Raw genomic sequence first — 57,671 nt, forward strand, 5'->3', positions numbered from 1 at the left:
CCCTTCTCGTTATCGGTAAGATAATTTAGTACGATATCTCTTAGATTCATGCCCTGTTCCTCTTTGTTTGCAATTCACTGTTGGATACAGGGCATCTTCACTTTTACAGCACTTCGTGTACACTACCAAAAATCGGATATTAAGAATAAGTACAGGGAATGAATATCAGTCTCCCCGTACATCCGATTATTGTCTTGTGAGAGCAACGGCCTGTAAAAAAAAGGGCCGTCATGGGGGTTCTGCTTCAGGCCCCCGGATACATGAGATGATTGTGAGATTTATTCTTACGAAAATGGATGTAATCGAATTACCTCATATCAGTAGAATCATACCCATAGTTTGTTTCCTGCAAATTGTACTACCACCAATATGCAAAGAATGGAGACAAAACCTTCGCAAACCCGGTAAATGGGTATTAGCATATTGGGGTTTCTCGGGAAAATCATTGCAATGAGATAAGTAACGGCTCCAGCACCAGATATTCGGGTTTTTTTTTAATTATCCATTGTTGACAGGAATAAAATTTACACATAAATTAATCTTCCACAACATCTCGAAATTTTTTCTCACGATCACTCTCGTTTTCATGTAACCGGGAAAGTCTATCGACTGAAATTATTTTTATCTATTATCATTACTTTGGAGGATATGAACGAAGTTATTTAGAAAATTATTCTGTTAATGGTATATCTGGCTATTCTCGGTTGCATTATTGCAGGTGTCCACAACTTTGCCATTGATATCCTGATACAGCAGCAGGCTGCGCTCCACGCGCCCCCAAACATGAGCTGGCCACGCCCGTGATCCTGACAAGGATTACCCTGCGTCCCACGTACCCGCGAACAGCGAAAGCAACGAAGACAGCAAAATCTTCGGCAGATATGCCAACAGTTCGCGTAAGTTCAGAACCATTGCTATCATTGAGCCGAAGCGGGAAAATTTTTGGCTTCAGGGTTGACCGGTCGATATTGTAATCGTGCTGCGGCAGTTTACAGCCAGATTTTTTCAATTAATCCACGGTCAACAGTATTATTAAAAAAATTCGTAACCGATATTCTTCCGGAATTATGCAACAGGTCCACGTTTTTTGTTAATTTATCCGGAATGATTCGGAAAACATATGAAATGTCAGAAATTCATGCGGGAAGAGTAGAATATGGGAAAAAAAGGTTGGGGATCGTTATTTCCCGCTCGTTACGGTTTTTGACCCGCGAAGGATCCCGATTGTACCGGTCCGGACAAATTCCTTGATCCCGTACTGGCGCAGGAGTTTTTCAAGGGCATCGATCTTATCGGTATCGCCAATCACCTGCAGGACCAGGGTCTTTGCCCCGACATCGACAATCTGTGCCCGGAAGATAGATGCAATCTGCATGATCTCGGCCCGGGATGTTCCAAGCTCCGCGGTAACCTTGATGAGTGCCAGCTCCCGTTCAACCCGTTCGCTGTCCGTGAGATCAGAGACTTTGATGATATCGATGAGCTTGTTGAGCTGTTTCATCACCTGCTCGATCTTCTCCTGATCGCCAATAACAACAATGGTGATACGGCTCATGTCCGGCTCTTCACAGGGACCAACCGCGAGGCTCTCGATATTGAACCCGCGCCGGGAGAAGAGTCCGGTGACCCGCGAGAGGACACCGGCCTTGTTCTCAACTAATATGGATAGTGTATGCGGTTTCATGATCGGGGATGCCCTCCAATCATGTCATTGATTGCAGCACCGGCCGGGACCATGGGAAAGACGTTCTCCTCACGCTCGATACGGAAGTCCATGACAAACGGCCCGTCGCAATCAATGGAGGCCTGCAATGCCGGAAGCACCTCATCCGGGGATTCGACCTGGATCCCGTCAATGCCATAGGCTTTTGCGATCTTCACAAAGTCAACCGGTGGGAGCTCGGTGTATGAGTACCGGCGGTCAAAGAAGAGCTCCTGCCACTGCCGGACCATGCCGAGATACATGTTGTTCAGGATAACGACTTTTACAGGAATCTTGTCGGATGCAATCGTTCCGAACTCCTGAATGTTCATCTGGATGCTCCCATCCCCGGCAATATCGAAGACAGGCACATCCGGGCGGGCAAAATGTGCTCCCATTGCAGCAGGGAGGCCGTATCCCATCGTGCCAAGACCTCCAGACGTTATCCAGGTTCTGGGATTGTGGAAACAGAAGTGCTGCGCGGTCCACATCTGGTTCTGCCCGACTTCTGATACAATCACGGCCTTGTCCCTGACAAGGTCGCTTAAGGTCCTGATGACAAACTGCGGGTGCAGTCCGCCGGTACTTGGGCATTTGAGCGGATGGTGCTGTTTCCAGTGCCGGATTTTATTTAACCAGGGCTCATGTGCGTTACGTTTCTTCATGAGAAGCAGCAGGTCAGAAAGGACACCTTTCACATCCCCAACAATCGGGACATCGACCCGCTTGTTCTTTCCGATTTCTGCCGGATCGATATCGATGTGAATAACCTTTGCATGGGGTGCAAAAGTATCGATCTTGCCGGTAACACGGTCATCGAAGCGTGCCCCAATGGCGATGATGAGATCGCACTCTGTTACTGCGAAATTGGCATACTCTGTACCATGCATGCCCAGCATCCCGAGGTTAAGCGGGTGGTGGCATGGGATACACCCGATACCCATCAGCGTGGTTGTGACGGGGATGGCTGCAAGGGTTGCGAATTCAACAAGTTCGGGAGAGGCATTTGATGAGATGATACCGCCGCCGGCATAGATGAGCGGGCGCTCTGCCTGCCCGATGAGCTCCAGCGCCTTCTCGATCTGGCGTTTGTGCCCCTTATATGTGGGATTGTAGCCCCGGAGCACGACTTTCTCCGGCAGCTTCACGTCTTCAGACAGACCGGTGCTCACGTCTTTGGGGAGATCGATGAGAACCGGTCCCTGCCGTCCGGTGCCGGCTATATAGAACGCTTCCTGGACAACCCTGCTGACATCACCGGCACTTTTCACAAGGTAGTTGTGCTTGGTTATCGGCATCGTTATGCCCGTGATATCCGATTCCTGGAACGCGTCGTTCCCGAGCAGGTCTGTTGGTACCTGCCCGGTCAGTACTACAAGAGGGACAGAATCCATGTAGGCCGTTGCTATGCCGGTTACAAGGTTACAGGCTCCGGGTCCTGATGTGGCAAGGCATACACCTACACGACCGCTTGCCCGTGCATACCCGTCCGCGGCATGCGCTGCAGCCTGTTCGTGCCGTACAAGGATGTGCTGCAATGGTGAATCATAGAGTTCATCATAGATTGGCAGCACCACTCCGCCAGGATAGCCGAAGATGGTCTCGACTCCCTCGCGCCGGAGTGATTCGACAAGGATTTTTGCCCCGGTTTTCATGTCCTGTCCCTCAGTAATCTGTTCATGCCGGCGATCATCGCCTCGACACTTGCCATAATGATGTCGGTACGGGCGCCGCGTGAAGTAATTATCTTTCCGTCTTTACTTAATCTTACTGTCACTTCGACAAGCGCATCCGTCCCGCCCCGGATTGCATCGACATGGTACTCCTCAAGCCGGATATCTGCAACATCGCTGACGCACTTGCGCAGAACCTGCATGGCAGCATCGACCGGCCCGTTGCCGGTTGCGGCCCCGGTCATCTCCACGCCGTTCACTTCAAGAGTCACCGAAGCCGTTGGGATCATGTGGCTGCCGGAATTGGCTGTGAACTGGCGCATTCTGATGACCGGCTTGCATTCGATTGCAAGTACGGCATCGGCAACGGCCATCAGGTCCGCGTCCGTGACCCGTTTGCCATCATCGCCAAGCTGTTTGATCCGTTTAACGATCTCTTTTACCTGGGGTGGTTCGGCCTTGTACTTCATCTCTTCAAGGGCCGCCTCAACAGATGCCGTCCCGGAATGTTTGCCAAGGACAATACGGCGCTTGCGGCCAACCATCTCCGGTTTCACCGATTCATAGGTTGAGGGTTCGCGGATCACACCATGAGCATGGATGCCGCTCTCGTGCGTGAACGCCATCTCACCCACAATTGCCTTGTTTACCGCAAGCGGTACACCCGTATGCCGGGAGACGAGGCTGGAGAGCGGGTAAATCTTCTCCTTGAGGATGCGGGTCTTATACCCGTACAGCACCTCAAGTGCCATCACGACTTCCTCGAATGGCGTGTTGCCGGCCCGCTCCCCGAGCCCGTTGACCGTCACATGAACACAGGAAGCGCCGGATTTCAGTGCAGCCATGGTGTTTGTCAGGGCAAAGCCGAGATCATCGTGGCAATGGATGGAAAGCGGGGCAAGCTTCGCGAGCGGCGGTATATACTCCGCACATTTTTCCGGCGTAAGCAAACCCACCGTGTCGCAGAAACAGAGCCGGTCAGCACCATGCTCCACACCGGATGCAAAGAGTGCACGGAGAAACTGCTGGTCTGCCCGGGATGAGTCTTCGCCCGATAACTCTACAATAAGGCCACGATCTTTTGCGTACTCGACTGCATCCAGAGCCATAGCCACGACTTCGTCGCGGGTCTTTCGCATCTTCTTTGCGATATGCAGGTCACTGACCGGGATAACGAGATGGATGGCATCCGCATTGCAGTCAGCAGCAAAATCGATATCGAGCCGGAGGGCCCGGACGAACGTACAAATCTCCGGAGCGAGACCGGCATCCGCGATGCGCCGGATAGCTTCACGCTCACCATCAGATGCAGCTGCAGAACCCGCTTCAATGACATCGATACCAATGTCCGAAAGACTTGAAGCAATCTCAAATTTCTGATCAGGATTCAACGAAACACCGGGAGTCTGTTCCCCGTCCCGTAATGTTGTGTCTAAAAAGCGCAGGTTATTGACAAATAAAACATTCACTCATGGCAATCACCATGATTACTGGTGGGAATGGAGAATATAAAAAATATTCCTGCACCAGGTATATCCAATCCGTTTATTGCAAGGCTCTTGGTGTGGAACCTTTATGCGGCATACCGCTGCCAGAGAAACTTTATTTTTGCCGGTTCATACAATCTGTTAACAGTTGCGTGAATGCTATGCGGTTCTTAAAAAAAACTGAGGATACCACTCCTCCGGAATCCTGTGAAGAGATCGCATGCCGGTGCCGGGAACTTATTACTGCAGAGACACGGGGGCATCTTGGGGAACAGATAGCCCAGCTCGTTCTTGCCCATCCCCCGTCCGATATCCAGAGAATGAAACGGAATTTCGAGACCAAAGTTCAGGATATGATGCCGGATTACCGTGACCGGCTGACTCAAAAGATTGCCGGGCACCTGCTTGGTACCTACCAGCGGATTCGCCTTGATGATCAGCAGGGTGTTTTCCGGACCATGCACGAACCCCCCGGAGATGAACAGAAAAAGTACTGGGAGATGGTTGCCGTTCAGTGCAAAAAGGATGAAAGCAGCGATGCACCGGACATACGATTCCTGAAATACCTGCTGGCAGGTTACTGCATGCTGGTGTTACACGAGCCAGGTCACCCGGTCGGTACCCCGTTTCCGGGCGGGGATGAGGTAGAATTCACGGCCGGGATCTATTACTGCCCAGTCCGGGATAAAGCCGGCGATGTTGATGCTGCCCTCTGCCCGTACTGCCCCGCAATGCAGACTCCGGGTATCGGCTACCTGCGCCCGGCAACCCGTCCAACCGAGCGTACAAAACAGGAGTTCATCGATAACTGTCACCGGTTTCACCACTTTAACGGCTGATAGGTAGATCACGTATCCTTACCGGTCATTTCCATGAAATGAATGGGGAGCACAGCATCTTTCCGGGACAAGAATTATATTTATATGGGGCATTTATCTCTACATCTGTATTCACCGGTGTTTTTTCTATGGATTCCTCTACATCACGGGGCACAGTTGTTGAAACGGAACAATCGTTCGCCAATGATACCTCCCTCTTCATTAACCGGGAACTGAGCTGGATCCGGTTCAATCACCATGTTCTTGATGAAGCGTACGATACCAGTCACCCGCTCCTGGAACGGGCAAAATTCCTTGCCATCTTTGCCAACAACCTGGATGAATTTTTCATGGTCCGGGTCTCGGGTCTCCAGCGCCAGCTTGCAAAGGGCGTGCTCAAAGCTCCCCCGGATGGCATGACCCCCACAGAGCAGCTGGATGCAATCCAGCAGGTGCTCCTTCCCGAGCTCCTTGCCCAGTATGACTGCTGGCACAACGAGATTCTTCCAAGACTTGCCGCGTCGGGCATCATTATCCACTCATATGTCACGCTCAACGAGCAGCAGAAAGAACAGATGCACTCGTTCTTTATCAACGAGATCTTTCCGGTCTTAACTCCGCTGGCATTTGACAGCTCCCACCCGTTCCCCTTCATCTCCAACCTCTCGCTCAACCTGGCCATTATCATCCGGGATCCCTCAAAAAAAGATTTTTTTGCCCGGGTCAAAGTCCCAAGCAATCTCTTCTCCCGCCTCATACGGATACCTGAACCGGAAGGGAGAACGCGGGGAAGTAATACACCGGTCCAGTTTATTTACCTCGAAGAGATTATTGCCGCCCATCTTGACCTCCTTTTTCCCGGCCTTGAGGTCATATCTTCGTTCCCGTTCCGGATAACCCGGGACGCTGACCTGGAGATCGAGGTCGATGAAGCGTCCGATCTTCTGACTACGGTTGAAGAGATCATGGAGCAGCGGGCAAGGGGGAATCCCGTAAGGATCGAGGTAGACTCATCCATGCACCCCGGCATCTGCCACATCCTTGAGAAGAAGCTTGGCGTGACATCGGCCATGATCTACCGGGTGGGCCACCCCATTGGTATGGCAGACCTCATGGAACTCATGTCTCTTGACCGTCCCGACCTTAAAGATACCCCGTTCCTCCCAGCAGTACCTGCAGAACTTTCTGAAGAGCAGAATATTTTTACCACCATCCGCAGGCACGATGTTCTCATCTATCAACCCTACGACAGTTTCTCCCCGGTAGTGAATTTCCTCCGGCAGGCTGCCCATGATCCGGACGTCCTTGCTATCAAGATCACCCTGTACCGCGTGGGGTCCAACTCTCCTATCGTCAAAGCGCTTATGGAAGCCCGCGAGAACGGGAAAGCCGTTGCTGCCTTAATCGAGCTCAAGGCACGGTTTGATGAAGAGAACAATATCGGGTGGGCCCGGGCTCTCGAAGCACAGGGGGTTCACGTGGTGTACGGCGTTGTGGGCCTCAAAGTCCACGCCAAGCTCTGCATGGTCGTGCGCCGCGAGAAAGATGGCATCCGCCGGTACATGCACCTTGGCACCGGCAATTATAATGCAACGACCAGCAGGATTTACACGGATTTCGGGATGTTCACCTGCGATAAGGAGATTGGCGAAGACATAGCCCATCTCTTCAATTTCTTAACCGGGTACGCCCGGATCGAACAGTACAATAAATTGCTCGTAGCCCCGGTAACCTTGCGCAGGACCATCCTCGAGAAGATCGAGCGGGAGATACGGCATCACCGGGAACACGGAGGCGGCCATCTTATCTTCAAGATGAATGCCCTTGTTGACCGGGATTGTATCGTGGCCCTGTACCGGGCTTCCCGGGCCGGCGTGAAAGTCGACCTCCAGATCCGGGGCATCTGCTGCCTACGGCCGCAGATACCCGGCATGAGTGAGAATATCACGGTCAGTGCCATTGTAGGCCGGTTCCTTGAACATGCCCGGGTCTATTATTTCCGCAACAACGGAGATGAAGAGGTGTACCTTGGCAGTGCTGACCTGATGCCCCGGAATCTCGATAAACGTGTCGAGATCCTGTTCCCGGTGCTGGATCCGAAGATCCGGTCGGCAATAATTGCCACTATCCTTCCTGTCCAGCTGGGCGACAATGTCAAAAAACGCATTATGCAGGCTGACGGGACCTATATCCGGGTGCACCGCACTCCTGGAGAAGAACCAAAAAATGCCCAGACCTGGCTTATGGAACACCGTGGAACCTGGTATGATCGAACCGTCTGAAGGGATACTGACCCACACCGGTTTGTGCTGGTTTGCTGGCCAGCAGATTCCCCCGCGACTCGAGGCATTCGCAAAAGAGATTGACGGGGTACGGGAAGCAAAGGATATTGAGAATATCCACCGCATGCGGGTGGCGTCGCGCCGTCTCCGGGCTGCACTCCCGCTCTTCCGGCAATGCTTTTCCAAAAAAAAGTATCTCCGCTGGATGCAGGAAATAACAGATATCACCCGTGCACTTGGAGAGGCGCGGGATGCTGATGTGCAGATTGCTTTTTTGCAAAAGCAGATCAAGAAGAGCACCAGTTCCTGGAAAACCCGGAACAAGGATAACCTCAAAGGCGAACCTCCTGAAGGCCCTGCACTCCGCTACCTGCTGGCCGAGCTCCAGAAGAAGCGATCGAATCTCCAGAGCCGGGTAGTCTCGGCCATCAATTCCTTAGAGAAGAGCCGGATTATACCGGAGATCCAGGCGTTCTTCACGAGTTCCGGAAACAGTCACGTCCGTTTGCCAGGAAAGGCCCTGATGTATGGCGTTCCCCCGATAGCCGCCCTCCATATTGAATTCCGGTTAAAAATGCTCCTGTCCTATGATGCCTGGGTAAACCATCCCGAGGCGGTAGCCGAGCACCATGCTACCCGGATTGCTGCAAAGAAGCTCCGGTACACCATGGAGATATTCGGACCGGTATACCGTCTTGGCCATAACAAGCCGCTTTCGCGGGTAAAGATGATCCAGGAAATCCTCGGGGATATCCATGACTGCGATGTCTGGATCGACCACATCACGTTAATCCTCTTAAAGGAACGAACCCGCCTCCGATCAGACAATGAAGAGAAGCGGCCGGATACGACTACCCTTGCAAGCCTGAAGATCCTGTTGCAGGAGCGGGAACGCGACCGGGCCGCCCTCTACCGCCATTTTACCCGTTTCTGGGACGCCCAGAAACGTGCCCGGCTGTGGGACGGACTCCGGAAATCGCTGGTATCGGGAAGAGTACGACGATATCTTCCGAAAGATGCCTTTAAGGAGCCGGAAGCCCGCAGCGCAGTCATGACCCTTGCTTCAGCCTGTCCTGAATGCCTTTCACACAGTACTACTGTGACTAATCTTGCGCTCATGCTCTTTGACAATCTCTCGCCCCTGCACCAGCGGGGAAAAGGGGAAAGGTTCCTCCTTGAATGTGCGGCAATGCTCCACGATATCGGATGGATGAAGGGTGGAAAACAGCATAACCGGTCGGGAGCCGTAATCATCTGCGAGGCCGAGATCCTGCCATTCGATCTTCCTGAACGGACGATCATCTCTCTTGCGGTTTTAGCCCACCGGGGTCGTTCCCCTATCGAGAACGAGGATCTTTTCCGGCTCCTTCTGCCGGAACAACAAAAAACCGTTCGTTATCTCGCGGCCATACTCCGGGTTGCTGACGGCTTTGATTATCTTCGCAAAGGATCCGTCCGGGAACTCCATTGCGTTATTGACAAAGAACAGGTATCCGTTGATGCAATTGCGATTGCTGACATCAGCGCTGAAAAAGATCGCGCCCGGGTAAAATCCGATCTCTTTTCCCGGGTATTTTCGGTCGGGATGGTGATCCATTGAGTTCTCATACAGTCGGACCTGACGGAAGAGTTGTCTCATTCATAGACATGGGGACAAACTCAATCCGGCTGCTTGTCGTGCGCCTCAATCCCAATCATTCCTACACGGTTTTGACACGGCAGAAACAACAGGTCCGTCTCGGGGAGGGCGAATTTGAAGACGATGAGATAACGCCCGACGCTATGGAGCGGGCGGTTGTTGTCTGCAAAAAATTTACCGAACTTGCCCGGACATTCAACTCTGACGAGTTCGTGGCAGTCGCAACGTCCGCTGCACGTGAGGCGTCCAACCAGAACGATCTTCTCCGGATGATCCGGCTGGAAGCTCATCTCGATATACGGGTTATATCCGGAAGGGAAGAAGCCCGGCTCATCTACCTGGGGGTTTCAAGCGGCACCCATCTCGACACCCGGACCGGATTCTTTATCGACATTGGTGGGGGAAGCACTGAGATTGCGGTAGGAAATGCCACGGATTACCAGATTCTCGACAGCTTCCGGCTTGGGGCTATCCGTCTCTCCAACATGTATTTTCCGCCCGGCCAGACCGGCGCGGTGCTACCGGAACAATACCGGAAGGTTCAGCGGCATATCAAAAACATCATTGTCCACTCACTTACTCATATAAAAAAGACACCCCTCGATTGCGCGATCGGCAGTTCCGGGACAATCATCAATCTTGCCGAGATCGCTCATAAAGTCCTGCACCCGGCAGTGCCGGTAACTGACCTGACGATCAGCTTCAAGGATTTGAGAAAAATAATCGATCTGCTCTGCTCCCTTCCTCTCGAACAACGCCGGAAAGTGGCCGGAATAAACCCGGAGCGGGCTGATATCATTATTGCCGGAGCTGCGGTACTCGATGTCTTCATGAAAGAGCTGTCGCTCGACCGGATTACGGTTACCAGTCGCGGGCTCCAGGACGGCCTTCTTGTCGATTACCTCTCCCGCATGGACTCGTTTCCCATGCTCGGGGAGCTCTCATCCCGGCAGCGCAGCGTTCTCCAGCTCGGAAGATCCTGCGGCATCAATGAGGTTCATGCCCGGACCGTTACCAGCCTTGTTCTTGAACTGTTCGATTCATCCAAGAATCTCGGCATCCACAGCTATGGCGATGCGTTCCGGGAACTGCTTGAATATGCAACGTTTCTCCACGACATCGGCTCGTTCATCGCGTATACCAATCACCATGCCCATTCCTATTACATAATCCGGAACTCTGAACTCCTCGGCTTTGACCAGAACGAAGTAATATTCATGGCAAACCTGGCCCGCTTCCACCGGAAGAAAACACCGAAAAAGAAAGATCCGGGGATAATCGAGCTCGACCTGCGGGACCGTGACGTGCTCCGGGTTCTTGCGGCATTCATCCGGCTTGGCGAGAGCCTTGACCGGAGTCATGCAGCCCTGATCCGCCATGTCCGGTTTATACGAGTTGAGAAAGAAACCGTACATCTTGAAATTATTGCCCGTGGGGACTGCCAGCTCGAGATCTGGGGTATTGAAAACGAGCGGAAAGCCTTTGAGAAAGTATTTGGCCGGAAGCTCGCCTTTTCTATAATTGATTCGCAGACCGGGTAAATTTTTTTGGGTAACGTGCCAATCCAGCCCCTAACATCTATCTTTTACAAAAGTCCGCCCCCCTTTGCGCCAACCCTGCCCCCATTGGGGGTGGGGGCGCATGCGATTCCTCGGTATTACCAAAATTCCGATTCAGGTACTACAGCACTATCGCAACGGGGGGCGTCATAGCGGCGGGGCGAAGCCCCTGGAGCGTCTGTATTTCCGCTCCGAAACGAATTTACTTTTTGCATTAATGTTAGGCATGTATTTTTTACCTTTTTATCACTCCGTAAATCCTTCCGGGATTCAGGGGCTGGAATAGTACATTACCCAAATGAGAAAAACTTTCAGTGGGAGCAGAAAGAACTGCAATTGAATTTACTCCGGGTATGAAGAATTATCGTGATAACCTGAAATGCCAGAGGAATTGCAATCAGGACAAAAAGTTAACGATTACAAGGCATTTTTGTCAGGAAAAAAGATTAGTAGAGGATGTTAATCTGCTGAATTGACGCAGGGGCTGTCCGGGTGATACCAAGCGCCGCACCAATGGACGGTTTAACTTCGATAGTGAAATAATCGTTCTTTGTAATTCCATTGGACGGTTTTGCCATGATATCGAACTGCTCGCCACGTTCAAGAACGCTGTCGTTCGTTATCTGGTTCTGGACAGATGCAATGCTCCATCCTCCGGAACCGGGTGCTGTTCCTTTGCCTGCCTGGGTCAGGGTCTGGAGTTGGGTTGCATTACTGTATGTTAAGACAACCTTTTCAAAATCAACCGGTGTTCCACCGGGTGCTAATGCACACGTGAAATTGATAACCTCAATTGGGGTTCCAGCGAGGGCTGTAGTGCCATACACATTACCAACGATTTCAAGGGTTGAGCTCGCCTGCTGTACACCGGTGTGGACGACTTCCTGGCTCTTCTGGGTTGTGAAGAAACCGGCGCCGAGCACCACGTACGAAAACACCGCCGCAACGACAACGAATGCGATGAGCACAATCGCTGCCTCGAGACCGGTGAATGCATTGTCATTTTTGAAAGATCTCATAATTCACCTTTTGGGGTTAAGACGGATTCAAAACCCTGTGTGCTAAAATGCACTAATGTTATATATACATTTGCTAGAGAGGTACGATAAAAACATGCTGTGTTCATATTTTCTCTACTAATTTTTATCCGTGTAAAAAAAATAACCACATATCTACACTATTTTGTGAGTACTCAAAAATATACCCAATATCAAAGAAAAATTCTGGAAACACATTTAAATGAAAGATATTTATTTACAAAAGGAACGCTGTAATGTTCTGTAATGGATAAAAAAGATGTAATGTACGGTGTTCTGGCACTGGTCATTATCCTCATCATTGCACTTGTCATCAAACCCCTGGCTACCGGCCAGCCGGTGAATATTGGTCTGCCTGCGTCTGCAACACCCGCTATTACTCCTGCGCTTCCATTGAACCCATCTGCAAATGCGAACATCAGCGGGGTTAGCGCCCCCACGCAGCCGTCCCGGTTATTGACGCCCACCCCGACACCGGCTCCAACCTGGGACGCAAAGGTTCAGACGGTGGGATTTGTAAATCCGTCCACATATGGCATTTCTACCAACCAGACTTTTGCGAACGGCACGAGAATTGACAGCATACCACAAAATGTCAGTATGACAACATTTGCTTCATTTTCCGGACAAAAGAGCGGAACAACTCAGATTATCAATATCCCGTTTCCCTACTGGGAACTCTGGTATACCGTAGATCCGATTGTCGAAAAAACGATTGCAAAAGTGGTGGTCACTCCTGCCAAGGGTGAATATGGTGCTGGGATATCCTCCAGTGATATTGAAGGATCATATACTTCTGTCAGACCACAGTTTACCCTTCAGGTCATGGATGCAGATGATCCCAATAATATTGTCCGGGTAATCACCCCCCCGGGGGGAATTGACCTGGATCTCTGGCTCGGTACTGAGCCTACTACGGTGAGCAGTCCGTTTCTGAAACCCCAAAAGGCTACTGATTACAAACCTGACCCTCAATATTCGGATCCCCGCCCCTGGAAAGAAAAATTCTATGCCGGACAGAGAAATTATTACTTTGTCATCAATGCACAAGCCCTGAAATCATATAAAATTGACATCCGCATCCCATCCAAATATGTGGGGCAATTCTAATTTTTTGTTTTGCAGGAATGATCCTCCAGTACAATGCACATAATCCACAATATCCCCAATCAAACAGGTTTTCAGATCCGGGGATAATTGATATGGGTGAAACCGGAATTACGGGATAGCGCTCTTTACCGGAAACCCATCTCAACATTGTTGTTCGATATGGACAACACGCTCTTCGATCTGGTAGGTGCGCAAATAGCTTCCTGCGTGGAAGTTGCCCGATCGCTGGGAATGGATGATGGCGAGGATTTGTTCACGTACTTTCTCCGGCCACTCTGGGGTTTTGAGGCCCATGAAAATATTTCCGATTACATGCAGGATCATGAGATTTCCGGCAATGATCGGTTTCACGCGGCCTGTCAGATTTATGAGGCCGCCAAGCTTCGGTACATTACACCCTATGATGGCGTTATTAGCACCCTCCGGATACTGCAGGATAAAGGGTATCGTATGGGTATTGTCACCGATGCACATTCCCGGGATGCAACGCGGCGCCTTGAGAAAACCGGGCTTCTGCAGTTCTTCGATACCCTGGTGGCGTATGATATGGTTCTTGTAAAAAAGCCTGCCCATGAGCCATTTCTCTTAGCACTTGAGATGCTCAGGTCCGGTTTTTCCGAAACACTCGTTGTGGGGGACAGCCCACGCCGTGATATAGAACCCTGCAAACAGCTGGGAATAAAAACCGTTTACGCAAGGTATGGCGACCGGTTTTCCCAGACCCGGAATTTTGAGGGGGCTGATTTTATCATTGATTCCATGGACCAGTTGCCCGGAATCCTCAATCACGTATCTTCCCATAGTTTCTGAGAGAGAATTTCCAGTTTTCGTCCGGCGCGGGGATAGTTGGTAAAAAGGTTTTTTGGTCCAATCAACGTTTTTCTGCATTTTTTTACCCAAACCTTAAAAAAAACTGACAGATAATCTAGCAATATGTTTGTCCCGACCAAGATCTTTTTCACAAAAGGGGTTGGTGTCCATAAAGACCGGCTTGCATCGTTCGAGCTGGCCTTGCGCAAGGCCGGTATCGAAAAGTGCAACCTTGTCTATGTCTCGAGTATCTTTCCGCCCAACTGCAAACAGATCTCCCGGTCGGAAGGTCTCAAAAGTTTAAAAGCCGGGGGCATAACATTCTGCGTGATGGCCCGGAACGAGACCAATGAGCCAAACCGTCTTGTCTCTTCCGCCATTGGCCTCGCATTGCCGGCCGATGAGAACGAATACGGGTATCTCTCCGAGCACCACGGGTTTGGAGAGACCCAGCAGAAAACCGGGGAATACGCAGAAGATCTGGCGGCAACAATGCTTGCTACAACGCTTGGTATTGAGTTTGATGTCAATGCCGCATGGTCTGAACGGGAGCAGACCTACAAGGCCAGCGGGAAGATCATCAAAACCAAGCACACCTGCCAGTCGGCGGAAGGGGATAAGAACGGTCTCTGGACAACGACAATTGCCGTTGCTGTATTTTTGTAATACAGAGAATCATCTTCTCTCGCTTTCCAGAATTTTTTTTCTGACCGGTCTGCCTGCCATTAGGGGGTATAGGTGAATTGCCTTCATTCTTCGGGATAAGAAAGCCGGTCGTAACCATTCAGCCATCACCAGACAATCAAACCGCCAGATACAATGCAAAGGGTGAGCGTTGGGTCCAATCGCATATGGATACGCCTCACTGGAAAACGGTAACAGGCATCTGGTACCGTGAGAGGAGTTTTCACCCCTACGGAAATTTTTTCCTGGCGGGATCTGATTTCAGCAGATGAATTCCCATCAACAAGTACAACGCGATCTCTTGCCGGTTCTCATCATCCAATGACAAGCGATCCAAATATTTGCCCTGTTGACGATTGGACGAATTCCTTTGCAAACGATCCCTGGTTTTTACCCGGACCCTGCATCCGGTAATACACCATTATTCGATAGAATCCAGCCGTTTAAGCGGTCGTTGTCAGGTACTATTAAGCAACCAGTCCAAACGGGAATAGACCCTGGAAAAAATGGGTAAAGTGCCAATCCAGCCCCTGACATCTATCTTTTACAATAGTCCGCCCCCCCCCCTTTGCGCCAACCCTGCCCCCATTGGGGGCGGGGGCGCATGCGATTTCTTGTATTACCAAAAATCCCGATTCAGGTAATACCGCACTATCGCAACCGGGGTGCCATAGCGGCGGGGCGAAGCGCCTGGAGCGTCAGTATTTCCGCTCCAAAACGAATTTTTTTTTGCATTAAATTTCAGGCAGGTATTTTTTTATCTTTTTCACTCCGTAAATCCTTCCTGGATTCAGGGGCTGGAATAGTACATTACCCAAAAAATTTATAAAAATTTTCCAAATCCCTGTTCATGAGAAAAAAATGACTACAGTTATGTTCCGGAGATCTTCCTCAGTGCACCCACCACGGCGAGACTGATATTCTGGTCCGGTGATGCAAGGCATTTCGAGAGGGGAGATGTGGCGCGGGAATCGCCAATCTCCCCCAGCGCGAAGATGATAAGGGGATCAAGGGTGGCGTCATGCCCGAGAAGACCGATGAGCGGTTCGGTAGCATCCCGGTTGCGGGCCGATGCAAGGATCAGGATAACCCGTGAGACAAGAGGTGTATGCGGGTCATCCAGGGCTTCGACAAGCACCGGGACAGATACTCCGGAGATTTGGACCAGGGCATCGAACGCAGTGCTCCTTACACTCCACCGGGAATTTTCGAGCGCAACGATGAGAATGCGGATGCACTCCGTATCCCCTGCCCGTGCCAGGCTGTCAACAGCCCTGAGCCGGGTTTCCAGGTTATCGGACTCAAGGTCCAATGCCCACTGGCTGCGTGCGGACGTGTCGGACACGGGTTTTTTCTCATCGATCCGCTGGGGGGAAAATGGATCCGATCCCGCGTTTGTGTACTCATACTGTTCTTTTGGATCGGAAAGGCCGAGCGCTTCAGCCCAGGTATCGACAGCCCACCGGGCAGCCTCATCGGAAAGTCCCAGCTCATCCTGGAGACGTTTCATCATGAACCCTTTCATCAGAGAATGAGGAAGGTTACGGTGCGGTGTGAGGAGATCGAGGGGTACATGCTGGCGTACGGCATTGACAAGAACGAATATCTCGCGGCCGCATGAGCCGCAGGTGTCCCGAAGCAGGGCCTCGCACCGGGAGGGTTCATGGGCAAGAGACTCGCCATAACGCCCGACAAGGTCTTTGAGAATTATTCGCGGCTGGTCTTTCATACAATCCCATTGTTCTTAGGTGCGGTCACAGTCATAAGAATTCCTTCTACCGTGATGACAACCCCCGGGTTCAGGGGGACTGCACGCCCCGGGGGTACTTCGGTGATGCTGCCATCGGGAAAGGCGGCCTGCCATGCATTTTTTGTCAGGTTGCGGATCCCGGCTGCTCCCCGGACGGAAGGATGCGAAACAATGATGCCCACTTTTACTGACCCGTCATCCTGGGGCTGGAGCTGGGCAAGATGTCTTCGGAGAATTGCGCTCCCGATGCCAAGAGCTATCTGTATCTCTCCGGAGGGACGCCGGATCGTGAGGGCGGGCGGGGACGGGATTCTTGTATGGCAGTGCCAGCAGGTACTCTCCTCGTCGGGGCAGGAGAAATTTTCCGCATTGCACCGTGGGCAGAGAATAATCCGGTCCTTGATACTCGAGAAGAGATTCTGCCACTCCCCCTCAGTTACCCGCCGGTCCGGGTAGGCAAGTCCCTCGGTAAATGCCCGGATAAAGGTGTTTTTTAAAGGGACCGGGCAGTACTGCCAGCGTTCCCGTGCAATGGCATAGTCCGGATCGGGGGGAAGGGCATTGGACGGGTTCTCCGGATCAAAAACAAAGACCGGTGTCTCGCCGTATACTTTCTTTTTTGCCGGGATATCCCAGCAATGAAAGCGGTACTCCATCTCGCCATGGAACGGGTGATGCCAGACCCAGAGATAGAAGAGGAGGACTGCAAGCGAATGGAGATCGGTCTGGGTTGAGGGATCCGCCTGGCCCCGGATGATCTCCGGGGCCATGTACTCCATCGTGCCCCAGACCTGGCAGCGGGACTGGCGGTTTACACCCACATTGTCATTGTCGCAGATCAGGATATCCCCGCTCTTTGGGTCGAACATCAGGTTACCGGCCGAGATGTCCCGGTAACAATGCCCGGAGAGGTGCAGGGAGCGGTAGCTGTTTGCCAGCTGGTACGAGATCTCGCAGAGCGCTGAAAAGTTGGGCACGGGTTTGAGATGAGCCCAGATCTCGCCAAGCTCGGCAAACCGCTGTGTATCGATCCGGGACATCAGGTAGCCGAACTGGCGCGAGGAGGCAGACGTGACGAGATCAAGCGGCCAGATAAACCGTTTCCCGCCGGCCCCGAACGGGGGACCCGTCCGGACCAGGTAGAGGACAGCAGCCCGCTGTTCAGCCGTTGCCTGTTCAGCTTTGTACCATTTCACGGCCTGGTATCCCTGGGGGCCATCCACCAGGTACACCTCACCCTGCGCGCCCTCGCCGAGTTTTTTTATGACATGAAGCTCCGCACCGGAGAGCTCTGCGGTTATCCGCTGGCCCATAAGAAGCGGCACGGTCAGTTCACCTTCCCGGGGGAGGACCCTGTACCGTCCGGCAACCCGGCATCCCGTTGATTGTCCTCAGCCGGGTTGATACAGACAAAGACAAGCGTCATATCGTCACCGCTCGCGAGTGCGGAATACCGGTCAAGCCAGCCCTTTATGGAACCGGCAACACTCTCCATACCAAATTCCCGTATCCGTGCAACAAGGCTGCGTAAAAACCGGACAAACTCTTCACCTTCTGAACCATCAAAGGAATCCGAGACCCCGTCCGTTGCGGCAATAAGGACACCGCCATTGCCCCGATCGAGCGTTGCAGTCCGCCAGAGCAGGTGGGCATCACGGGAGGATATGGAATGGGTCTCTTTGCCGACAAGGGACGAATCAGTGGGTATCGGGCATTCGACCGATCCATCCGGCCTGACCAGAACGATATCCCCATCGCCGATCTGGCTGATGAGGATCATGTCGGCAACAACAAGCGCCGCAATGAGCGTTGAACCGTAGCGGCTGTACTCTACAGTGCCGGAAGAGGAATCCGGGCTTGTGGTGATTCCACGGCGCGCTGCATCTTCGCTTACAGCATCCCGCCATTTCCTGCCGGCCCTCCGGGGAAAATCCGCTTTGAATTCAGCACGGATAGACAGGTTGGGGACATCGTGGAGATGGAGTCGCTGGAAACCAACGAGCTCGTCGATGGCGGTCTGGACCGCAAGAGCGGAACCGGTCCGGCTCTGGTCATGGCGGGGATCACCATGGCCGTCGGCAACCGCGATGGCAATACAGGGTTTTGCTCCGGAGGAACCGGAGAAAAGGGCAAATGCATCCTCACAGGGACGCCCGGAACTGATATGTGATGCGCCGGTCCGGCTGCACCCGAAAGCCCAGCTAAGACTCGTCTCACTGGCGCACTGGAAATCCCTGATTGGCTGCATATCAGGATCTCAGAACAGCTCAGTGTTCGAGGTTATCAGCGGCGGCGGTGAATCAATCGTCACATTGGAGGTCTCATCAACCGCGCCGGTACCGCGACTGCGGCCGCGGGACGATGCAACAGATGCGGAGACCGAAGCCCACTTGATGTAGGAGACCAGTTCCTCGGGAGAATGGGCTTTCAAGAGTCCGATCTGGTCCTGGTTGACGAACTTGAGAAGTTCCGGCTCGTTGTAATCGGATTCATCGCCGATTGCTATCGCGAGCCGGACCGCCTTGACGCCCCAGGGGATCCTTGCAAGATCTGCAATCGCACTATCGTATTCTTCCCGGGGGTCGGTGCAGAAACCATCGGATACGAGGATACAGACTGGGGGAAGTCCGCGTCGGGGCATCCGTTCTATGGAAAGTTCAGTCTCAAGCATCCGGAGAGCTTTTGCAGTGGCCGTAAGTCCGGAGGTTTCGAGTTCCGGCCAGACAAACTGTTCGAGCGGGACCGGGTCAGGACCAACATGCCATGACGCTGCATCAGAGAATTTAATCGCCCGCATTACGATCTCGACCTGCGGGTATGAAGCAACTGCTTTTTGCACCTCAGGAACCGCTTCACGGATAGCCTGGTTTAAGGTTGCAATCTTTTTTCCCCGCATGGAATCGGAACAATCGGCAATCCAGAAAAAATGGAGTTTTTTCCGGACAACCTGTCCGTCAGGAATCGGGATGGAATCGTCTATGATATGACCCCCTGCATTATCATTCATTCTATCCGATAACCATATAAGATCACCGGTTTTTGCAAAAAATCGCGTATATCGTAAAAAAACAGGCAAAAAATTATTTGGGTAATGCCGCGGTGATCATTTCCTTAACACCGGGTGGCAGGTTGATCCCGTTCAACAGGGTTGGAAGTACGCTTAAGAGTACTTTTTGCCCTTCGGGACTCGCCGCAAATGTTTTCAGAAGATTAATTCCATCCGGGGATGCAAGAAACTGTTTTGCAGCTTCCTGACCTTCAGGGGTTGCCAGGTAACTGGAAACCGCCCCGCCCATGCCGCCAAGACTTCCAAAATTCATTGATTTCACTTCCTTTTTATCTCTAGTATTAGGGTTTTTGCACAATTAAAGATAGGGTTGTAAAAAAAACCCGTGAACCAGGAATCGGGCGTGAAGGGGAGATGCACACAAAAAAGTTACTGGGTACCGGTCAGGATGGTTACATCGGCATATACTTCGTGACCAGACATCTCGATGGTATAATTCCCCGACTGCCGGACCATGAACTTGTTCTCGGTCATATCGGGGTAATCTTTCCCGTATCCCTGCAGGTCCACAACTCTTCCATCCGTTGAATCCAGAACTTTTACTTCAAACCATGCATTCGGGCTAGCAACGGTTTTATTGACCATGTGTTCTGCAGAGGAGCCTATGCTCACGAGAATATGGCGCTGCACCATGACAGGTTCAAGGTTAAACCAGATATACAGGGGCGGGTGCTCAAGGTTGTACGTGGTTATCACTTTCTCGCCATAGGAAAAATTCTTCTTCAGCGAATACACCCGCTCATAATCGCTTCCGAACCGGTTGCTGTCCACTATATTCGACGCAGATGTCTGAACAGGAATTATCTGTGTTTCGGATGCCATCGTCTGCACTGCAGCATAGCCGGTCGGGGTTACGGAGACCGGAGTTTTTGATGCCGACGCAGAAGATGCACCGGGTTTTATGAGCGGCAGGGCAAAATAGACTCCCACTGCCAGGATGATACAGACGGCTACAACACCAATCAGTATCAGCGTTTTTTTGTCCGGTCCGGCCTTAACCGAAGGAGAACCCGGAGACGGTACTTGCGGAGGGATTTCCTGAACGGGAGATACCGGCGGTTCAACAGGAGCGCCGCACTGGACACAAAACCGGTTGCCCGGGATAAGCTCTGCACCACAGGATGGACAGAATCGCATGGAAGTGTGGTTGGAAGTGCAAGGTTTTCTTCTTTTTGTTTTCCAGCATTCAGCCATCTGGTATCTGAAAATAAAAAAGGAGATTTTTACCAAGAGTTCCTGGCAGATTTATTGAACGCTGAGCCGGGTGGTGGGTAACAAAATTACATGCCCTGCACCTTGCGAGTGTCAACCCCCCATTCTTGAGGGGAAGGGTAACCTGAGGGGCAAAATCATTTCAACCCCGGTTATTTTTTACACTTTTTTGTGCAGCCTTATGAGTAACTATCATTTCGTGGGAGTCGTGAACATGCGCCAGAAGAGGCACGTTCTCTGCAGCCCTCACGAGCGTATGAACAACAATTCTGGTGTTTTTCATCATTTAAAAAAAAGCGTGACGGTTTTACTCGTCCCGGAGCATCCGGTCCATGGCATGAGCTGCACGTTTTGCGGCTCCCATGGCAAGGATGACGGTTGCCGCACCGGTGGCTACATCTCCTCCGGCATAGACTTTGCGGAGTGAGGTCCGGCAATCCTCATCAACAATAACGTTGCCGCGCTTTCCGCGTTTGAGCTCGGGAAGCTCGCCAATCAGGAGCGGGTTCGGGCCCTGGCCGATGGCGGCAATAAAGACGTCGGCATCAATCGTGAATTCTGATCCCGAGACCGGTGCCGGTTCGGGCCGGCCGGAACTGTCGAGTTCACACATATTCATCCGGACACATTCAACACCAGTCATAACTTGGTCGCCGAGCACCTGTACGGGGTTTGCGCACATGACAAACTCGATACCCTCTTCTTTTGCCCGGGCAACTTCCGCTTCACGGGCCGGCAGATCCTCTTCCCGGCGCCGGTACACGAGCGTGACTTTTCCGCCAAGGCGCCGTGCAACCCGGGCTGCGTCCATGGCAACGTTGCCGCCGCCCGCTACAACCACCCGGCTGCCCTTCTTTACCGGGGTATCGAAGACCGGGAACCGGTCGGCATGCATCAGGTTGACGCGGGTCAAAAACTCGTTGGCCGAATATACCCCGGGCAGGTTTTCACCGGGCAGTCCCATGAAGTACGGGAGACCGGCGCCGGTGCCGAGAAACACGGCATCAAAGTTCAGGAGCTCTTTTGTTGTTATGCTCCTCCCGACCAGGTGATTGAGTTTGAGATCGACTCCAAGGGAGAGGACCGCTTCGATCTCGGCTTTTACAATCTCCTTTGGAAGCCGGAATGCAGGAATACCGTACATCAGGACGCCTCCGGCCGCATGCAGGGATTCAAAAAGGGTCACGTGGTGTCCCAGCCGGGCAAGTTCCGCAGCAGCGGTAAGGCCCGCGGGGCCCGCTCCGACAACCGCAACACGCCTTCCGCTCGGGGTCTTCTTATGAGGAAGGACCATGCCGTGAACCCGTTCCCAGTCAGCAACAAAGCGTTCGAGACTGCCGATCGCAATGGGTCTTTCCTTGTTTTTGAGGATGCATTCCCCTTCACACTGCACTTCCTGCGGGCAGACCCGGCCGCAGATTGCCGGAAGCATGTTCTGCTCCTTGAGAATGGTTGCCGCTTTCTTGAAGTCGCCGGCAGCTATTTCCCGGATAAAGGCCGGGATATCGATATTTACCGGGCAGCCCCTGATGCAGACCGGTTTTTTGCACTGGAGGCAGCGCGCTGATTCAAGCATAGCCTCATCGGGAGAGTATCCCCCGTCAACTTCTGCAAAGTCGTGGATCCTCTGGTCAACCGGGCGGTCATGCATGGTGATCCCCTCCCTTGCAGGCGCAGGTATGCGCATGGTAGCGTTCGAGAGAGTCCTTCTCTTCCGGCTGGTACATGCGGAGACGCTGCATGAGGCCTGCGAAATCCACTTTGTGGGCATCGAACTCGGGGCCGTCAACACAGGCGAATTTTGTCTCGCCGCCAACGGTCACCCGGCAGGATCCGCACATGCCGGTGCCGTCGACCATAACCGGGTTGAGGCTGACATATGTCCGAATCCCGGCTGCCCGCGTAACTTCTGAGGTGACTTTCATCATCATGGCCGGTCCGATGATCCAGACGCAGTCAACAGTTTCGCGTGCCATGACCTGCTTGAGCACGTCGGCCGCAAACCCGTGGAAACCTTTGCTTCCGTCATCCGTGGAGATGAGGAGTTCATCGCAGGCCGCCTTCATCTCGTCTTCGAGAATCAGGAGGCTTGCATTGCGGGCCCCGACAATCCCTATCACCCGGTTGCCGGCAGCTCGTGCTGCGCGGGCAATGATCGGGAGGCTTGCGGTGCCGACTCCCCCGCCAAGAACAACGCAGGTGCCGTACTTTTTGATATCGCTTTGTTTCCCGAGCGGCCCGGCGATATCCCGGATGGAATCTCCCGCGGATAACGCCGCAAGATGAGTTGTGGTCTTTCCAACCGCCATAAAGATAACACGGATGGAGTCGCCATCGACGGCGGATATCGTGAGGGGTATTCGCTCGCCCTTCTCATCAATCCGGAAAATCACAAACTGCCCTGCCGCTGCATGGTGGGCAACATGCGGGGCCTTAACCCACATCTGGTACACTTTATCTGCTAGCTGTTCTGCCTTTTCAATACGAAACAACCGTGTCACTTCCCGGGATTGTTCAGATACAATCGCACGTGTCCTACTATTTTGATTTACAGTCTCTTTATCTTACGCACCCGGACGGCAACCCCGCGTTTCGAGCGGGAAATATCTTCCGAGGGCAAAGCGGCTTTTCCGGCAGCGAGAGCACGCTTCCCGATTACCAGCACTTCGTCCCCGTCCCGGATCCCCGGGTCTGCGGAAGATACACCCGGCATGAGGACATCGCCTTCAGGAATGAAGTCATCAATGTAAACCCGGTACCCGGACTGTATCAGGTTCCACCCGTCAAGGGTGGGGCGGAGCATGCCGCTCACGGTATCGATCGAGAAGACCTGCACATTGTTCCTGCTGTAGAACACCTCAGGGAAATGGCCCCGCAGGGTGGTTCCCTTGGTATCAACATCGCACCCGAACTGGTACGAGATCATGCCGTGAAGCCGGTCGTCCTTGATCCTGCGCTCGCCGGCAAGAGCCGCGTCCAGATGGTTCAGGGCCGCATCGCCGGTCGGGTTTTCCTCGCAGGTGCATTCAAGGGTTATCCCGCAGGCTTCGGCAGCCATCCGCGCCACTTTGAGGGCTCCGCCTTCGAGATGTGCAATAACGCGGCGGTACTGGTTGCGCTGGAAATACCGGATAAGGATGTCCGCTATGACCGCACATTCCTCGGCATCCCAGTAGCCCGTAACCGGGACATCGTAATGGCCGGCCGGGTACACGGTTTCGAGTTCGCGGGGAACGAGCCCGAGCGGGGAAGTAACAATAAGCTCGTGGGCCCTTCCCCCGACTGCCTGCTGGAACCGGCGGTGACTCTGGGAGAGAGAGTAGGGTTTCCTTGCGGAACAGGGGAGCAGGACCGCAACATCGGTCTTGGGCGGGATATACCGCGAGACAACCCGTTCTGCAAATCTCCGTACTTCTGCGCGCTGCATGGATTCTGCGGAGTTTGCCCGCATTACGCCGCCCCGTGCAATGGGCTGCTGCTGTTCCATGAAGGAGTAATTGCGGTCCAGGTGCCGCATGATGGCAACCTGCGCTGCATCCATCCGGCAGCGGGACTCGATAAGGTCGCGAAGCTGGGACTGTGCGATGAATTTTCTCACAAGTGCGAGCTCATGCCGGAGCGCTTCGCGGTTGTGCTCCCTGAGATCCCCGGCTTTGCAGCCCGGGCAGGTACAGATCCCGGAGGAGAGCGCATCGGATGAAAATTCACCATCCGCTGTGCAGAAAATCCCCTGGGCAGATTTTAAATCAACGGCAACATAATCGAAGAGATCGAAACCGGAATAAACGAGAATGGCCGCATTCGAGGGAAGGGCGGCACCGGGTGCAAACCAGGCCGTATCAACAGGAGTCTTTTCCTTGAGTGCGATGAGCCAGTCAGCATAGGACCGGGGGTTGGCAAACGCGGTGTGCCAGCTGGCCACCATCACGCAGTCGCCGCTTACGGCCGGGTTATCGAGCTTTGGATGGATGCTAACCGGCTGATTTCCGTTATTGTGCAGGAATTCCAGTACAAATGATGCCGGTGCACTGATCGGTACATTCGTTTCCTGCCGCCCGGTAAGATCCGGAAATATAGCCACCGCATCCAGTACCGCGGGAAGCGTGTGCGAACCGGCATCCGATTCAAGGATACCGGTCCGTGCGAGCCCGTCGCGTTTCCTTATGTTATACCGGGTCATGCATCACCTCGATATCTCCCAGTACCTGCCGGACCAGCGGTTCCCACCGGGCACTGCACGAAATCGTGAACCTGCTTTCCGGGTGGGTATCCATGAGCCTGCGGACACCGATGAGCCCCTGGCGGACCATGGCATCGTCCCATTCGGGAAGTTCGGAAGGTCCGATGGGGAACGTTTCCTTGAGTTCTTTTGGATACGGGCCGAACGGGGGTTTGAAAAAGAGGGTATCCTCAAATTCATCCCGCACGCCCCCTTCGAAAGCAATGAGAACGGTTTTTCCAACCTGGATGCGTTTAAGCATCTCCTGGTACCGGACAACTTCCGTGCGGAGACAGCTCTCGTCGCCACGGTAGAAGAACCGGCGCTTGGTTGCCCGGTCGTGGCGCTCAAGAGCCGGCGCATGCGCGAGCAGTTCGCGGTAACCGGAGAGGAGCTGCGGGTGGCCCCGGCAGCGCTCGTCCACCAGTTCCCAGAGTGTGCCGTCAACAATGGCCTGGCGTATCCGCGAGATCTCGGCAAGGGTGACGTAGAGGTTATGCAGCGCAAGAAGGCGCTCCCGGTCCGGTGCGGTATTGAGTTCCTCTGCCGTATGGGACCGGCAGACAGAACAGGCACAGGGAAGATCGGTAAGCTCCCCGATCCGGAAACTCCCGTGCACGGTGAGGTAGCGCCCGTCTTTGGCATAGAGAGCGTACGCAGCGGAATCAAAGAGATCGCAGCCCATAGCGGTTGCAAGCGCGAACATGGAGGGGTGGCCGGCGCCAAAGAGGTGGATGCAGGCCGACGGCGAGAGGGTCCGCTTTGCGGCCAGCACAACCTTTACAAGGTCGCGGTACCGGTAGGATTCCATGAGGGGTACGACAGCACCAATGGGGCAGAACGAGAATTTAAGATCGGTTACCTCGCGCCCGGCCCGTTCGCGGAGATCTTCAAAGATCCCGCCCTGGACCGGCCCTGCGATCGGAGCATCGGGACCAAACACCTCCTTTGCTTCGGCAAGACGCTGCATGGTTATGGCGAGTTCCTGTTCGGTTGTGGCGCGGTCCGTTGACGGGTGCGTCGGGATATCGAGCGGGACCCAGATGTCGCTTCCGATATCACGCTGGAATGAGAGTGTCTCGGTATTGGTTATGGAGACCTGGCCGTAGACCGAGAGCTGGAACGAGCCGGAGTCGGTCATGATCACGCCGTCAAAATCCAGTACCTTATGCAGTCCTTCGGACAGGACCCGTTCGCGGTACTGCTTGCTCTGGGAGAAGATGTAGGCGTTGGTAATGATGGCTTCAACGCCCATTGCCCGCATCTCCTTTGGGGTTACCAGCTGGAGATGGGGATTGATGACCGGGAGCAGCGCAGGTGTCCTGACCGTTTTTTTGCCAGCCGTCAGTTTGCCGTTGCGTCCCGCGATATCGCTGTACAGACTCTCAAATGCTATTGCCATGCCTCACCGTTTTGTCCGTTTATATCAGCTGCTGAAAGGTTAAACGGTTCCCCTTGCGGTCTTCTCGGAAAAGATCTGTCCTTCAAACGTGAGGAATTCAACGTCAGAAGATGTCCAGCACCGGCCAGGAAGTCCCGCTTTCCGGCACGTATGATCAAGGAAGGTTTCTGCATCCCACCCGTACTCGGTAGCAACCTGCGGAAGGAGAAGACCGCTCGTCCCCATACCTCTTACAATGAGCCCGTGTTTCCCGATCTCAACCTGCCGGACCCGCTCATCGGGTTTCCCGGCAAGGGGAACCGGGACCGTAAGGATGGTAACTTCAACGGAAATTGTTCCCAGTTCGTCTTTTTTTATCGGGGGAAACCGGGGATCTTCGAGTGCTGCAGCTTTTGCTGCATGTTCGAGAGCTTCGCCAAGCGGCATGACCGGGTACGGAAGGCCGATACATCCGCGAAGCTCGCCATCTTTGCTGATAGTTACAAAAACGCCGCGCTTTTGCCGGAAGACCGCGGTTGTGGGCAGCTCAGGTTTTGGTTTTTTTGCAGTGGCATACTCAATGGTTCCGCGGGCAATGCGGAGCGCCAGGTCTCCTTCTTCTACGGTGAGCAGTTGCATATCTCCATCCCCATTGTGACTGACTATTGTGCAGCAGGAATAACAATCTATCGAACAAAACCAGGGTGATTGTTCCGGGCGCTGGGCTTATCTGATTCGCCATCCATTAGGTACAGGAGAGGGAGAGAGCGGCCGACGGCAACTTAAGTGTTGCTGAGGAAAGTCCCCCCACCCACCGGGCACGCAGCCGTACACAAGTACGGGTGGCGAGAGTCACGGCTATGGCACAGAAACGACACGGCCTGTTATCAGTCATGATGCGGTTGAGCCGGCAACGGCAAGAAGCATGGTCTCCATGCAAGTAACCCGCTGAGCGTTAACGAACAGGATACGATGAAACGGCGAATCCCTGCGGGTGCAAGCCAGAACAGGACATACGGAGCGCTCGGTATCCGTCCGGGTTTGGCGCAGAGCTGAATGCCGCTAGAACAGAAGGAGGCTTACTCCTCCCACTCATTATTCATCATGAATCTTTCCTGAACGGTTTTTCCCAGTCAATTGTTTCTCTACATATTCTGGTATTCTTAAAAAACCCGGGTTTACATTACGGGTTCAGACCTGCCGGGTTCATGTGCGGTTCAACAGATCAATTCCCGGCATTTTTTTCTGTGTGAACCCGGCCGGCCCGGGCCGGTTTCTTCAAATCAAAAATTTCAGATAGCAGGAATGGGAATATTGACTCAATATAGGTAAATATCATGAAAATCACTGTATTGTTTTTTGGGGTCCTCTTATTCCTTCTTCTTGCATCCATGCCGGTCATGGCAGCAGCTGAAGAAAATAGTGCATCGCCCCTCAGCACAGCACCGGCCATTCTTTCCGGTGTTACCCATGAGACAACGGCTACGGTACTCCCGACAAAAGAGCCCATCCGCGAAGTGACAACGGAACTTACGCTGGTGCCGACAAAAGAACCTACCAAAGAACCAACGATAGTTCCAACAAAAGAACCGACAAAAGAGCCCACACTCGTACCGACAAAAGAGCCTTCACTTGGGCCGATTGAACCACAGATCGGCTGGATTACTATCATCTCCACGCCATCGGGTGCAGCGGTCACGGTTGACGGAGCTTCCCAGGGAACAACTCCGGTTTCAGCGGTTGAACTGGCAGCGGGAAAAGACCACACGGTGAAAGTGACGCTTTCCGGCTACGAGCCATACGAGACAACGATCCGGCTCAGCCCGCTCGAACACAGTTCCGTGGATGCCACGCTCAAACTTATTCCAATGCCCGAGCCCTCAAAGACACCAACACCGGTAATTACCACACAGGTCCCCATAGGCAGCGGAAAAGGCTGGATACAGGTGAACTGCAACGTGGATGGGGCAACGGTCTCGTTCGACCAGCTCTCCTCCGGCTGCACGATTGCCAGTGGTTCGTGCAGTACGGAAGTCGGGACAACATCGACCCCGTTCAAAACCTTCACGGTACAGAAGCCCGGATATGATATTTACACCGGCCAGGTAACGTCCTGGCCGACAAACGGGCAGACCGTCACGTTCTATGCAACCTTAAACCCGTCCACGTCCGTTGGTGCAATCGCAGTGAACACCAACCCCAGTGGCGCGGTTGTCACTCTTGACGGGACAACCCAGCTCTATTCCCCGGCAACATTCAACTCAGTAACGGCCGGGACCACCCACACGATCCAGGTTATTACCAGCAACTACCAGCCGTACGTGAGCACGGTCTGGGTTGCGAGCGGAACAACGGCAACGGTCAATGCGCAGCTTATACCGATCAGCCCATCCTCGTCCACCGGCTCGGTTTCGGTAAGCACCTCCCCGGAGGGAGCCGACATCTACGTTGACGGACAGTACATGTCTTTCACCCCGTCCGTAATTCCCGGGCTCACCCCGGGCACTCATACAATCCGGCTCCAGAAGGCAGGGTATGATGAATTCATCACAACCGTCCGGGTTGTTGCCGGACAGCGGACCCCGCTCTCGGTCACGCTCGGCAGTCTTCCCCCGACCGTGGGTTCCATGGAAGTTGCATCCGCACCGTCCGGTGCATCCGTTTTCCTTGACGGTACCTATGTAGGGCCGACCCAGCCGAACAATTACCTGGACCTGACGAGTCTTATCCAGGGTGCCCACACGATAACCATACGCCTTGCGGATTACCAGGACTATACCCAAACGGTCTTTGTCACCGGCGGTAAAATCGTGACCATCAACGCGCAGCTGACCCCGGTATCCCCCGGGCCGGTTGCAGATACCACCGGCCAGATCCAGATCGTTTCCACTCCGCCGGGTGCAAATATATTCCTTGATAATGTATTCCGGGGAATCACACCCGCAACGCTGAATGACATCCCGCAGGGATCCCATGTCCTTTCCCTGAAACAGAGCGGGTATAATGATGCCGTGCAGACAGTTTCAGTAACCGGTGGCCAGACAACCCCGGTCAGCATCAGTCTTGGGGAAGCACTCCCAACCCCGACCCAGAAATCACCGGCAAGTATCCTCCTGGTATTCGGAGCTCTTACGGGTGCCGTTTTTGTCTGTGCAGCCCGGAGAAAATAATTTTTTTATCCGTTATCCTCCTGCAAATTCTCAAAGGAGTGAAGAATCAACCCTGGAGAATCTGACGGGATAGGGAACGAAAAGATATTTCCCTAAAAACCATTCCTTCTGAAAGTTCCGCGCCCCAAACAATCCTGTGATACCGTGAGCCAATTTCAAATTTTTTTTTAGACCCATTCCTATCCTGAAATCTGCATTACATTGCCATGAACCGTCAGGTAACAACCCGGGTATCTGCTTTAGAGAAATGCTCCGGTAAAAAAAATTTCCGGAATCCTCCGGCACTCTGCCCGCATGACTAAGAAAGGCAGATTGGAGATCGGGTTGGGCTCGTGAACTGTGCGGATCCTGAAAAAACAGATTTGTATGCAGGTTGTGAAATCTGCAAAACGGGAAAATTATTTTTTAAAGAGCCCGAGCATCCCCTTTTTCTGGGGAGGTTTGCGCCCTTTTCCGGACGGCTCGGGAATACCGGGATCATCATACTCCGGTGGCGGCGAATTCTTGTATTTGAGTTCTTCAGCAATCAGGGGCAGGTGGGCGTATTTTTTTGAGGAGCCCGCAACCGTAATCTGCTGGTCTGAATGCCGGGCGGGTTTTGCCAGCTCATCGGCAACCAGAGGAAGATGGGCATACTTCTTCTGTGACGAATGAGCGGGCATGACCGGGAGATCGTCCGGGAGGTTGCCCGGGTGACCATCATCCGTGAAGGGATCCCATTCCGGTACGGGTTCCTGTTTTGGCAGTTTTGGAGCGGGGGGTTTCCGGGGCGATACCACCACGGAAATGGTACTCTCTTTTACGTGCGCGGCTTTTTTCCTGACAGGGATAACGACGGGTTCGGTATCCGGTGAAAATGGTGTGCCGCACCGGGTGCAGAACTGCGATTCGTTTTCAACGGCAGGATTGCCGCACCCGGGGCAGACCAGTTCCTTTGGTATCCGTGAACCGCAGCGGTTGCAGAACTCTGCAAGCTCATCGGAAACTACCTTGCCGCAGGAAGGGCAGACCGGAAAACCTGGCTCCGGCTCATCGATAATTCCCGAACCGCAACGGTTGCAGAAAACAGCTTCATCGTCAGGAGCGGGTATGCCGCATTTCCCACATTTCCGGGTCATGTACTCCACTATACGTTAAAACAGGATTTTGTATAAATACTCTGGTCCAAGCCGGCTGAGTCAATCCTGGTGCAGAGCGGGAGGAGAAACGGGGGGCCTGCACCGGGGATCCCGGTAATATTTGCCGGCAACAACCCGCCGGACACCCCCCCGGGGATTGTCGGTATCTCCGAAATACCGGGGGATAAGGTGGCAGTGACAGTGCATCACGGTCTGCCCGGCAGCTTCCCCGATATTATAGCCGAGATTGTAACCATCCGGATCAAAATTATCTTCCAGAATCTTCCGGCAATCATCGACCAGCCCGGTCATGGCATGTTTCTCTTCCGCAGTTAAGGAAAAATAATCCAGAGTGTGGCGGAACGGGATTATGAGCAGGTGGCCTTTGGTGACCGGGAACATATCCCACAGCGCATAACAGAGCGCGTTTCTGGCAATGATCTCATCCGTATGTGGTGAACAGAACGGGCAACTCTGTGTGCGCTCCATAGATGGGGAACCTCTTTACCTGATTGTCCGGTTTACTCTTTGATTGTTACGGAATGATTCCCGAAAAGAGATCTGTAAAAAACCTCTTATACAGCATCCTCAATGGCATATCCTTTTCCGGATGCCCCATAATTATGCGAACGCGGGCGGTGACAATGTGCCATACGGGGACCTGTGGAATCCCCGCAAATGCAATTCCTGCGATTTTTTGGAGAATCGCACACAGGACTGACCGGAAAAAATGCCATCCGTCCCGGTAAATCCGTGATATGTCTCGGAAACAGGGGGAAATATACAGGAAAACAGCGGGGGATTTTCGCCTTTAGGAATTATACCGGCACGCATCTCTTTCCTGTCCTTTACCATATCTATTTTGTACTTCGCGATCAACTGATCTGCAGGTAATTATGGCTTATGTCCACCGGATTGAAGTCCGCTACAAGACCGATCCCCGGCTGAAAGTCCGGACAGACCGTATCCGCTCGCTTGGTTTTTTGATTGAGGAACTGCACCTTGTCGAAGTGTATACAATCTCCACGATCTCCCGGGATTTCTCAGTGGAAGAACTTGAGGAGACCGGCGCCCAGCTCATCAACCCGGTTGTGCAGGAGTTCACGGTCGATTCCCCGACCGATGCGATCTTTGATCAGGCAATCGAGATAGGTTTTCTCCCGGGTGTCACCGATAATGTTGGTACAACGGCACGGCAGACTATTGAGGATTACTTTGCATTCCGGTTCTCACCCGGTGAAGCCGTATACAGTTCCCAGCTCTTCTTTGTCCGCGGGAACCTTCCGGAAGCATCGGTCCGCGACCTTGCCTCAGCACTTGCAAACCCGCTCGTCAACCGGATCCAGGTAAAGACCCGGAAGGAATACGGAACAAAAGGTATGGACCGGATTGTTCCGTACGTTGAACTCCACGAGCGGTCAGCAGCGGATCCGGTTGATCTGGACATCCCCGATCCCGATCTTATCCGGTTAGGCAAGGAAGGCATAGCCGACCCACGGACCGGGCTCCGCCGCGGTCCCCTGGCCCTCGACCTTGCGCAGCTCCAGGCAATCCGGGATTATTTCCACGGGCTTAAACGGAAGCCGACCGATCTCGAACTCGAAGCCCTGGCCCAGACCTGGAGCGAGCACTGCAAGCATACGATCTTCGCCTCTGCCATGGATGACGATGTTCCAAAGGGCCTGTATAAAACCTATATCCAGGGCGCAACGAACAAGATCCGCGAAGAGAAAGGAGAGAAAGATATCTGCGTCTCGGTCTTTTCCGATAATTCCGGCGCGATCGTATTCGATGATACCTGGCTTGTCACCCATAAGGTCGAGACCCACAACTCGCCATCAGCCCTGGATCCCTTTGGCGGTGCGCTTACCGGCATTGTCGGGGTCAACCGGGATACGATCGGTTTTGGCCTTGGCGCAAAACCGTGCATCAATGTGTACGGCTACTGCGTTGGCGATCTGGATGAAGAGACCGGCCTGTACCGTGGCAGGGATAAGACCAACCCGATCCTTCCTCCGCGGAGGATCCTTGATGGCGTTGTGCACGGTGTTGGCGTTGGCGGGAACTGCTCGGGGATCGCCACCCCCCAGGGATGGTGCTGGTTTGACCGCAGGTATTGCGGAAAACCGCTCGTCTTTGCCGGAACCGTTGGTCTCATCCCCCGCGAACATGCCGGAAGGAGCCTCTCGGAAAAGAAGGCCGAGCCGGGCGACCTTATCGTTGTTGTCGGCGGCCGGGTGGGAAAAGACGGCATTCACGGGGCAACGTTCTCCTCAGAAGCCCTTGACCCGGCAAGCCCGGTCACCGCAGTCCAGATCGGCGATCCAATCACCCAGAAAAAATTTTCCGATGTCATTGTCAAGGAAGCGCGGGACCTTGGCCTGTACCGGAGCATAACGGACAACGGCGCCGGAGGAATCTCCTGTTCCGTTGCCGAGATGGCAAAAGAGTGTGGCGGCTGCACGGTCACGCTCGATAATGTCCCCCTGAAATATCCCGGCATGGCCCCGTGGGAGATCTGGATCTCCGAGTCGCAGGAGCGTATGACGCTCGCGATTCCCCAAGAAAACCTGGATGCATTCATGGAACTGATGCAGCGGAGGGATGTCGAGGCAACGGTTATCGGCACATTTACCGATTCGGGCCGGTGCATTGTTGATTACGACAACAAGACCGTCATGGACATCAGCCTGGATTTCCTGCATGACGGCCTGCCCAAAAAACTCTTAAAGACCACGTATACAAAAAAGACATTTGCGGAACCCACTTCGCCCTGTCCCGGGCGGCTCGATACAACCCTGCTCGCCATGCTGAAGCGGAAGAACCTCTGCTCCCACGAGTTCATCTCCATCCAGTACGATCATACGGTGCAGGGCGGCCATGTCCTCGGGCCGGTGCAGGGAACCGGGCGGGTGCAGTCGGTTGCGTCCTTAACAAAAGTTCTGCCTGGTTCCAAACGGGGTGTCGGACTCTCACAGGGACTCTTTCCCTCGTACGCGGAGATCGATCCCTATCTCATGGCCGGGGCCGGGATCGATACCGCCATCCGCGGCCTTATCGCCACCGGTATCCCGCTGGATGCGATCGCAATTCTCGATAACTTCTGCTGGTGTTCATCCGATGAGCCCGAACGTCTCGGTCAGCTGAAGCTGGCGGCACAAGGGTGTTACGACTTCTCAACTGCCTTTGGCACCCCATTCATCTCCGGTAAGGACAGCATGTTCAATGACTTCTCCGGCTATGACGCAGAGAACAACAAGGTCAAGATTTCCATTCCCCCGACCCTCCTCATCTCATCGATTGGCATCCACCCGGATGTGACGAAAGCCGTTTCCCTGGATGCCAAAGTTGCCGGGGACCTTGTCTATGTTGTTGGCGAGACCAGCGAAGAGCTGGGCGGATCGGAATACTTTGCCCACCTGGGCAGCACAGGAAATTTCGTGCCGGTGCTGGATGCAGCCCGGGCAAAAGCCTGTTACCAGAAGATGACCGATGCCATCTCCCATGAGCTCGTTGTCTCGGCGTACCCGGTCTCCCATGGCGGGCTTGCAATAGCTCTTGCCCGGGTTGCGATTGCCGGCCGGCTGGGAATGGATATCACGCTCCCCAAAGGAGTGCGCCCCGACTTCTTCCTCTTCTCGGAGTCGCTTGGCCGGTTCGTGGTAACCATTGCCCCGGATCACAAGCGGGCATTCGAACAGGCACTGGGACAAGAAGCAATCCTCATCGGGAGGGTAACGAGCGGATCCTTCCGGATAACCGGAGACAATCTCCTGCTCGACCTGCCGGTAAAAGATCTGGAATCGGCGTACAAAGCCCCGTTCGGAGGATACTGATGACACCCGCCCTGCACCGGAAAACCCTGCCGGGAACTCCCGGGAAAAAGAGTACGGCTATTGAACACATTTCCGATAAAGCCCTTATCCTGAGCGGCTTTGGGATCAACTCCGAGATGGAGACGGCCGAAGCGCTCTCCCGGGCCGGCATGAACTCCGACATTGTTCACATCAACGACCTGATTGACGGCAGGAACGCTATGGAAGATTACCGGCTGCTGGTCTTCCCGGGAGGATTCTCCTACGGGGACGACACCGGTGCCGGCAACGCGTATGCCAACCGGGTCCGGAACAATCTCATGAAGGACGTCGAGCAGTTCCTGGATGGCGACAATCTTGTTCTTGGGATCTGCAACGGGTTCCAGATCCTCGCGAATCTCGGGCTTGTCCCGGCATTCAACAAAGAGTACAAGCGGGAGATCGCTCTCATGCCCAACCGGAAAGGCGTGCTGGAGTGCCGGTTCGTGACGTTAAAACCGGCAGCAGAGAATCTCTGGACAAAAGGAATCGAGCGGATTTACTGCCCGGTTGCCCATGGCGAGGGAAACTTTTCCTGCTCGAAGGAGACCCTAACGAAATTGAAACGCCAGGGAATGATCGCGTTCACGTACTGCCGGGACGACCTGAGCCCGGCCGATGGCGAGTACCCGTTCAATCCCAACGGGTCGGTTGGCGACATTGCCGGCATCACCTCAGCCGATGGCAAGGTGCTGGGCTTAATGCCGCATCCCGAGCGGGCCATGGAGTTCGTGAATCTCTATGACTGGCCGCTCAGGAAGGAACAGATGAGACGACAGGGAATTTCCATTCCCCATGAATCGTGTAATATGCAGCTCTTCCGGAATATCGTGGATTATTTCCGGTAGACCAGAATTTTTTTTCCGGACACTATTTTCGGACACTATGATGGGGGCTTGAGCCCTCATGCCCGGCCGGAGAAAACCCCGCTCCGGTCCCTACCCGGAACTGCAATCTGTATCGGGCCCTCCGTTGCCGCTGTAATATGGCTACATATGACCTCTCATTTACAGACGTAAAAATCCTGAAAAATCATCCTTACTCTCCCTCTTTTTCGCGTAATATGACCTCCCGGTCCGGAAATAGGGGAAATCGGAGCCCGATACGGGACCGGATTCGCCTATCCCCAAATCCAGGATTCTCTCAGACTGTGTGGGGCATGTGGGGATATTTGGCTTTTTCAAAAGATCTGTGCACTCAAAGAGTTGTCCTGGAATTGTTTCTTTTATGATCCGGACTCGCGATAGTTCTGGCCGACCTCTCTCTTGATAGAATTCCGGGCGGGAAGATCAAGGTGTGGATATTATAACCGCATGGTCCCGCCGTGCCTAGGAGAGGCCCTGAGGCGGGGTGGAGTCGCGAATCGGATTATGAGATCAACTGTAAGGATGCGGATGAGATCCGGAAAAAGATATTGAGCATACCATACACCGAATGGATGCGATGCAGATTTTCAACGGGCACGTTGCATCATTTAAACCAGCAGGCGGATGGTGATAAGCCGTTTTACCTTCAAAACAAGTGATGACACGGTTTGATCAGTGGGATCAGGGTGCTGATCAGGTCGGATGATACACTGATCAGCGCTGATTCTGTTGCTGATCCGCATAAGGATGATATTGATCCGCGTGGATCACCGATTAATTGGATGGATTGATCAATTCAGAACTATTAGAGTGAGATTCACATACTAGCATAAATTTATTGAATTCCAATTGGGACAACCACCTAAGCAGATTTCTTTTTTTTGACAATTTTTGCATTTTTCATTCAAGCACCGGTCTCGTATTTTTTTAAATTCGGCACTCTCTCTCCAAACATCAATTAATTGGTGTTTTTTTAAATTATACCCTCGATTTCGATGAACCATGAAAGAACAAGGATAGGCATTCAAATCTTCAGATATGAACATTGAGAACCGTCCTGCATCACATCCATCAAAGAAAAGAGGGGGAGTATCTGTGAATGTGGCTAAACCAGAAACACAGCAACTATCAAAACCTATTTTGAAAGGATGGTTTTTCTGAATTTCATTAAAAAAAGGAATTAACTGATCACTTTCCTTCAAAATACCTACACTTTTTTCAAGTCGTCCAAGTGGCTTATAATTAAGAAAAATAATTGCATTCACTTTTGATAAAAACGCCGGAGGATCTTTTAACCAGCTTATCGCGGTTAAAATACTATCTTTGTCTAAAACAAAATGGATATTCGTCTTTATTTCAATGGATGTAAGTTTTTGAATTGCGTTTGTGAGATCGTCATATGGGGGATAAGCACTAATTGCAACAGCCCCACAATATTTCTTTGAGGATTCAAGTGCTTCTTGAGTTAATCCTCTACCGTTTGACGTATAGGATGGGACAATCCCATATTCCTGTCGTGTTACCTCTAAAATTTCACAAAAATTGGGATGTTGATTTGGATTCCCACCCCCAAGTGCAATTTGATTTACTGGCAGTTTTTTGATTTGATCTAAAAGATATCGGTAATCCTGAATTGACATATGTTTACCGGCAGTATTTGATTCACGATAACATCGCAGACATCCTTTGTCACACCATCGTGTGATTGAAATGTCTAATAATTCCGGCCCACATTCAGACCAATAAGGTGATAGGAAACCTGGATCCTCGATTCGTAAAAAGAAGCCAGTTTTAGGATTAAAAAGGGTGGAATAATGTTGTTTTGGAAATTGTTTATGGATGAGAATGGTCATCACCAAGCACAATTTACACAATTAATATACAATGTATCATTTTTCATTTCAAAGGAGTCCGTACAGAAATAGGCCTCCAATAAATCATCCTCGCTTGATAATCGACCACAATATACCGATTTTCCCTCTTCTAAACTATCTTTTATCAATAAGCGCAGATCGGGATTGCTAATATATTCTTTTGGATCATTTAATGGCTCCATTTTTTCTTCAAATAGTAAAAACAATTTTTCAAAGACCGGTGTCAAAGGAGAGTCCTTTTGTATACCCGCGAGAGCGAAAAAATGGGTCTTAGTAAATTTTCCTTTTGAAATTATGATAAAGGATGTTGAAGAACTGTTAGTAACAAAGTCACTTCTTAGTTTCATGATAACACTCCCGGATTTCATTTATAATTTTATTAAACGATTTCAGCATAATCTCATTTTCAATAAAGGCTCTAGCTGTTGACGAACATCCGGATGAAAATTTTCCATAAAAAAGCGATTCATTCTGATGTAATTGCGATATGATTTTCTCGGAAGTTTCCATCGGGACGCAATATTTCCAAAACAAAAAAATAGAGAGACTTTCGTATTCTTTTGAATAGTATTTCTTGTATTCCTCTATGACGTTTTGTGATGTACTCATTAACCCGTGATATAACCTCGATATCACAATCGAACCATATGAATTATCAGCGACCTTTGCAGCGGTGAAAAAATCACTGATAGAGCAGTCTGTTGGAAGACAAATTAAAAAACCATCTCTGGCATCACAAATTGTGTAATAATCATTCTTCTGTTTATTAATCACAATTTTTTCAACCATTTCCCGTTCTCCGCACAGATTTTTGAGACTGATAAATGGATATGAAATTGTCTAATGACATACAAAAACTAGGTATTGAGTTTATTGATGAGAGATTACGAATTTTTTTTGCAACATCATAAATACCTTCAACTAGGAAAATTTCCGAATTTGAAAGGGTAATTTTTCTCCAAACATTTTGTGCAACATATGAATCTGAATTCTCTAAATATTTTATTAATGTCGATGTTGCCAATTTTGGGTGTTTTTCAGCGATTGCAAAAAACAATTCAAAAGGTTCCATTTTGGGGTAAAAGCGTGATTGGATAGTTGGAACTGGGGATATACATATCAACAGTTCAATTAATGAAATATCTAACCGCAAATCGATTGTATCAATTGCATATCTATCAATTATTTTTTTAATGTCCTTGCAGGTATACTCCATCATATCAAAGTGTGATGAAAAAATAGGTTTGATTAAACGCTGATAGTCGCGTTCGGTAAGTTTTGCAGTTAAATCTAAAAAGATCCATATATTCAAATTTGGGAAGTCAATTTTGTTCCGTCTATTAAGAACAGCATAATAAATAATCTCGGCACAGTGACTATCCTTAAAGAAAAGCCGTTCAATTTCTTTAATATCGGTATGATCAATTGAAGATTCTTCTATAGAGAAAATATTTTTTAAAAAGATTTCATCGTATTTATCAAGGGTTTTTAGATAATCTAGACACTTTTGATTATTATCTCGACGCATTTTTAAGAAAGAATATTTTCCTAATCCTTCTGCAACAGGACACTCTGGCAATAGTGATTTGGAAAATAATCTTTTGAATTTTTTAAAATCTTCAATCGCTATTTTATTCAATAAATAATCAGCTAAAATAAAATCGCGGTATTCATCGAACGTAAAATTAAGAACTTCATTATCAGATATGACTGATTTCTTGTCAGTTAAATCTTTACGTAATATTACCCCTTCGGTGACTAAAATTGAAATAATCTCGTAAAACTCATCCGAAATTAAATCCAAAGAAACATTCGAATATATTCGTTTATTAAGCATATATTCTGCAATTTTACTAAGCAATTTTCGGTATTTTCTCTTGAATTCACTATTAGGATACTGTTTATCGAAGGTATCACTAATCCGGTCATTATATTTTATGAAGAGCTTCTCCAAATTTATATCATTCAATGGTGCAAGGGGCACCCACTTATCATTATCTTCTGTACCATAACTCTCACAAAATAGACGTAATATCAGAGGATTACTCACGAAAATTTCTTTCACATTTTCATTGGTTTGGCATTCAATCTTATAATGTTGGAAATATGCATCGATCATAAAATCCTTATGAATGGGTGCATTTTTTTCCGTAAGATTATCGATGAGTATAACCTTGTCGAAAAAAAATTCAGACGTCAGATTAGAGAAACGCTTATCAAAATACTCCGATCTGCATGTCAGAATGAATTTTATATAATATTTAGAAGTGAAGTCGGTTATGACTTGCTCAAGTTGTTTTGCAAATTGAACGAGATCTGAATGTTCATTAATTCCATCAATAATTATTAGCAGCGGCTTCTTCTCTTTCGAACAGATCTTTTCAAGATCCGCCAATAAACGAGATATTTTCTCATCATATTCTTCATTAAATTGGTTTATTAAAAATTTTTTTAATGAGGTCGTTTTAGCTTCGCTCGATATATCGTAACCAGTGATGTAAAATGTTGTTTGTTCGCGACTTCGTATCGTTGTATCTGCAAAATTACATACGAAATTTGTTTTTCCAGAGGCGGCTTTTCCTTTGATTATTATTACTTGGGCCGTTAGAAGAGCAATATTATGTTCAATAGTTTGAATATCCCAGAGAATTCGATGATGCCCACCCCAAAGTAAGTGTTGAATTTCATTAAAGAGAGGTGTATTGGCTGAATTAAGATGTGGTTGAATTAAATCCTTTTTTTCAGGATCTATAGTCGTAAGATATGAAATAAGTCCAGAAACATATTTTTTGAGTAATTCAGATGCACAAACGGTATCTTGAAGAGTTTCGGGAAATTGAAATTCTTCTGGTATTGAAATTTCAATCTGAGGAAATCCTATTTTTTTCGCGCTTTCATTATAGTGATACGTATCGATTTTCTGTAAATCTTCAATAATCTTTTGGATAAATAGTACCGGATCAGAAAAGTATCGAAGTTCTTCTTTTGATTGAGGTACTTCTACAAATACACCTGGAATGTATTTTTTTGATTTTTTCTCGCGTGAGATTTGTTGTTCAAGTTGAATGGCTAAATTTTTTTGAAGAACATATGTTGTTTGTTGACGGAGGTTTGAAGAGTAAATGTCGTGAGGAAGCTGTTTTTCCAAAGAATAAGTATCAAATTCACCTCCTGATATTGCATATTCCGTTGCTATATCGTAAAGACGTGATTGAAGAATTATTGCCTTTTCTTCAGAAGAAACCACTGTTACGCTATTCAATTTATTCAATAATTCATTGTAACTATGACTGGATGGTTGGCCAAAATCAAAGGGTAAAAGTGCAAAATGACGTAAGAAATCCCATGTTATTTGATCATTCACATTTTTTTTCGATATGTCGGATAGCAATTCTTGAAAAATCGTGAAATACTTGAATTTTTCCTTAAATTTTTTTAATTGGTGTAGATATGATTCAACACTAATCTCTTTTTGAGCCCACGAGATTGCATCATTAATATCCGTTCTTGTATTTTTTGCAAAACTCGATACATCAAATGCGATCCCAAAACGATCATTTTCTTTGTTGAAAATTTTGTTATCATTGAAGAGATCCCAGCATTGATGGAGTGCATCATAAAATTCGGGTATTTTTACATTAGGTTTGGGTTTATTATTGGTGAATCGAATTTTATGCTTAACTTGAATCGATAATGTTCCATTTTTAGTTTTAATAACAATATCATCCACAGGATTGTCGTGATTTCGTTGTTGTAACTTAATTGAATATATTGCTCCCCGATTCTCAAAACCTAATGGAAGTTCTCCCTTTAGCATAGCACTCATATAAAAAACCACAATCAAAATCTCAAACCGAGAGCCGCCGGGGCCCAGTGAGAATGGATGAACTGGTGTGATTGATTCTGGCATTTTATAAAAATCAATTTGGGTTTGCCAGACATTAATGATGCTGATTTGAAAGCGCGTCTCCAGACAAGATCTTTTCAAAACTGTGTGAGTTTACTAGAAGTGTTCAAAATTTACGATATACCGATTACCCAAAACGGAACTGTGGAGAATCAAAATAAAACCCGAGAAAAATTCGTCTCTTATCACCCCAACCCCCCATCCGAAAATCCCCCCTCCGGTCCCCACCCAGAACTGCAATCTGTATTGGACCCTCCGTTGCCGCTGTAATATGGCTACATATGACCTCTCATTTTCAGACGTAAAAACCCTGAAAAATCATCCTTACTCTCCCTCTTTTTCGCGTAATATGACCTCCCGGTCCGGAAAAAGAGGGAATCGGAGCCCGATACGGGCCCGGATTCTCCTATCCCCAAAACCGGGATACTCTCCGACGGAGATAGGGTATTCAGGGATATTCGGCTTCTTTAAAAGATCTGTGCGCCCAAAAAGTATCTCTTAGATCGTTTCTGCATCTTCCAGACTCGCGATAGTTCAGGCCGCCCCATCTCTTCATAGAATTCCCGGGCACGCGAATCCTCAACAGAAATAATTGCCGGATAAGAGTCCGGTTCAATTGTCCAATCCATGCGTGGCAAATCTGCCGGTCCGGAAATTTTTCCGCAGAACGGATCCCGGGAATAATATTGCAACCCCCAACCTCACTTTCGTTTCACCGATCATTCCGGAAGCGGCTTCCCGTCCCTCCCGATCTCGACAATCCCTTCACCAATAATCCGGAAGAACCGCCAGGTGCCGTGCTTGGACCGGAGCCAGAGCTCGCGGGAGACCGAGCCGTCGCTTGCGATTGACCGTAGCGGGAGGATTGCCGTGTGGAACTCGGTCTCGATATCCCGCAGCGATGCAAGGATCCGGGGAGCGAACCGGATCACAATGAACGCAACCGGTAACGTGTCGGTGATCGTAAAATCGTACCGGCTCTCGGGACCGTGCTCCGCCATCTGGACGCAGCCCCGGAGGGTTGCCATGGCCCGGGCTTCGGGAAGCGCCCGGTACGGCCGGGGGCCCCGGCTGCTCATTGTCTGCCTCCCGGTGCAATGAGTACGCGGGCGGAATAGTTCGTGCAGCCCGGACGGTTTCCGGGCCGGACCTGTTTGGGAATCCGGTTGCAATTGAGTGACATCATTAATATAATAATTGTTGATAAAACAACGGATATAAAATTATTGAACCTCGTGGTTACATCCATGAATCCAGAAGGAAACCGGAGGAAAATCGGTCCCGGATCCCACCCGGCCGGATTATAAAAAAACAGAGCGCGGCAAGGTCCATTAATTCCCCCAAATTTTTTTCTTTGATCGGGACATCGCTCCAATTTTTTTGCAAAGGGGATGAGACTCAGTACATAGTAACGGCTCCTGGTTCGTGATCGCGTAAACGATTCGATAAAGATCAACAATCTAAAAAATATCCGGGCCGGCAAATCACCGGTCCCGGGCAAAACCAGAAAATCTCCCACCGGGATTTACCGGAAAAATGCTCATCCGCGTTCCCGGTCAAAAAAATTAAAAAAAAAGATCCGGGAATTTTCCCGGGAAGTTCGAAGATTATACCTTGACAACCTTGACGTTCACACTGTATGCCGTCTCGTTGCCGGTCACCGGCTCCCAGGACCGCATGTAGGTTGCAGAGAATTTCTGGCTCCCCATCGCATTTGCCACAATAACCCAGGTTCGGGTGCCACCGGCGCCCGTCATACCTTGTGTAGCCGGGTTCTGGCTGAAGTCCGAGGACTGGATCGAAAGACCCGGTGAAACGGTTGCGTTCCACATGAACCCGGTGGTCGGGTTCTCTTTCAGCTGCACTGCAAAGCGTGTTCCCTGCGCGATATCTGAAGTTTTGCCATTGTCGGCTTCTGTGAATGTCACCATCTTCTTGCCTTCTGCTGCCGTGGTTGCAACCGCCGTCACACCGCTTTTGCAGCCCTCGCCCCGGAAGAGCGCCCACTCTTCGCAGGACGTGCCGTTGCCAAACGTGCACATGCCGTATTCTCCACCGGTTGCGTCTTTCTTGATATCAACACTGCCACCGGCCAAAACGCAGGCCGAAGATGCCGGGTTGGTCATGTTTGCAATCGGTGCTGCCGTAACTCCCGGTGTTGTTGCCGTCGGGGTTGTTGTCTGGGTGCATCCGCTCACCAGCAGGAGTGCGGCAAGTACGATGAGGAGCCCCACGAATCCTGGCAGGATTTTACCGGTACGAAGTGTCATGGTCATAGTTATCCCTATGGACCCTGTTCTGTTAATAAAATTCCTTTGACTGCGAAGAAAATTGCAGTCAATCGCCGGATTCAGTACGTTACTCATTTGAGAATGGATCAATGACCCTAAATTTTCCTGCACATGCCGAATCCGGATTATGGGCCATATTGGCCAATGAGGACCCGATCAGGTACCCGATGATACAAAGTCCGACCAAAAAAACACGCTTTCCAGAACACCGCTAAAGGGAAAAATGAATCCACCGCAATTTGACCGGTTTTGGATTCTCGCCACAAATTACGGGAATAATTTCCGTGGTGGACAAAATGGTGCCCGTTTGTGTTCACCACCGGACCCTGAGGAGAAAATAAGCCCATATCTATCCCGGATTGTGGCGCGGGAATGTATATCTGGTGGCAGGGCGGTTTTTCTCATAAGCTATGGATAATTAAAGAGATACTGGCATTCCGATCCGTATCTGCGCCGCAATTTGCTGTACTCTTCCTCCCGTAACCCACCGATACGGATATCCCATCCGGCAAAAACAATCCCGTCACGTTAATACCTGTTGCAGGAGAAGCAGGAAGAGAGAGATCCATGAAAATCTGTGTACTGAACGGGAGCCCGAAGGGCCAGGACAGCATCACGATCCAGTACGTGCGGTTCCTGGAATCTGCATTTCCTTCCCACACCTTTGTTGTTGAGGATATCGGGCAGAAGATCCATGCGATAGAGACAAAAGAGGGTGAGTTCGACCGGGTAATCAAATCGGTTTCATCGGCCGAGATCATCCTCTTTGCAACGCCGGTCTATTACATGCTTGTCCCGGCGCAGCTCAAGCGCTTCATTGAGCTTGTCTTTTCCCGGAATGCTGCCTCTGCCTTTGACAGGAAATATGCGGCCGTGATTACCACCTCCATCCATTATTTCGATCACACGGCGCACACATACCTCTCGTCAATAGCCGAAGACCTGGGCATGCCGGTTCTTGGATCGTTCTCGGCTAAGATGTATGACCTTCTGGAAGAATCCCGCCAGGAAGAACTTGTCATCTTCGGGACAATGCTTTTTGATTCGGCAGCAAAACACCCGGTAATCCAGCGCCGATCGGCACCGGTCCCGGTTGCAGATCCCCACTATCTCCCCGGGCCAATCCCGCTTCCCTTCGATACCGGGGGGAAATCGATCCTGATTCTGACCGATGCAGCACCGGGTTCCAACCTCGAGAAGATGGTACAGCGGGCCGCTGCCTGCTGCGGGAGGTCCGCATCGATTGTGTCCCTTGAAGAGGCAAAGATGAAAGGCGGCTGTCTCGGTTGCTGCCGGTGTGCCTTTGAGAATATTTGCGTGTATGAAGACGGGTACACCGGTTTTGTGAAAAAAGTCGTCCTCCCGGCAGACATCATCATCTTTGCCGCTACCGTGAAAGACCGGTACTTCTCTTCCCAGTTCAAACAGTTCTTTGACCGGAGTTTTTTCCTCGGCCATGTCCCGAAATTGAGTGGGAAACAGATAGGAATTCTTGCCCAGGGTCCCTTTGCCAGCTCATCGCCCCTGCCGGAAATCATGACCTCGTATGCCGGGTGCGAAGGGGCTAACCTTACCGGCATTGTTACCGATGAAGAGCCGGGTCTTATCGACAGCCGGATCGATTCCCTGATGGAAACCTGCATCCGCTCTGCACATGCGGGATATGTTTCCCCGTCCCAGTTCCCGGCAATCGGCGGCCATAAGATCTTCCGGGACGAGATCTGGGGCAGCATGCGGGCAGTGTTCCGGGCAGATGACCGGTATTACCGGAATAACGGGGGCTATGACTTTCCCCAGTACCAGTATGGCCGCAGGTTCAGGACCGCTCTTCTCGCACTGATGCTCTCCTTCCCGGCAGCCCGGAAAGAAGCAGAGCGGACCATGAAGGAGCATATGGTCCAGCCGATCCGGCAGGTTCTTTCCACGAGCCCGGTCCTGAAACGGTTGCAAAAGGAGAACTAGAAACAATGTCAAAGATCCCGCCGGTCATGGATGCGAGAGCCCTCTCTGCCGCATTCGTGCTGGTTTTCCGGCAGGGCCGGTCTCCCCCGTCCTGCCCGGCGCCGGATGACAACGACCTGCTCAACCGGATCCAGGATGCAGTCCCATCTGTCTCTCCTGCCATCTGTCATGAGGCCCTCATCCGGGTCCGGCGGCTCTCGTTCGATGCCTCCGGAATTGGCTCGGATTTCCTTACCGGTCAGTATGGCAGCGGGGAATCTGCACAGGCTGCTGCGCTTGCCAAACTGGAAGAGCGCAACCCGGGATTTTCGGAAGCCGAGTACCGCACAGCATTCCTGGTTGGACGGATGTGGGCCGGGCTGTAAAGCCGGCTCTTCATTTGCGGGCTGCACCCAAAGGGTTCTTTTAGCGTTGTGGTAAACACTATCGCACTCATCCGTGTTCCGGATGCTTTTGAGGCCTGAATGGATACTGCTACCCAACTCCTGAAAAAATACTGGGGTTACTCTTCCTTCCGGCCACACCAGGAAGCTATCATCCGGTCCGTTCTTGACGGAAACGATACGCTCGCCATCATGGCAACCGGGGGCGGAAAATCCCTCTGTTACCAGCTGCCGGCTCTCTGCCTTGGAGGTCTCACGCTCGTCATCTCCCCACTCCTCTCGCTCATGAAAGACCAGGTGGACGACCTGAATGCCCGGGGAATTCCGGCTGCGGCCTATACGAGCGCACTCGACTTCCGGGGAAGAACCGGTCTTGATGCAGCAATCCGGAACGGGAGCCTCCGGCTTCTCTTTGTCTCGCCCGAAAAATGCATGCAGCCCCAGTTTCTCTCATTCCTTCAGGGCGCACGGATCACGCTTATCGCCATTGATGAAGCCCACTGTATATCAGAATGGGGGCATAACTTCCGGCCGGAATACCGGCAGCTCTCGCAGATAAAAAAATATTTCCCGGATGTGCCGGTCATTGCTCTCACGGCCACAGCAATTCCGGAAGTCCGCTCCGATATCTGCCAGCAGCTCGGCCTGTCCGGCGCTCAGGAATTTATCGGGAGTTTCAACCGCCCGAATCTCCAGTACCGGGTTATCGAGAAAAAGAACCCGGGGATTTTTCTCGCACATTACCTTGGCCAGCACCGGCAGGAGTCCGGGATCATCTACTGCTTAAGCAAGAAAGAGACAGAAGAAGTTGCAGCTGACCTTAAAAAACGCGGCTTTCCTGCGCTCGCGTACCATGCCGGGCTCTCGCCCCAGGTCAGGGCCCGGGTGCAGGACGCGTTCATTGCCGGGCGGGCAACGGTCATCTGTGCAACGGTTGCCTTTGGCATGGGTATCGACAAGCCCGATGTCCGCTTTGTTATCCACTACGTGCTGCCAAAGACCGTAGAGTCGTATTACCAGGAGACCGGCAGGGCCGGCCGTGACGGGAAATACAGCGAATGCATCCTCCTCTTCAGCCGGGCGGATGTGGCGAGAGTCCGTTTCATGCTCGAACATGACAACAGCTCCGAGAGCACCCTCCGTTTATCTTCAAAGAAATTACAGGACATGATCGCGTACTGCGGGGATACAGGATGCAGGCGCAGGTTTTTACTGGAATATTTCGGGGAGACATTTTCTGAGGAGAACTGCGGGTCCTGCGACAACTGCGATCATCCGCCGGACATGGCCGACTGCTCGGAAGCGGCACGGAAGATCATCTCCTGCGTCCATCAGCTGCCGGCCGCGTATGGCACAGAGATTGTTATTGCCATCCTGAGGGGATCAAAAAATGCGAAAGTCCTGGAGAACAATTTCTCTGCCCTTACGGCCTTTGGAACCGGAAAGAAGTACTGCCGTGATCAATACCGGATCTGGATAAGCGAGCTGGTCCGGCAGGGTTTTCTTACGCGCACCGGTGACAGGTACCCGGTCATTTCGGTGACGGGAAAAGGTATTGAGCTGATGAAAGGACGACTGCGGGTCATGCTGCCGGCCCCGGAAACCGGTCTCCAAAAAAACGCTCAGGCACAGGACCGCTGCACACCCGGTACCGATGATGAATCCATGTTCCAGCGCCTCAAATCCCTCCGGAAAATTCTTGCCAGTGAAAAGGCAGTGCCGCCCTACATGATATTTCCGGATACAACGCTTCACGCTATGGCCCGGATCCGGCCTGCAGATACCGTGAGTTTTTCTGCAATTCCGGGTGTCGGGAGCTTCAAGCTTGCCCGGTATGCCGAACCGTTTCTCCGCGAGATCAATTCCGATGTGCCGGCACAACAGGATTGACTGCCATCAATTCTCCTGTATTGGAATCGGATACAACGAATTATATGAACGGCACTGGATAAGCAATCCTTAAAAAAACTTCATCCGGTTCATAAAAATACTTAAAATGGGGAAAAATATTGCATGAATCAAATGAAATGGTATAAGGACGATGCAGGTTTATATATTATTCATAAACAAAAATTTAATTAACAAACGAACGGGGGCAGGGTATGTTTAAGGTAATGTATGTTGACGATGAATCCGCGTTACTCGATCTGGGCAAGATCTTCCTTGAGCAATCCGGCCTCCTCAGTGTAGATATTGTTTCATCGGTAGAAGATGCCATAGAAAAATTACAGGCCGATCATTACGACGGGATCATCTCCGACTACCAGATGCCGGGAAAAGACGGCCTCGAATTCCTGAAATTTATCCGCTCCCAGAACATGGATCTCCCCTTCATCCTCTTCACCGGCCGGGGGCGTGAAGAGATCGTTATTGAAGCCTTGAACAGCGGTGCAGACTTTTACCTCCAGAAAGGCGGAGAACACAAATCCCAGTTTGTCGAGCTTGAGCATAAGATCAAAAATGCCATTGACAGAAAACGCACGCATGACCGGCTCAAAGAGTCGGAACAGCGCATGGTGGATATCATCAATTTTTTGCCCGATGCAACATTTGCCGTCAACCTCGACAAGAAAATCATTGTCTGGAACAAGACCTTAGAGATGATGACCGGCATCCCCTCGGATGCAGTTCTTGGAACTTCGGCTCCTGAATCGATACCCTTTGGAACCGGGGACAAAAAAACCAGGCTTCTGGATCTTGTCCTCACCAAGAATAAGAAACTGGAGAAACAATACCCGTATATCCATCGCGAAGGCGAGAAGATCATATCTGAGACCTATATGCCCGGCCTCTATGGGGGGAAAGGAGCACATGTCTGGCTGGTTGCCTCCCCATTATATGACACGCATGGAAAAATGATCGGGGCAATTGAAGCGCTCCGTGATATTACCCAGCGAAAAAATACCGAGCAAGAACTGAGGCGTACGAATGACGATCTTCATGCCTCCTATGAACAACTGACCGCAACTGAGGAAGAGTTACGGGCAAATTACGAGGAACTGAGCAACAGCGAGCGGGAACTTCTCCAGGTAAAAGAACGGTACCAGAGCGTTATTGAGGACCAGACCGAGTTTATCTGCCGGTTCACCCCGGCGGGAAAACTGACCTTTGTCAATGATGCCTACTGCCGCTATTTCGGCCTGAGCCGGGCTGCATGCCTTGAAGAACAGCACACTGTCAACATTCCTCCCGAAGAACGTATTTTGGTACGACAACATATCAACTCCTTATCAAAGGAGAATCCAACCGGTTCCATTGAGCATCGTATCATTCTGCCGTCCGGGAAAATACGCTGGCAGCACTGGAGTGACCGGGCGATACTTGACAGGAACGGCACCGTAATTGAGTTCCAGTCGGTAGGTCGCGATATAACCCGCCAGAAAGAGGCGGAAGGTGAGGTTCAGCGAATACACGAAGAGGTCTATGCAGCCTACGAGCAGCTCACGGCAACGGAAGAAGAGTTACGGTCGAACTACGATGAACTGACTAAAAGCGAACGCGAACTCCATGAAACCAAAGAGCGGTACCAGAGCGTTGTCGAAGACCAGACCGAGTTGATCTGCCGGTTTGCTCCGGATGGGACGCTGACTTTTGTCAACGATGCCTACTGCCGGTATTTCGGCATGACCAAAGCCGAATCTCTTGAAAAACAGCAGAAAGTCGATATGCCCCGGGAAGACCGGGAAAGGGTGAGAAAACATATCCGGTCCCTGACTAAGAAAAACCCGGTTGGTTCCCTTGAACACCGGATTATCATGCCGGACGGAAAGATCCGGTGGCAGCAGTGGTCGGACCGGGCTATCTTCGATCCAAAAGGCAAACTCATCGAATACCAGTCGGTTGGCCGGGATATCACCCGCCAGAAGGAAGCAGATGAGGAGCTGGCGAGGACCCATGAAGATCTTCATGCCGCTTACGAGCAACTCACCGCAACGGAAGAAGAGTTACGGTCAAACTACGATGAACTGACCAAAAGCGAGCGCGAGCTTCATGAAACCAAAGAGCGGTATCAGAGCGTTGTTGAAGACCAGACCGAGTTGATCTGCCGGTTTGCTCCGGACGGAACGCTCACGTTCGTCAACGATGCCTACTGCAGATATTTCGGCATGACCAAAGCCGAATCTCTTGAAAAACAGCAGAAAGTCGATATGCCCGGGGAAGACCGGGAACTGGTGAGAAAGCATATCCGGTCCCTGACTAAGAAAAACCCGGTTGGTTCCCTTGAACACCGGATTATTATGCCGGACGGAAAAATCCGGTGGCAGCAGTGGTCAGACCGGGCTATCTTTGATCCCAAGGGCAAACTCATCGAATACCAGTCAGTTGGCCGGGACATCACACGCCAGAAAGAAGCGGATGAGGAGTTGGCAAGAACCCATGAAGATCTTCACACGGCTTACGAGCAACTCACCGCAACGGAAGAGGAGTTACGGTCAAACTACGACGAACTGACAAAAAGCGAACGCGAACTCCATGAAACCAAAGAGCGGTACCAGAATGTTGTCGAAGACCAGACCGAGTTTATCTGCAGGTTTACTCCTGGCGGAACGCTGACGTTTGTCAACAATGCCTACTGCCGGTATTTCGGGAAACGGAAAGAAGATCTTATTGGTCATAATTTTGCCCCGAAGATTCCCCGCGAGGACCGGGAGACCGTTAACGCCCATTTTTCTTCAGTAACAACAGAAAATCCCATCCGGACCATTGAACACCGGATTATTATGCCCGACGGGAAGATCCGGTGGCAGCAGTGGTCGGACCGGGCTATCTTTGATCCAAAGGGCAGACTCATCGAATACCAGTCGGTTGGCCGGGATATCTCGGACCGGAAACGGATGGAAGGCGCGCTTCACGAATCCAACCAGAAACTCAACCTCCTCTCAAGCATCACGCGGCACGATATCCTCAACCAGCTCACCGCACTCCAGGGGTATCACCTCCTCTTAAAAGATACCGTCTGCGATGACGACCAGAAACGCTGGATAGACAAAGCAATAAAAGCCGGAGACACGATCCAGAGCCAGATCCTGTTCACCCAGCAGTACCAGGACATCGGCCTGCAACACCCGTTCTGGCAGAATATTTCTGACTGCGTAACATCCGTTGCAAAGAATCATGGTTTTTCCATAGTTGCCGCCGACCCGGGTCTTATGGATATCGAGGTTTTTGCCGATCCCCTGTTGAAGACAGTCTTTTACAACCTGTTTGAGAATGCAATCATGCACGGTTCCACGGTCGGGAAGATATGCGTCCGGGGGGAGGCGGAAGAATCCTCGTACCGCATCATCATTGAAGATGACGGGAAAGGTATCAGTGATGCATACAAGGAGAAGATATTCCAGAAAGGATTTGGCAATCATACCGGCCTTGGACTTTTCCTTGTCCGGGAAGTTCTCCTCATCACGGGACTTACCATCACCGAGACCGGCGAGCCCGGCAAAGGCGCCCGGTTCGAGATACAGGTTCCAAATACCATGTGCCGGAAAAGTACCGATTCCTAACCCCAAAACTCATCTGAGGGAATAACGCAGGATCCCGCCGGCTTTTTCTCATCATGGAGGATATTATATACCTACAGGAAAATTTACCATGTCCCTCATGAATGTCCAAAGGATACAACCGGTTGTAATTTTTCTCGTACTCCTCATCAGCATAATCGTTCCTGCGGGAGCAATTACGATAACACAATCGGATTCCGCGACCTCAACGTCACCCGGCATAGCAAATGGAGATCCGGTGATCATTAAGGGAATTGCCACCGGCCACCCCCAGGCAGGTCTCCAGGTCTGGCAGATCAGCAACAATTACCTGAAAGTATCAACCATACCGGTTGAAGCGGATAATACATTTACCTATGAACTCCAGAAGGCCGATACCCAGAACCTTGCATCCGGGCAGTACTTTGTCGTAGTACAGCATCCGATGATGAACGGACAGTTCGATGTTGTCTACGACCCATCCTCAGGACAGGTATCCAATAAACAGCTGGGTGCAAACGGCATGACCATATTCCAGATGTCCGGATCAGGCAGTCTCCAGAGCCCGGCTGGTGCCCAGGCCATTCTCCAGGCTATCAACAGCCAGAATATCGATGATACATTTACAACATTCTCATTCGTAGTCCGCCCCCCCGCGACCCTGATAAACCCGATTGGCGATCATTATGTCGGGGACCAGTTCACGATTGGCGGTACAACCAACCTTGCAGCAGGGGACAATCTCCAGGTCGAGATCACGTCTTCATCCTTTGCACCCACAAAGAAAACAACGGATGGCAGTTTCTCCGGTATTGCAAAAACTGTGCAGGTAAAGACAGGATCCGATGGGAAAAACCATTGGTCGATGTCGGTAGATACGTCTTCATTCCGGCCTGACGAATATATGGTCACCGTATCCGGCATAACCGTTGCAGTGAGCGACTCAGCAACGTTCAACATTCTTGCGCCTGTGATTTCAACGACTGCACCGCCCACAGTTATCGCAACAACGTCACCCGCCACGGTTGTCTCGACACCGGTTCCCACAACTACGGTTCCGGCAACCCCGAAATCACCCCTCGCCCTCTGGCCGGTACTCTATGCAGGTCTGCTGGCAACAATAATCCTGAACATTAAAAAGGAGTAACCGGGCCGGTTACCAGTTTAAGAAGAGAGACTTGGTCTGCGAATACTGATCCAGGGAATCCTGCCCGTTCTCCCGGCCAATCCCGCTCCCGCCCGTGCCTCCGAACGGCACTTCCGGAGGGAGCGTCAAGTGCCGGTTCACCCAGATGATGCCGGCATGGACTTCATCAAAGACTTTTTTAGCAGAGTGGAGGTTGGTAGTCCAGACTGATGCGCCAAGACCGAACCGGGTATTGTTGGCTTCCCGGATCGCGGCTTCCAGGTTGGGAACGGACATTACCGGTAGTACCGGCCCGAAGATCTCTTCCGTTATCAGCGGGGATTTCGGAGTTACATCGGTTACCAGCGTAGGGCGGTAGAAATATCCCGATTCGTACGCTTTTCCTTTGAGGGCGCATCCGCCTTCAATAATCTTCCCGTCCTGATTATTGCGGGTATTCTCAACAGCCTGGCTGATAATCTCCCGCTGCCCGCTGCTGTTGAGTGGTCCCATATCGATCTTTGGCCCGAGCCCGTTCCCAACGTTCAGGGCACTGACGCGCTCTTTGAGTTTCTGGATAAAGATATCGGCAACCCCTTCCTGGACATACAGACGTTTTACCGCCGTGCAGGTCTGGCCGGCATTATAGAACCGCCCTCTTAGTGCCCCTTCAACAGCATGATCAATATGGGCATCGTTCAAGACAATCATCGGGTCCGAACCGCCCAGTTCGAGCGTTACGTCCTTGAGATGATGGGACGTGAGTTCCTTAACCCGCATGCCGGTTGCACAACTCCCGGTAAAGGAGATCTTCCGTACATCCGGGTGACGTACGAGTGCTTCTCCGGCCTGCTCTCCGGTCCCCGTGACCACATTCAATACGCCCGGGGGAAGACCGGCCTCATCGAGAATTTTCGCAAGATTGAGATTCGTCAAGGGAGTAGACGAGGCGGGTTTCAAAACCAGCGTGTTGCCGGCAAGCAGGGCCGGCCCCACCTTCCAGCCCATGATGATGACCGGCATGTTCCACGGGATGATGGCCCCGCAGACTCCGAGTGGTTCGCGGACAACGAGACAATCTCCCGCAGATCCAAGCCGGATGGTCTCGCCGGACTGGTGTGCAGAGATCCCGCCATAGAACTCGAGGATGTTGGCATACCCCCTTACTTCATCAATCGATTCCCGCAGGGGTTTGCCCTGTTCCATGGTCAGGAGCCGGGCAAGATCCTTATGCTGTTCCCGCACTTTTTCTGCAGCCCGGAACAGGATCATCCCGCGTTCCCGCAGGGTCTTTTTCTTCCAGGTGTCGAATGCGATACCTGCGGCATCAACAGCACGGGCCATGTCCTCAGCTGTTCCGGCCGGCACGCGATCAACAAGTTCACCGGTTGACGGGTTTTTGATCTCGATCCACGCCTCGTCAAGAGATGCTGTTTCAGTTCCCCCAATTCTCATCTGCATACGTATCTTCCTTTTTTAAAAATTTCGGGCCTGTTCACTATCCAATACATGGATACCGGTCCCTATAAATTCCCCGGCTCCCGCCAGCCAGCCCGGGCAGGTTGATCCTGCAAAATAAACACTCCCGCGGGCGATATGAAAGAAAAATCTGATGAATAAAAAATCCTGTTCAGGATTCACAAGAGATCATGGAAATATGCGGGCACACGACATGCTATCCCGATTACCCGGAAAAAACGAACCAATCAAAACAGGTGCCGTTCAGATTTCAAACCCCGATTTCAAACCCCGCCAGGAATTTCCCTGCTTAAAAAAAACGGAATTCTATGAATTAAATGCAGGATTCTGGATATACTCCATCCCATCGGCATATGCATTCCTGCCGGAAAATGTTGCCAGCACCTGTTCGCCATCGCTGACGATCATGACCGGTTTGTTCCCCCGGACAAGGAAGTGAAGTTCAACAAGTTCGCATTCTTCGATCATGAGTCCCTGGACCAGCGCCGATGCCGGCTCAAGTTCCATGCGCTCCCAGGCAAGGACATCCGGTAAAACACGGAAAAAATAAAAGAATGTCTGGCTGGCATTGAGCAGGTCAGACACTATCAGTTCCGATCGTATCTCTTCTGGCAGATGATCGATTTTTGTAACAAGGCAGCTGACGTCCTCTTCGCAGGATGCAAGAAGATCATCTGCCAGCGAGACGAGTTCATGATAGGAAATTTTTGATGGTGTATCACTCATTGCCAGTGATTGGATGCGCGAAGCAAAAATCACTTCGGGCTAAACCTCTTGAAAAGAGCGGCGGAACAAAAACCCTTATTCTGGTATACAGGATATGATTTAAGGTGAAAGATGAGGATGTGGACTGGCAGATCTATCACCTTATCCCGGAAGGATCTGCAACAACGGCCGGTGAACTTTGTTCGAAAAGCGGCTTTGATGCAGCAATCGTTGCAGCGTCGCTGGAACGGCTCAAACGATCCTGTCTCATCGAATGCCCGGGCGATTCGGTCCGGATGCTGAACTTTGGAGAAGCGCTCCTCCGCAACCAGTTCAAATATGAAAAAAACCTGCCGTTTACAATAGAGAACGGTGTCATTAAGGCAAGGAAGGATTAGCATGACAGACCACGAAACAGTCATTCTCCGTATCGGCCACCGGCCCGAGCGGGACCAGCGCGTAACAACGCATGTCGGACTGACCGCCCGGGCTCTTGGTGCCCGGGGAATGTTCCTTGCTGCGTCGGATAAGGGTGTAGTCCAGAGTATCGCAGATGTTGTCGATCGCTGGGGCGGCGAATTCTTCTGCCAGGATAACGTGAAATGGCGCTCCTGCATCAAGGACTGGAAAGCATCCGGCGGGGTTGTTGTCCACCTGACTATGTACGGGATCAACCTGCCGGACGCTATAGAAGAAATCCGCCCGAATAAAAAGATCCTTGTCATTGTTGGTGCGGAGAAAGTCCCGGGCGAGATCTACGGACTGGCCGATTTCAATATCGCGGTAACCAGCCAGCCCCACTCCGAGATCTCAAGCCTGGCCCTCTTCCTCGACCACCTTGCGTCCGGAAAAAGCCTCAGCCATGAATTTCCCGGTGCCCAGATACGGATCATCCCCTCAAAAGCCGGAAAACAAACGGAGGGATGATGAAGGGGCGGGTGCTCATAGCCGGGTTTGCAACCCGCCATGTAGCACAATCTGCCCACCATGCCGGGTACGAGGTCTGCGCGGTCGATCATTTCTGTGACCAGGATCTGGCCTGGTACACGAAAGACCGGGAGAAATTTGAAGATCTCACTGACCTTCCCGATGCAATTGAACGAATCTGCAGGCGCCATACATTCGATCTTTTTGTACCCACTTCCGGAGCCGAAGATCTCGCACCCCCGCTCCCGCTCTGCGGGACGCAACCAGATACCCTTGCAAAATTTCTCGACAAACTCGATACTCAGCATTTTTTTCAACAGAACAATATCGTAATCCCACGGGCCCTGCCGGAAGACCAGTATCCCGTGATGGTCAAGCCGCGCCGGGGCGCCGGTGGCTGGCGGAACGCGGTGATAGAGAACAAAGAGGCTATGACAGTCTGGGAATCTGTCTACCTGGATGTCCCGTATATCCGCCAGGAGATTGTTGAGGGAATACCTGCAAGTGTCTGCTGTATTGCCACGGGAACAGAGGCCCTGGCTATTGCATCCAACCGGCAGATCCTCCGAGGTGGCGGTGAATCTGCATTCGGGTTCTCCGGATCGGTAACCCCGTTTTCGCATCCCGCAGCGGAACAGATTATCTGTATTGCCGAGCGCATTGCCGCGGCCAGCGGATGTCGCGGTACGATAGGCATTGATTTTGTTGCCGGGGATGAGACTCCCTATGCCATTGAAGTCAACCCCCGCTTCCAGGGAACCGCAGATACGGTCGAGCGGGCATTCGGGTGCAACCTCTTTGAGTGCCATGTCAATGCCTGTGCCGGCATCCTTCCACGGAAACGACCCCCCTTCCGGCAGTTTGCCCTGCGAAGCATCCTGTTTGCCGAGCGCGACCTGACAGTCCGGGCCGATCTCCGGCATTTCCGCGATTTTATTGCAGACATTCCCTGGCCAGGGACATCTCTCGAGGAAGAACAGGCAATTGTCAGCGTATACGGATGGGGCCGGACAGAAGAAGATGCACGCGCACTGCTGGATAAGCATATTACTACCATCCGACAATATATGCGCTGATGGATCCAACAGATGAAGCGATCAACGATCCCGCGATACGCGCCTATCTTTTCCGCCTTGTGAAGGATGAAGGCCTCAACCTCCTGGAACGTTTTCCCCGGGAGGGCGAACACAGTGACGAGGAACTGGCGGCAAAGACCGGCATCAACTTAAATTCGGTCCGCCACACGCTCTATACACTGTACGAAAAACGCCTGGCAGAATACCACCGGATCAAGAACAATGAGACCGGGTGGCTCACCTATCTCTGGCAGCTCCGGATCGATCATATCTATGATGCTATCCGCGAAGACATGGCGCTCGTGCTTGAGAAACTCTCCCGCCGGGAAAAATATGAAGAAGAGAATGATTTCTATATCTGCAAGGACTGTCATCTCATCTTCACGTTTCCGCAGGCTATGAATATCGAGTTCAAGTGCCCGGACTGCGACCAGCCGATGAGCCATTTCGATAACGAGATGCTTCTCAGATCCTTAAAACAACGAATCAGTGATATTCAGAAATCACTTGGTCATGCCTGACCAGAAACACCTTTTTGAAAAGATCCTGCAGGAAGCCGGGTGCAGACCAAAGGTTATTGCCCACTGCAGGGCAGTAACAGACTGCGCTCTTGAGTATGCAGTAAGAAACCCGGAAATCAATTTTGATATGGTGCTTGCCGGGGCCATGCTCCACGATATAGGACGGAGCAGCACTCATACGATACACCATGCCCAGGCTGGAGCAGATCTCCTGCGAAGGATGGGATATCCCGAAGTTCTTGCACGCATTGTCGAATGCCATACCGGTGCGGGCCTTACTGCTGATGAATGCACACTCCTGGGACTCGCTCCCCGGGACTGTACACCCCACACAACCGAGGAGAAGATTGTTGCACACGCGGATAACCTGATCGCCGGCCACCGGCGGGTATCCATTGAAGACAGTATTGGATCTGCCATCCATCTCCCAAAAAAAGCACGGACACGAATGTACCGGCTGGCCTGTGATGTCGAACTTTTGTGCCAGGGGTAAGAATCTGCTTCC

General features: G+C 51.5%; 46 protein-coding genes and 1 other RNA gene. 22 read left to right on the forward strand and 25 right to left on the reverse strand.

Going from position 1 to position 57,671, the window contains the following annotated elements; genetic code table 11:
* Nucleotides 1-681 precede the first annotated feature (681 nt).
* Nucleotides 682-804 (forward strand): hypothetical protein, encoded by a 123-nt coding sequence (locus tag WC598_RS03455; protein WP_372960078.1) that lies wholly within the window; start codon nucleotides 682-684, stop codon nucleotides 802-804.
* Between the two features lie 376 nt (nucleotides 805-1,180).
* Here WC598_RS03455 and ilvN read toward each other — a convergent pair whose 3' ends face one another.
* The 3 genes from ilvN to WC598_RS03470 are packed head-to-tail and all read right to left on the reverse strand — an operon-like array spanning nucleotide 1,181 to nucleotide 4,844.
* Complete coding sequence (gene ilvN, locus WC598_RS03460) at nucleotides 1,181-1,684, reverse strand: acetolactate synthase small subunit (protein WP_372960079.1); 504 nt, start codon at nucleotides 1,682-1,684, stop codon at nucleotides 1,181-1,183.
* Entirely contained in the window at nucleotides 1,681-3,357 is a 1,677-nt protein-coding gene (gene ilvB / locus WC598_RS03465; protein WP_372960080.1) for a biosynthetic-type acetolactate synthase large subunit, read from the reverse strand. The genes ilvN and ilvB overlap by 4 nt, the downstream gene beginning before the upstream one ends.
* The gene (locus tag WC598_RS03470) at nucleotides 3,354-4,844 is read right to left on the reverse strand and encodes a 2-isopropylmalate synthase (RefSeq protein ID WP_372960081.1); all 1,491 of its coding nucleotides are present in this window, start codon (nucleotides 4,842-4,844) and stop codon (nucleotides 3,354-3,356) included. Before WC598_RS03470 ends, ilvB begins: the two co-directional genes overlap by 4 nt.
* Before the next feature lie 179 nt (nucleotides 4,845-5,023).
* On the opposite strand from WC598_RS03470, the gene WC598_RS03475 reads away from it, so the two are divergent.
* The 4 genes from WC598_RS03475 (at nucleotide 5,024) to WC598_RS03490 (ending at nucleotide 11,142) form a co-directional block, all read left to right on the forward strand.
* A complete protein-coding gene (locus WC598_RS03475; RefSeq protein WP_372960082.1) occupies nucleotides 5,024-5,701 on the forward strand; it encodes a DUF2115 domain-containing protein in 678 nt (225 codons plus the stop codon).
* Between the two features lie 128 nt (nucleotides 5,702-5,829).
* On the forward strand, nucleotides 5,830-7,962 hold the full coding sequence (ppk1, locus tag WC598_RS03480; protein ID WP_372960083.1) for a polyphosphate kinase 1: 2,133 nt from the start codon (nucleotides 5,830-5,832) through the stop codon (nucleotides 7,960-7,962).
* Nucleotides 7,946-9,562, forward strand: a complete 1,617-nt coding sequence (locus tag WC598_RS03485) for a CHAD domain-containing protein (RefSeq protein WP_372960084.1) — start codon at nucleotides 7,946-7,948, stop codon at nucleotides 9,560-9,562. The genes ppk1 and WC598_RS03485 overlap by 17 nt, the downstream gene beginning before the upstream one ends.
* Complete coding sequence (locus WC598_RS03490; RefSeq protein WP_372960085.1) at nucleotides 9,559-11,142, forward strand: Ppx/GppA phosphatase family protein; 1,584 nt, start codon at nucleotides 9,559-9,561, stop codon at nucleotides 11,140-11,142. Before WC598_RS03485 ends, WC598_RS03490 begins: the two co-directional genes overlap by 4 nt.
* A gap of 464 nt (nucleotides 11,143-11,606) precedes the next feature.
* On the opposite strand, the gene WC598_RS03495 is transcribed toward WC598_RS03490, so the two are convergent.
* Complete coding sequence (locus tag WC598_RS03495; RefSeq protein ID WP_372960086.1) at nucleotides 11,607-12,179, reverse strand: archaellin/type IV pilin N-terminal domain-containing protein; 573 nt, start codon at nucleotides 12,177-12,179, stop codon at nucleotides 11,607-11,609.
* A gap of 264 nt (nucleotides 12,180-12,443) precedes the next feature.
* On the opposite strand from WC598_RS03495, the gene WC598_RS03500 reads away from it, so the two are divergent.
* The 3 genes from WC598_RS03500 to WC598_RS03510 all read left to right on the forward strand — a co-directional run bounded on the left by WC598_RS03500 (nucleotide 12,444) and on the right by WC598_RS03510 (nucleotide 14,783).
* Complete coding sequence (locus WC598_RS03500; RefSeq protein WP_372960087.1) at nucleotides 12,444-13,307, forward strand: hypothetical protein; 864 nt, start codon at nucleotides 12,444-12,446, stop codon at nucleotides 13,305-13,307.
* A 96-nt stretch (nucleotides 13,308-13,403) separates the two neighbouring features.
* Nucleotides 13,404-14,117 (forward strand): HAD family hydrolase, encoded by a 714-nt coding sequence (locus tag WC598_RS03505; RefSeq protein WP_372960088.1) that lies wholly within the window; start codon nucleotides 13,404-13,406, stop codon nucleotides 14,115-14,117.
* Between the two features lie 123 nt (nucleotides 14,118-14,240).
* Nucleotides 14,241-14,783, forward strand: coding sequence for a pyruvoyl-dependent arginine decarboxylase (locus WC598_RS03510; protein ID WP_372960089.1), 543 nt, complete (start codon nucleotides 14,241-14,243; stop codon nucleotides 14,781-14,783).
* 889 nt (nucleotides 14,784-15,672) lie between these two features.
* Here WC598_RS03510 and WC598_RS03515 read toward each other — a convergent pair.
* The 11 genes from WC598_RS03515 to WC598_RS03565 all read right to left on the reverse strand — a co-directional run bounded on the left by WC598_RS03515 (nucleotide 15,673) and on the right by WC598_RS03565 (nucleotide 27,069).
* Nucleotides 15,673-16,530 carry a HEAT repeat domain-containing protein gene (locus WC598_RS03515; RefSeq protein ID WP_372960090.1) on the reverse strand — a complete coding sequence of 286 codons (858 nt, stop codon included), beginning with the start codon at nucleotides 16,528-16,530 and terminating at the stop codon, nucleotides 15,673-15,675.
* Nucleotides 16,527-17,876: a protein kinase gene (locus WC598_RS03520; protein ID WP_372960091.1), complete on the reverse strand. Its 1,350-nt coding sequence runs from the start codon at nucleotides 17,874-17,876 to the stop codon at nucleotides 16,527-16,529. The genes WC598_RS03515 and WC598_RS03520 overlap by 4 nt, the downstream gene beginning before the upstream one ends.
* A 2-nt stretch (nucleotides 17,877-17,878) precedes the next feature.
* Nucleotides 17,879-18,799: a PP2C family serine/threonine-protein phosphatase gene (locus WC598_RS03525; RefSeq protein ID WP_372960092.1), complete on the reverse strand. Its 921-nt coding sequence runs from the start codon at nucleotides 18,797-18,799 to the stop codon at nucleotides 17,879-17,881.
* Between the two features lie 9 nt (nucleotides 18,800-18,808).
* On the reverse strand, nucleotides 18,809-19,558 hold the full coding sequence (locus tag WC598_RS03530) for a tellurium resistance protein (RefSeq protein WP_372960093.1): 750 nt from the start codon (nucleotides 19,556-19,558) through the stop codon (nucleotides 18,809-18,811).
* A gap of 73 nt (nucleotides 19,559-19,631) precedes the next feature.
* Entirely contained in the window at nucleotides 19,632-19,871 is a 240-nt protein-coding gene (locus tag WC598_RS03535; protein WP_372960094.1) for a hypothetical protein, read from the reverse strand.
* Nucleotides 19,872-19,987: 116 nt separating this feature from the next.
* Complete coding sequence (locus WC598_RS03540; RefSeq protein ID WP_372960095.1) at nucleotides 19,988-20,755, reverse strand: zinc-ribbon domain-containing protein; 768 nt, start codon at nucleotides 20,753-20,755, stop codon at nucleotides 19,988-19,990.
* A 382-nt stretch (nucleotides 20,756-21,137) separates the two neighbouring features.
* Nucleotides 21,138-22,481 carry an NADPH-dependent glutamate synthase gene (gene gltA, locus WC598_RS03545; protein WP_372960096.1) on the reverse strand — a complete coding sequence of 448 codons (1,344 nt, stop codon included), beginning with the start codon at nucleotides 22,479-22,481 and terminating at the stop codon, nucleotides 21,138-21,140.
* Nucleotides 22,474-23,331, reverse strand: coding sequence for a sulfide/dihydroorotate dehydrogenase-like FAD/NAD-binding protein (locus WC598_RS03550; protein WP_372960097.1), 858 nt, complete (start codon nucleotides 23,329-23,331; stop codon nucleotides 22,474-22,476). The genes gltA and WC598_RS03550 overlap by 8 nt, the downstream gene beginning before the upstream one ends.
* Before the next feature lie 47 nt (nucleotides 23,332-23,378).
* Nucleotides 23,379-25,010, reverse strand: coding sequence for an archaeosine synthase subunit alpha (gene arcS / locus WC598_RS03555; RefSeq protein WP_372960098.1), 1,632 nt, complete (start codon nucleotides 25,008-25,010; stop codon nucleotides 23,379-23,381).
* The gene (gene tgtA / locus WC598_RS03560) at nucleotides 24,997-26,451 is read right to left on the reverse strand and encodes a tRNA guanosine(15) transglycosylase TgtA (RefSeq protein ID WP_372960099.1); all 1,455 of its coding nucleotides are present in this window, start codon (nucleotides 26,449-26,451) and stop codon (nucleotides 24,997-24,999) included. The genes arcS and tgtA overlap by 14 nt, the downstream gene beginning before the upstream one ends.
* 39 nt (nucleotides 26,452-26,490) lie before the next feature.
* Entirely contained in the window at nucleotides 26,491-27,069 is a 579-nt protein-coding gene (locus WC598_RS03565; protein ID WP_372960100.1) for a TIGR00296 family protein, read from the reverse strand.
* Nucleotides 27,070-27,185: 116 nt separating this feature from the next.
* On the opposite strand from WC598_RS03565, the gene rnpB reads away from it, so the two are divergent.
* Together rnpB and WC598_RS03575 are read left to right on the forward strand one after the other, a co-directional pair.
* Nucleotides 27,186-27,524: RNase P RNA component (rnpB, locus tag WC598_RS03570), an RNA gene on the forward strand.
* Between the two features lie 243 nt (nucleotides 27,525-27,767).
* Nucleotides 27,768-29,600: a PEGA domain-containing protein gene (locus WC598_RS03575; protein ID WP_372960101.1), complete on the forward strand. Its 1,833-nt coding sequence runs from the start codon at nucleotides 27,768-27,770 to the stop codon at nucleotides 29,598-29,600.
* Nucleotides 29,601-29,998: 398 nt separating this feature from the next.
* On the opposite strand, the gene WC598_RS03580 is transcribed toward WC598_RS03575, so the two are convergent.
* Complete coding sequence (locus WC598_RS03580; protein WP_372960102.1) at nucleotides 29,999-30,718, reverse strand: zinc ribbon domain-containing protein; 720 nt, start codon at nucleotides 30,716-30,718, stop codon at nucleotides 29,999-30,001.
* 60 nt (nucleotides 30,719-30,778) lie between these two features.
* Nucleotides 30,779-31,207: an HIT family protein gene (locus WC598_RS03585; RefSeq protein ID WP_372960103.1), complete on the reverse strand. Its 429-nt coding sequence runs from the start codon at nucleotides 31,205-31,207 to the stop codon at nucleotides 30,779-30,781.
* 407 nt (nucleotides 31,208-31,614) lie between these two features.
* Between WC598_RS03585 and WC598_RS03590 the strand changes: the two genes are divergently transcribed.
* Nucleotides 31,615-34,554: an AIR synthase-related protein gene (locus WC598_RS03590; RefSeq protein WP_372960104.1), complete on the forward strand. Its 2,940-nt coding sequence runs from the start codon at nucleotides 31,615-31,617 to the stop codon at nucleotides 34,552-34,554.
* A complete protein-coding gene (locus WC598_RS03595; protein ID WP_372960105.1) occupies nucleotides 34,554-35,420 on the forward strand; it encodes a phosphoribosylformylglycinamidine synthase subunit PurQ in 867 nt (288 codons plus the stop codon). The genes WC598_RS03590 and WC598_RS03595 overlap by 1 nt, the downstream gene beginning before the upstream one ends.
* Nucleotides 35,421-36,262: 842 nt before the next feature.
* Here WC598_RS03595 and WC598_RS03600 read toward each other — a convergent pair.
* The 6 genes from WC598_RS03600 to WC598_RS03625 all read right to left on the reverse strand — a co-directional run bounded on the left by WC598_RS03600 (nucleotide 36,263) and on the right by WC598_RS03625 (nucleotide 43,489).
* The gene (locus WC598_RS03600; protein WP_372960106.1) at nucleotides 36,263-37,291 is read right to left on the reverse strand and encodes a radical SAM/SPASM domain-containing protein; all 1,029 of its coding nucleotides are present in this window, start codon (nucleotides 37,289-37,291) and stop codon (nucleotides 36,263-36,265) included.
* The gene (locus WC598_RS03605) at nucleotides 37,291-37,659 is read right to left on the reverse strand and encodes a hypothetical protein (protein ID WP_372960107.1); all 369 of its coding nucleotides are present in this window, start codon (nucleotides 37,657-37,659) and stop codon (nucleotides 37,291-37,293) included. Before WC598_RS03605 ends, WC598_RS03600 begins: the two co-directional genes overlap by 1 nt.
* Nucleotides 37,643-38,101, reverse strand: a complete 459-nt coding sequence (locus WC598_RS03610) for a hypothetical protein (protein WP_372960108.1) — start codon at nucleotides 38,099-38,101, stop codon at nucleotides 37,643-37,645. The genes WC598_RS03605 and WC598_RS03610 overlap by 17 nt, the downstream gene beginning before the upstream one ends.
* Nucleotides 38,094-41,222 (reverse strand): NACHT domain-containing NTPase, encoded by a 3,129-nt coding sequence (locus WC598_RS03615; protein WP_372960109.1) that lies wholly within the window; start codon nucleotides 41,220-41,222, stop codon nucleotides 38,094-38,096. The genes WC598_RS03610 and WC598_RS03615 overlap by 8 nt, the downstream gene beginning before the upstream one ends.
* Before the next feature lie 716 nt (nucleotides 41,223-41,938).
* Entirely contained in the window at nucleotides 41,939-42,298 is a 360-nt protein-coding gene (locus tag WC598_RS03620; protein ID WP_372960110.1) for a hypothetical protein, read from the reverse strand.
* Between the two features lie 528 nt (nucleotides 42,299-42,826).
* Nucleotides 42,827-43,489, reverse strand: coding sequence for a protease inhibitor I42 family protein (locus WC598_RS03625; RefSeq protein WP_372960111.1), 663 nt, complete (start codon nucleotides 43,487-43,489; stop codon nucleotides 42,827-42,829).
* A gap of 588 nt (nucleotides 43,490-44,077) precedes the next feature.
* On the opposite strand from WC598_RS03625, the gene WC598_RS03630 reads away from it, so the two are divergent.
* The 5 genes from WC598_RS03630 (at nucleotide 44,078) to WC598_RS03650 (ending at nucleotide 52,479) form a co-directional block, all read left to right on the forward strand.
* Complete coding sequence (locus WC598_RS03630) at nucleotides 44,078-45,472, forward strand: NAD(P)H-dependent oxidoreductase (protein ID WP_372960112.1); 1,395 nt, start codon at nucleotides 44,078-44,080, stop codon at nucleotides 45,470-45,472.
* 5 nt (nucleotides 45,473-45,477) lie between these two features.
* Nucleotides 45,478-45,837, forward strand: coding sequence for a hypothetical protein (locus WC598_RS03635; protein WP_372960113.1), 360 nt, complete (start codon nucleotides 45,478-45,480; stop codon nucleotides 45,835-45,837).
* A gap of 99 nt (nucleotides 45,838-45,936) precedes the next feature.
* Nucleotides 45,937-47,745 carry a DNA helicase RecQ gene (recQ, locus tag WC598_RS03640; RefSeq protein WP_372960114.1) on the forward strand — a complete coding sequence of 603 codons (1,809 nt, stop codon included), beginning with the start codon at nucleotides 45,937-45,939 and terminating at the stop codon, nucleotides 47,743-47,745.
* 212 nt (nucleotides 47,746-47,957) lie between these two features.
* Complete coding sequence (locus WC598_RS03645; protein ID WP_372960115.1) at nucleotides 47,958-51,356, forward strand: PAS domain S-box protein; 3,399 nt, start codon at nucleotides 47,958-47,960, stop codon at nucleotides 51,354-51,356.
* Between the two features lie 88 nt (nucleotides 51,357-51,444).
* The gene (locus WC598_RS03650) at nucleotides 51,445-52,479 is read left to right on the forward strand and encodes a hypothetical protein (protein WP_372960116.1); all 1,035 of its coding nucleotides are present in this window, start codon (nucleotides 51,445-51,447) and stop codon (nucleotides 52,477-52,479) included.
* A gap of 9 nt (nucleotides 52,480-52,488) precedes the next feature.
* Here the strand turns inward: WC598_RS03650 and WC598_RS03655 are convergent, their stop codons facing one another.
* Together WC598_RS03655 and WC598_RS03660 are read right to left on the reverse strand one after the other, a co-directional pair.
* Entirely contained in the window at nucleotides 52,489-53,919 is a 1,431-nt protein-coding gene (locus WC598_RS03655) for an aldehyde dehydrogenase (RefSeq protein WP_372960117.1), read from the reverse strand.
* Nucleotides 53,920-54,243: 324 nt separating this feature from the next.
* Complete coding sequence (locus tag WC598_RS03660) at nucleotides 54,244-54,663, reverse strand: hypothetical protein (RefSeq protein ID WP_372960118.1); 420 nt, start codon at nucleotides 54,661-54,663, stop codon at nucleotides 54,244-54,246.
* A gap of 104 nt (nucleotides 54,664-54,767) precedes the next feature.
* Between WC598_RS03660 and WC598_RS03665 the strand changes: the two genes are divergently transcribed.
* From WC598_RS03665 to WC598_RS03685, 5 genes are read left to right on the forward strand one after another with little or no spacing between them, the layout of a single operon-like run.
* The gene (locus WC598_RS03665; protein WP_372960119.1) at nucleotides 54,768-55,040 is read left to right on the forward strand and encodes a MarR family transcriptional regulator; all 273 of its coding nucleotides are present in this window, start codon (nucleotides 54,768-54,770) and stop codon (nucleotides 55,038-55,040) included.
* Between the two features lies 1 nt (nucleotide 55,041).
* The gene (locus WC598_RS03670) at nucleotides 55,042-55,569 is read left to right on the forward strand and encodes a tRNA (cytidine(56)-2'-O)-methyltransferase (protein WP_372960120.1); all 528 of its coding nucleotides are present in this window, start codon (nucleotides 55,042-55,044) and stop codon (nucleotides 55,567-55,569) included.
* Complete coding sequence (locus WC598_RS03675; protein WP_372960121.1) at nucleotides 55,566-56,645, forward strand: ATP-grasp domain-containing protein; 1,080 nt, start codon at nucleotides 55,566-55,568, stop codon at nucleotides 56,643-56,645. Before WC598_RS03670 ends, WC598_RS03675 begins: the two co-directional genes overlap by 4 nt.
* Nucleotides 56,645-57,166 carry a transcription factor gene (locus WC598_RS03680; protein ID WP_372960122.1) on the forward strand — a complete coding sequence of 174 codons (522 nt, stop codon included), beginning with the start codon at nucleotides 56,645-56,647 and terminating at the stop codon, nucleotides 57,164-57,166. The genes WC598_RS03675 and WC598_RS03680 overlap by 1 nt, the downstream gene beginning before the upstream one ends.
* On the forward strand, nucleotides 57,159-57,659 hold the full coding sequence (locus WC598_RS03685) for an HD domain-containing protein (protein WP_372960123.1): 501 nt from the start codon (nucleotides 57,159-57,161) through the stop codon (nucleotides 57,657-57,659). Before WC598_RS03680 ends, WC598_RS03685 begins: the two co-directional genes overlap by 8 nt.
* The last annotated feature ends 12 nt before the right edge of the window (nucleotides 57,660-57,671 follow it).

Origin of the sequence: Methanoregula sp., assembly GCF_041645475.1 — an archaeon.
Taxonomy (GTDB): Archaea; Halobacteriota; Methanomicrobia; order Methanomicrobiales; family Methanospirillaceae; genus Methanoregula.

Excerpts from the sequence above, each read along its gene's own strand:
- WC598_RS03660 (WP_372960118.1), bottom strand. The coding sequence starts at position 54,663 with ATGAGTGATACACCATCAAAAATTTCCTATCATGAACTCGTCTCGCTG.
- ilvB (WP_372960080.1), bottom strand. The coding sequence starts at position 3,357 with ATGAAAACCGGGGCAAAAATCCTTGTCGAATCACTCCGGCGCGAGGGA.
- WC598_RS03645 (WP_372960115.1), top strand. The coding sequence starts at position 47,958 with ATGTTTAAGGTAATGTATGTTGACGATGAATCCGCGTTACTCGATCTG.
- WC598_RS03670 (WP_372960120.1), top strand. The coding sequence starts at position 55,042 with ATGACAGACCACGAAACAGTCATTCTCCGTATCGGCCACCGGCCCGAG.
- WC598_RS03510 (WP_372960089.1), top strand. The coding sequence starts at position 14,241 with ATGTTTGTCCCGACCAAGATCTTTTTCACAAAAGGGGTTGGTGTCCAT.
- WC598_RS03590 (WP_372960104.1), top strand. The coding sequence starts at position 31,615 with ATGGCTTATGTCCACCGGATTGAAGTCCGCTACAAGACCGATCCCCGG.
- WC598_RS03585 (WP_372960103.1), bottom strand. The coding sequence starts at position 31,207 with ATGGAGCGCACACAGAGTTGCCCGTTCTGTTCACCACATACGGATGAG.
- WC598_RS03620 (WP_372960110.1), bottom strand. The coding sequence starts at position 42,298 with ATGAGCAGCCGGGGCCCCCGGCCGTACCGGGCGCTTCCCGAAGCCCGG.
- gltA (WP_372960096.1), bottom strand. The coding sequence starts at position 22,481 with ATGCATGACCGCCCGGTTGACCAGAGGATCCACGACTTTGCAGAAGTT.
- WC598_RS03565 (WP_372960100.1), bottom strand. The coding sequence starts at position 27,069 with ATGCAACTGCTCACCGTAGAAGAAGGAGACCTGGCGCTCCGCATTGCC.
- recQ (WP_372960114.1), top strand. The coding sequence starts at position 45,937 with ATGGATACTGCTACCCAACTCCTGAAAAAATACTGGGGTTACTCTTCC.
- arcS (WP_372960098.1), bottom strand. The coding sequence starts at position 25,010 with ATGACCCGGTATAACATAAGGAAACGCGACGGGCTCGCACGGACCGGT.
- WC598_RS03575 (WP_372960101.1), top strand. The coding sequence starts at position 27,768 with ATGAAAATCACTGTATTGTTTTTTGGGGTCCTCTTATTCCTTCTTCTT.
- WC598_RS03615 (WP_372960109.1), bottom strand. The coding sequence starts at position 41,222 with ATGCCAGAATCAATCACACCAGTTCATCCATTCTCACTGGGCCCCGGC.
- WC598_RS03525 (WP_372960092.1), bottom strand. The coding sequence starts at position 18,799 with ATGCAGCCAATCAGGGATTTCCAGTGCGCCAGTGAGACGAGTCTTAGC.
- WC598_RS03515 (WP_372960090.1), bottom strand. The coding sequence starts at position 16,530 with ATGAAAGACCAGCCGCGAATAATTCTCAAAGACCTTGTCGGGCGTTAT.
- WC598_RS03630 (WP_372960112.1), top strand. The coding sequence starts at position 44,078 with ATGAAAATCTGTGTACTGAACGGGAGCCCGAAGGGCCAGGACAGCATC.
- WC598_RS03600 (WP_372960106.1), bottom strand. The coding sequence starts at position 37,291 with ATGACCATTCTCATCCATAAACAATTTCCAAAACAACATTATTCCACC.
- WC598_RS03675 (WP_372960121.1), top strand. The coding sequence starts at position 55,566 with ATGATGAAGGGGCGGGTGCTCATAGCCGGGTTTGCAACCCGCCATGTA.
- WC598_RS03455 (WP_372960078.1), top strand. The coding sequence starts at position 682 with ATGGTATATCTGGCTATTCTCGGTTGCATTATTGCAGGTGTCCACAAC.
- WC598_RS03500 (WP_372960087.1), top strand. The coding sequence starts at position 12,444 with ATGGATAAAAAAGATGTAATGTACGGTGTTCTGGCACTGGTCATTATC.
- WC598_RS03485 (WP_372960084.1), top strand. The coding sequence starts at position 7,946 with ATGATCGAACCGTCTGAAGGGATACTGACCCACACCGGTTTGTGCTGG.
- WC598_RS03685 (WP_372960123.1), top strand. The coding sequence starts at position 57,159 with ATGCCTGACCAGAAACACCTTTTTGAAAAGATCCTGCAGGAAGCCGGG.
- WC598_RS03535 (WP_372960094.1), bottom strand. The coding sequence starts at position 19,871 with ATGAATTTTGGAAGTCTTGGCGGCATGGGCGGGGCGGTTTCCAGTTAC.
- ilvN (WP_372960079.1), bottom strand. The coding sequence starts at position 1,684 with ATGAAACCGCATACACTATCCATATTAGTTGAGAACAAGGCCGGTGTC.
- WC598_RS03580 (WP_372960102.1), bottom strand. The coding sequence starts at position 30,718 with ATGACCCGGAAATGTGGGAAATGCGGCATACCCGCTCCTGACGATGAA.
- tgtA (WP_372960099.1), bottom strand. The coding sequence starts at position 26,451 with ATGGCAATAGCATTTGAGAGTCTGTACAGCGATATCGCGGGACGCAAC.
- WC598_RS03650 (WP_372960116.1), top strand. The coding sequence starts at position 51,445 with ATGTCCCTCATGAATGTCCAAAGGATACAACCGGTTGTAATTTTTCTC.
- ppk1 (WP_372960083.1), top strand. The coding sequence starts at position 5,830 with ATGGATTCCTCTACATCACGGGGCACAGTTGTTGAAACGGAACAATCG.
- WC598_RS03605 (WP_372960107.1), bottom strand. The coding sequence starts at position 37,659 with ATGAAACTAAGAAGTGACTTTGTTACTAACAGTTCTTCAACATCCTTT.
- WC598_RS03475 (WP_372960082.1), top strand. The coding sequence starts at position 5,024 with ATGCGGTTCTTAAAAAAAACTGAGGATACCACTCCTCCGGAATCCTGT.
- WC598_RS03540 (WP_372960095.1), bottom strand. The coding sequence starts at position 20,755 with ATGCGATTCTGTCCATCCTGTGGTGCAGAGCTTATCCCGGGCAACCGG.
- WC598_RS03655 (WP_372960117.1), bottom strand. The coding sequence starts at position 53,919 with ATGCAGATGAGAATTGGGGGAACTGAAACAGCATCTCTTGACGAGGCG.
- WC598_RS03635 (WP_372960113.1), top strand. The coding sequence starts at position 45,478 with ATGTCAAAGATCCCGCCGGTCATGGATGCGAGAGCCCTCTCTGCCGCA.
- WC598_RS03625 (WP_372960111.1), bottom strand. The coding sequence starts at position 43,489 with ATGACACTTCGTACCGGTAAAATCCTGCCAGGATTCGTGGGGCTCCTC.
- WC598_RS03595 (WP_372960105.1), top strand. The coding sequence starts at position 34,554 with ATGACACCCGCCCTGCACCGGAAAACCCTGCCGGGAACTCCCGGGAAA.
- WC598_RS03495 (WP_372960086.1), bottom strand. The coding sequence starts at position 12,179 with ATGAGATCTTTCAAAAATGACAATGCATTCACCGGTCTCGAGGCAGCG.
- WC598_RS03610 (WP_372960108.1), bottom strand. The coding sequence starts at position 38,101 with ATGGTTGAAAAAATTGTGATTAATAAACAGAAGAATGATTATTACACA.
- WC598_RS03530 (WP_372960093.1), bottom strand. The coding sequence starts at position 19,558 with ATGAATGATAATGCAGGGGGTCATATCATAGACGATTCCATCCCGATT.
- WC598_RS03680 (WP_372960122.1), top strand. The coding sequence starts at position 56,645 with ATGGATCCAACAGATGAAGCGATCAACGATCCCGCGATACGCGCCTAT.